Origin of the sequence: Variovorax sp. EBFNA2 (assembly GCF_033802765.1) — a bacterium.
Taxonomy (GTDB): Bacteria; Pseudomonadota; Gammaproteobacteria; order Burkholderiales; family Burkholderiaceae_C; genus Variovorax; species Variovorax paradoxus_H.
Genome location: NZ_CP138496.1, coordinates 1387051 through 1443204, shown reverse-complemented (window position 1 = coordinate 1443204; position 56154 = coordinate 1387051). Strand labels below are relative to the sequence as shown.

At 67.4% G+C, this 56154-nt stretch carries 53 protein-coding genes and 1 tRNA gene (2 of these 54 cut by a window edge); 24 read left to right on the top strand and 30 right to left on the bottom strand.

Features of this window, described 5'->3' with window-relative positions; translation table 11 throughout:
* Nucleotides 1–31, bottom strand: the 5' end (the start) of a protein-coding gene (gene rplU, locus RZE79_RS06495; protein ID WP_042578903.1) for a 50S ribosomal protein L21. 281 nt of this gene lie to the left of the window's left edge; only the first 31 of its 312 coding nucleotides appear in the window; the start codon lies at nucleotides 29–31; its stop codon lies beyond the left edge, outside the window.
* 182 nt (nucleotides 32–213) lie between these two features.
* Here rplU and RZE79_RS06490 point away from each other — a divergent pair, with 182 nt between their 5' ends.
* The 10 genes from RZE79_RS06490 (at nucleotide 214) to RZE79_RS06445 (ending at nucleotide 9621) form a co-directional block, all read left to right on the top strand.
* Nucleotides 214–1206, top strand: coding sequence for a polyprenyl synthetase family protein (locus tag RZE79_RS06490; protein WP_153286198.1), 993 nt, complete (start codon nucleotides 214–216; stop codon nucleotides 1204–1206).
* Between the two features lie 51 nt (nucleotides 1207–1257).
* Nucleotides 1258–1334 (top strand) — tRNA-Pro (locus tag RZE79_RS06485).
* A gap of 114 nt (nucleotides 1335–1448) precedes the next feature.
* A complete protein-coding gene (pilB, locus tag RZE79_RS06480) occupies nucleotides 1449–3182 on the top strand; it encodes a type IV-A pilus assembly ATPase PilB (protein ID WP_319359496.1) in 1734 nt (577 codons plus the stop codon).
* A gap of 24 nt (nucleotides 3183–3206) precedes the next feature.
* The gene (locus RZE79_RS06475; RefSeq protein WP_319359495.1) at nucleotides 3207–4436 is read left to right on the top strand and encodes a type II secretion system F family protein; all 1230 of its coding nucleotides are present in this window, start codon (nucleotides 3207–3209) and stop codon (nucleotides 4434–4436) included.
* Complete coding sequence (locus RZE79_RS06470; RefSeq protein WP_319359494.1) at nucleotides 4436–5401, top strand: A24 family peptidase; 966 nt, start codon at nucleotides 4436–4438, stop codon at nucleotides 5399–5401. Before RZE79_RS06475 ends, RZE79_RS06470 begins: the two co-directional genes overlap by 1 nt.
* A 13-nt stretch (nucleotides 5402–5414) precedes the next feature.
* Complete coding sequence (gene coaE, locus RZE79_RS06465; protein ID WP_319359493.1) at nucleotides 5415–6026, top strand: dephospho-CoA kinase; 612 nt, start codon at nucleotides 5415–5417, stop codon at nucleotides 6024–6026.
* Nucleotides 6027–6102: 76 nt separating this feature from the next.
* Nucleotides 6103–7596, top strand: a complete 1494-nt coding sequence (locus RZE79_RS06460) for an MBOAT family protein (RefSeq protein ID WP_319359492.1) — start codon at nucleotides 6103–6105, stop codon at nucleotides 7594–7596.
* A gap of 1 nt (nucleotide 7597) precedes the next feature.
* On the top strand, nucleotides 7598–8629 hold the full coding sequence (locus RZE79_RS06455) for a hypothetical protein (protein WP_319359491.1): 1032 nt from the start codon (nucleotides 7598–7600) through the stop codon (nucleotides 8627–8629).
* 30 nt (nucleotides 8630–8659) lie between these two features.
* Nucleotides 8660–9415, top strand: a complete 756-nt coding sequence (gene zapD / locus RZE79_RS06450) for a cell division protein ZapD (protein ID WP_153280312.1) — start codon at nucleotides 8660–8662, stop codon at nucleotides 9413–9415.
* A complete protein-coding gene (locus RZE79_RS06445) occupies nucleotides 9412–9621 on the top strand; it encodes a DNA gyrase inhibitor YacG (RefSeq protein ID WP_319359490.1) in 210 nt (69 codons plus the stop codon). Before zapD ends, RZE79_RS06445 begins: the two co-directional genes overlap by 4 nt.
* 20 nt (nucleotides 9622–9641) lie before the next feature.
* Here the strand turns inward: RZE79_RS06445 and RZE79_RS06440 are convergent, their stop codons facing one another.
* Genes RZE79_RS06440 through secA form a run of 6 tightly spaced genes read right to left on the bottom strand, consistent with a single transcriptional unit; the run spans nucleotide 9642 to nucleotide 18987 of the window.
* The gene (locus RZE79_RS06440) at nucleotides 9642–11609 is read right to left on the bottom strand and encodes an acyltransferase family protein (RefSeq protein WP_319359489.1); all 1968 of its coding nucleotides are present in this window, start codon (nucleotides 11607–11609) and stop codon (nucleotides 9642–9644) included.
* 20 nt (nucleotides 11610–11629) lie between these two features.
* Entirely contained in the window at nucleotides 11630–13600 is a 1971-nt protein-coding gene (locus tag RZE79_RS06435; protein ID WP_319361112.1) for an acyltransferase family protein, read from the bottom strand.
* Nucleotides 13601–13607: 7 nt separating this feature from the next.
* Complete coding sequence (locus tag RZE79_RS06430) at nucleotides 13608–14072, bottom strand: NUDIX domain-containing protein (protein WP_319359488.1); 465 nt, start codon at nucleotides 14070–14072, stop codon at nucleotides 13608–13610.
* A complete protein-coding gene (locus tag RZE79_RS06425) occupies nucleotides 14069–14944 on the bottom strand; it encodes an ATP-binding protein (protein ID WP_319359487.1) in 876 nt (291 codons plus the stop codon). The genes RZE79_RS06430 and RZE79_RS06425 overlap by 4 nt, the downstream gene beginning before the upstream one ends.
* A complete protein-coding gene (gene argJ / locus RZE79_RS06420; RefSeq protein WP_319359486.1) occupies nucleotides 14941–16170 on the bottom strand; it encodes a bifunctional glutamate N-acetyltransferase/amino-acid acetyltransferase ArgJ in 1230 nt (409 codons plus the stop codon). The genes RZE79_RS06425 and argJ overlap by 4 nt, the downstream gene beginning before the upstream one ends.
* Before the next feature lie 30 nt (nucleotides 16171–16200).
* Nucleotides 16201–18987 carry a preprotein translocase subunit SecA gene (gene secA / locus RZE79_RS06415; protein ID WP_319359485.1) on the bottom strand — a complete coding sequence of 929 codons (2787 nt, stop codon included), beginning with the start codon at nucleotides 18985–18987 and terminating at the stop codon, nucleotides 16201–16203.
* Between the two features lie 204 nt (nucleotides 18988–19191).
* Between secA and RZE79_RS06410 the strand changes: the two genes are divergently transcribed.
* Nucleotides 19192–19500 carry a DciA family protein gene (locus RZE79_RS06410; RefSeq protein WP_056578205.1) on the top strand — a complete coding sequence of 103 codons (309 nt, stop codon included), beginning with the start codon at nucleotides 19192–19194 and terminating at the stop codon, nucleotides 19498–19500.
* A 21-nt stretch (nucleotides 19501–19521) separates the two neighbouring features.
* Here RZE79_RS06410 and RZE79_RS06405 read toward each other — a convergent pair whose 3' ends face one another.
* The 4 genes from RZE79_RS06405 to RZE79_RS06390 form a co-directional block, all read right to left on the bottom strand.
* Nucleotides 19522–20757, bottom strand: a complete 1236-nt coding sequence (locus RZE79_RS06405; RefSeq protein ID WP_319359484.1) for a pyridoxal-phosphate dependent enzyme — start codon at nucleotides 20755–20757, stop codon at nucleotides 19522–19524.
* A gap of 104 nt (nucleotides 20758–20861) precedes the next feature.
* Complete coding sequence (locus RZE79_RS06400; RefSeq protein ID WP_319359483.1) at nucleotides 20862–21554, bottom strand: hypothetical protein; 693 nt, start codon at nucleotides 21552–21554, stop codon at nucleotides 20862–20864.
* Nucleotides 21555–21636: 82 nt separating this feature from the next.
* On the bottom strand, nucleotides 21637–22644 hold the full coding sequence (locus tag RZE79_RS06395) for a response regulator transcription factor (RefSeq protein ID WP_319361110.1): 1008 nt from the start codon (nucleotides 22642–22644) through the stop codon (nucleotides 21637–21639).
* A gap of 20 nt (nucleotides 22645–22664) precedes the next feature.
* Nucleotides 22665–26294, bottom strand: coding sequence for an ATP-binding protein (locus tag RZE79_RS06390; protein WP_373696564.1), 3630 nt, complete (start codon nucleotides 26292–26294; stop codon nucleotides 22665–22667).
* A gap of 102 nt (nucleotides 26295–26396) precedes the next feature.
* On the opposite strand from RZE79_RS06390, the gene RZE79_RS06385 reads away from it, so the two are divergent.
* The 4 genes from RZE79_RS06385 to ureC are packed head-to-tail and all read left to right on the top strand — an operon-like array spanning nucleotide 26397 to nucleotide 29363.
* Complete coding sequence (locus RZE79_RS06385) at nucleotides 26397–26699, top strand: urease subunit gamma (RefSeq protein ID WP_101488960.1); 303 nt, start codon at nucleotides 26397–26399, stop codon at nucleotides 26697–26699.
* 32 nt (nucleotides 26700–26731) lie between these two features.
* Entirely contained in the window at nucleotides 26732–27328 is a 597-nt protein-coding gene (locus tag RZE79_RS06380; protein ID WP_319359481.1) for a HupE/UreJ family protein, read from the top strand.
* A gap of 7 nt (nucleotides 27329–27335) precedes the next feature.
* Complete coding sequence (locus RZE79_RS06375; RefSeq protein ID WP_101488958.1) at nucleotides 27336–27641, top strand: urease subunit beta; 306 nt, start codon at nucleotides 27336–27338, stop codon at nucleotides 27639–27641.
* Nucleotides 27642–27644: 3 nt separating this feature from the next.
* The gene (ureC, locus tag RZE79_RS06370) at nucleotides 27645–29363 is read left to right on the top strand and encodes an urease subunit alpha (protein WP_319359480.1); all 1719 of its coding nucleotides are present in this window, start codon (nucleotides 27645–27647) and stop codon (nucleotides 29361–29363) included.
* Nucleotides 29364–29367: 4 nt separating this feature from the next.
* Here ureC and RZE79_RS06365 read toward each other — a convergent pair whose 3' ends face one another.
* The 4 genes from RZE79_RS06365 to RZE79_RS06350 form a co-directional block, all read right to left on the bottom strand.
* Nucleotides 29368–30768, bottom strand: coding sequence for an amidase (locus RZE79_RS06365; RefSeq protein WP_319359479.1), 1401 nt, complete (start codon nucleotides 30766–30768; stop codon nucleotides 29368–29370).
* A 163-nt stretch (nucleotides 30769–30931) separates the two neighbouring features.
* Complete coding sequence (locus tag RZE79_RS06360) at nucleotides 30932–31870, bottom strand: helix-turn-helix domain-containing protein (RefSeq protein ID WP_319359478.1); 939 nt, start codon at nucleotides 31868–31870, stop codon at nucleotides 30932–30934.
* 133 nt (nucleotides 31871–32003) lie between these two features.
* Nucleotides 32004–32408 carry a type II toxin-antitoxin system death-on-curing family toxin gene (locus tag RZE79_RS06355; RefSeq protein WP_319359477.1) on the bottom strand — a complete coding sequence of 135 codons (405 nt, stop codon included), beginning with the start codon at nucleotides 32406–32408 and terminating at the stop codon, nucleotides 32004–32006.
* On the bottom strand, nucleotides 32405–32632 hold the full coding sequence (locus RZE79_RS06350; RefSeq protein ID WP_319359476.1) for an AbrB/MazE/SpoVT family DNA-binding domain-containing protein: 228 nt from the start codon (nucleotides 32630–32632) through the stop codon (nucleotides 32405–32407). The genes RZE79_RS06355 and RZE79_RS06350 overlap by 4 nt, the downstream gene beginning before the upstream one ends.
* A 71-nt stretch (nucleotides 32633–32703) precedes the next feature.
* Here RZE79_RS06350 and ureE point away from each other — a divergent pair, with 71 nt between their 5' ends.
* The 3 genes from ureE to ureG all read left to right on the top strand — a co-directional run bounded on the left by ureE (nucleotide 32704) and on the right by ureG (nucleotide 34780).
* Entirely contained in the window at nucleotides 32704–33300 is a 597-nt protein-coding gene (gene ureE, locus RZE79_RS06345) for an urease accessory protein UreE (RefSeq protein WP_319359475.1), read from the top strand.
* 136 nt (nucleotides 33301–33436) lie between these two features.
* The gene (locus RZE79_RS06340) at nucleotides 33437–34108 is read left to right on the top strand and encodes an urease accessory UreF family protein (RefSeq protein WP_319359474.1); all 672 of its coding nucleotides are present in this window, start codon (nucleotides 33437–33439) and stop codon (nucleotides 34106–34108) included.
* 21 nt (nucleotides 34109–34129) lie between these two features.
* Nucleotides 34130–34780, top strand: coding sequence for an urease accessory protein UreG (gene ureG / locus RZE79_RS06335; RefSeq protein WP_319359473.1), 651 nt, complete (start codon nucleotides 34130–34132; stop codon nucleotides 34778–34780).
* Between the two features lie 37 nt (nucleotides 34781–34817).
* Here ureG and RZE79_RS06330 read toward each other — a convergent pair whose 3' ends face one another.
* A complete protein-coding gene (locus RZE79_RS06330; RefSeq protein ID WP_319359472.1) occupies nucleotides 34818–35696 on the bottom strand; it encodes a pirin family protein in 879 nt (292 codons plus the stop codon).
* A 148-nt stretch (nucleotides 35697–35844) separates the two neighbouring features.
* Here RZE79_RS06330 and RZE79_RS06325 point away from each other — a divergent pair, with 148 nt between their 5' ends.
* On the top strand, nucleotides 35845–36810 hold the full coding sequence (locus RZE79_RS06325) for a LysR family transcriptional regulator (RefSeq protein ID WP_319359471.1): 966 nt from the start codon (nucleotides 35845–35847) through the stop codon (nucleotides 36808–36810).
* 30 nt (nucleotides 36811–36840) lie between these two features.
* Here RZE79_RS06325 and RZE79_RS06320 read toward each other — a convergent pair whose 3' ends face one another.
* Nucleotides 36841–37848: a bile acid:sodium symporter family protein gene (locus tag RZE79_RS06320; protein WP_319359470.1), complete on the bottom strand. Its 1008-nt coding sequence runs from the start codon at nucleotides 37846–37848 to the stop codon at nucleotides 36841–36843.
* A 69-nt stretch (nucleotides 37849–37917) separates the two neighbouring features.
* Here RZE79_RS06320 and RZE79_RS06315 point away from each other — a divergent pair, with 69 nt between their 5' ends.
* Entirely contained in the window at nucleotides 37918–38847 is a 930-nt protein-coding gene (locus RZE79_RS06315; protein ID WP_319359469.1) for a LysR family transcriptional regulator, read from the top strand.
* Here RZE79_RS06315 and RZE79_RS06310 read toward each other — a convergent pair.
* Nucleotides 38804–39229 (bottom strand): response regulator transcription factor, encoded by a 426-nt coding sequence (locus RZE79_RS06310; RefSeq protein ID WP_319359468.1) that lies wholly within the window; start codon nucleotides 39227–39229, stop codon nucleotides 38804–38806. The two genes, RZE79_RS06315 and RZE79_RS06310, sit on opposite strands and share 44 nt — an antisense overlap.
* A 111-nt stretch (nucleotides 39230–39340) precedes the next feature.
* Nucleotides 39341–40327 (bottom strand): quinone oxidoreductase, encoded by a 987-nt coding sequence (locus tag RZE79_RS06305; RefSeq protein ID WP_319359467.1) that lies wholly within the window; start codon nucleotides 40325–40327, stop codon nucleotides 39341–39343.
* A 109-nt stretch (nucleotides 40328–40436) separates the two neighbouring features.
* Here RZE79_RS06305 and RZE79_RS06300 point away from each other — a divergent pair, with 109 nt between their 5' ends.
* Nucleotides 40437–41348 (top strand): DMT family transporter, encoded by a 912-nt coding sequence (locus RZE79_RS06300; protein WP_319359466.1) that lies wholly within the window; start codon nucleotides 40437–40439, stop codon nucleotides 41346–41348.
* 116 nt (nucleotides 41349–41464) lie between these two features.
* On the opposite strand, the gene RZE79_RS06295 is transcribed toward RZE79_RS06300, so the two are convergent.
* From RZE79_RS06295 to RZE79_RS06280, 4 genes are read right to left on the bottom strand one after another with little or no spacing between them, the layout of a single operon-like run.
* Complete coding sequence (locus tag RZE79_RS06295) at nucleotides 41465–42256, bottom strand: SDR family oxidoreductase (protein WP_099795418.1); 792 nt, start codon at nucleotides 42254–42256, stop codon at nucleotides 41465–41467.
* A gap of 51 nt (nucleotides 42257–42307) precedes the next feature.
* Nucleotides 42308–43261 (bottom strand): DMT family transporter, encoded by a 954-nt coding sequence (locus RZE79_RS06290; RefSeq protein WP_319359465.1) that lies wholly within the window; start codon nucleotides 43259–43261, stop codon nucleotides 42308–42310.
* Between the two features lie 21 nt (nucleotides 43262–43282).
* Nucleotides 43283–44896, bottom strand: a complete 1614-nt coding sequence (locus RZE79_RS06285; RefSeq protein WP_319359464.1) for a gamma-glutamyltransferase family protein — start codon at nucleotides 44894–44896, stop codon at nucleotides 43283–43285.
* A 16-nt stretch (nucleotides 44897–44912) separates the two neighbouring features.
* Complete coding sequence (locus RZE79_RS06280; RefSeq protein WP_373696543.1) at nucleotides 44913–45896, bottom strand: Bug family tripartite tricarboxylate transporter substrate binding protein; 984 nt, start codon at nucleotides 45894–45896, stop codon at nucleotides 44913–44915.
* A 344-nt stretch (nucleotides 45897–46240) separates the two neighbouring features.
* On the opposite strand from RZE79_RS06280, the gene RZE79_RS06275 reads away from it, so the two are divergent.
* Both RZE79_RS06275 and RZE79_RS06270 read left to right on the top strand, forming a co-directional pair.
* A complete protein-coding gene (locus RZE79_RS06275) occupies nucleotides 46241–47518 on the top strand; it encodes a porin (protein ID WP_319361108.1) in 1278 nt (425 codons plus the stop codon).
* A gap of 30 nt (nucleotides 47519–47548) precedes the next feature.
* Nucleotides 47549–48886, top strand: a complete 1338-nt coding sequence (locus tag RZE79_RS06270) for an amidohydrolase (protein WP_319359462.1) — start codon at nucleotides 47549–47551, stop codon at nucleotides 48884–48886.
* 72 nt (nucleotides 48887–48958) lie between these two features.
* Here the strand turns inward: RZE79_RS06270 and RZE79_RS06265 are convergent, their stop codons facing one another.
* From RZE79_RS06265 to RZE79_RS06235, 7 genes are all read right to left on the bottom strand, one after another.
* A complete protein-coding gene (locus tag RZE79_RS06265) occupies nucleotides 48959–50470 on the bottom strand; it encodes a tripartite tricarboxylate transporter permease (protein ID WP_153280334.1) in 1512 nt (503 codons plus the stop codon).
* A 19-nt stretch (nucleotides 50471–50489) separates the two neighbouring features.
* Nucleotides 50490–50978 carry a tripartite tricarboxylate transporter TctB family protein gene (locus tag RZE79_RS06260; RefSeq protein ID WP_153280335.1) on the bottom strand — a complete coding sequence of 163 codons (489 nt, stop codon included), beginning with the start codon at nucleotides 50976–50978 and terminating at the stop codon, nucleotides 50490–50492.
* A gap of 135 nt (nucleotides 50979–51113) precedes the next feature.
* Nucleotides 51114–52901, bottom strand: coding sequence for a GspE/PulE family protein (locus RZE79_RS06255; RefSeq protein ID WP_153280336.1), 1788 nt, complete (start codon nucleotides 52899–52901; stop codon nucleotides 51114–51116).
* A 17-nt stretch (nucleotides 52902–52918) separates the two neighbouring features.
* Nucleotides 52919–53701, bottom strand: coding sequence for a spermidine synthase (locus RZE79_RS06250; RefSeq protein ID WP_319359461.1), 783 nt, complete (start codon nucleotides 53699–53701; stop codon nucleotides 52919–52921).
* Nucleotides 53701–54243 carry a DNA-deoxyinosine glycosylase gene (locus RZE79_RS06245; RefSeq protein ID WP_319359460.1) on the bottom strand — a complete coding sequence of 181 codons (543 nt, stop codon included), beginning with the start codon at nucleotides 54241–54243 and terminating at the stop codon, nucleotides 53701–53703. The genes RZE79_RS06250 and RZE79_RS06245 overlap by 1 nt, the downstream gene beginning before the upstream one ends.
* Before the next feature lie 105 nt (nucleotides 54244–54348).
* A complete protein-coding gene (locus RZE79_RS06240; protein WP_153280339.1) occupies nucleotides 54349–54834 on the bottom strand; it encodes a hypothetical protein in 486 nt (161 codons plus the stop codon).
* Between the two features lie 131 nt (nucleotides 54835–54965).
* Nucleotides 54966–55826 (bottom strand): TatD family hydrolase, encoded by an 861-nt coding sequence (locus RZE79_RS06235; protein WP_319359459.1) that lies wholly within the window; start codon nucleotides 55824–55826, stop codon nucleotides 54966–54968.
* A gap of 88 nt (nucleotides 55827–55914) precedes the next feature.
* On the opposite strand from RZE79_RS06235, the gene RZE79_RS06230 reads away from it, so the two are divergent.
* Nucleotides 55915–56154, top strand: the beginning of a protein-coding gene (locus RZE79_RS06230) for a trypsin-like peptidase domain-containing protein (protein ID WP_319359458.1). 765 nt of this gene lie beyond the right edge of the window; 240 of the gene's 1005 nt are visible here — the first part of the coding sequence; the start codon lies at nucleotides 55915–55917; the stop codon falls past the right edge of the window.

Sequence of the window (56154 nt, the reverse complement as noted above, 5' to 3'; positions counted from 1 at the left end):
GCTTGCCGCCGGTTTTTATGACCGCGTACATGTAAACCTCTTAGAAATGAGTCCCCGCAGCGAATTCCGCAGAGCCCAAGATTATAGCGCGCTTTGCGACCGCTCACCACCCCGACTCTGAGACACGCCCGGGATTCGTGCACGGCTCCCTATAATTCCGGCGTTCCGGCCCCCAGGGCCGCCCTCATCTTCGCAGCGCCCCGCGCCTTCGCTTTGCCAGTTCCCGCCGCCGACACCTCCCCCACCGCCACCGTGCTGGACCTGATTGCCGGCGACATGGTCGAAGTCGACCGTGTGATCGCCCTGCGACTGAACACCGGCGTTCCGCTGGTCAGCCAGGTTTCGCAATACATCATCTCGGCCGGCGGCAAGCGACTGCGGCCGGCGCTCTTGCTGCTCATGGCGGGCGCACTCGGCTACACCGGCGACCAACGCTTCAATCTGGCGGCCGTGGTGGAGTTCATCCACACCGCCACCCTGCTGCACGACGACGTGGTCGACGAGTCGACTCTGCGACGCGGCCGCGCAACTGCCAACGAATCCTTCGGCAACCCCGCCAGCGTGCTGGTGGGCGACTTCCTGTACTCGCGCGCCTTCCAGATGATGTTGGATGCAAACAACATGCGCATCATGCAGATCCTGGCCGAAGCGACCAACGTGATCGCGGAAGGCGAAGTGCTGCAGCTGATGAACATGCACGACGCCTCGCTGGACGAAGCGGCCTACCTGCGCGTCATTCGCTCCAAGACCGCCAAGCTCTTCGAGGCGAGCACCCGGTTGGCAGCCGTGCTGGCCGGCACCACGCCCGAAGTCGAAGAAGCCTGCGCCACCTATGGACAAGCGCTGGGCACCGCCTTCCAGGTGATCGACGACGTACTCGACTACGCAGGCGACGCCCAGGAAACCGGGAAGAACGTCGGCGACGACTTGCGCGAAGGCAAGACGACCTTGCCGCTGATCTTCGCCATGCAACGCGGCACGCCCGAACAGAGCGCACTTGTGCGCGCTGCCATCGAGGCCGGCGACACCGCCCAGCTAGGGAAAATCGTCGAGATCGTTCGCGAAACCGGCGCGCTGGAAGCCTCGCGCGCAGCCGCAGCCGCAGAGGCCGAACGCGCAATTCATGCATTGCGCAACCTTCCATCGAATTTGCACGCTTCAGGTTTGCTACAATTAGCGGCTCAGTTGCTTGAGCGACGTGCCTGAAACACCTCCACAGAGTTGGCATCTAGGACGAGTTTTTTTCTTGCAACCAATCGGGGTGTAGCTTAGCCTGGTAGAGCGCTACGTTCGGGACGTAGAGGCCGGAGGTTCGAATCCTCTCACCCCGACCAGTTTTTCTCGACTGGTCCAGTTTTGTCAGCGCGTGTTGCTGTGTAACGATTTACAGCACAGGCGTGTTCAGCGATGATCGTGAAGCACTTTTTCACATCTTTTGCATTCGCTGAATGGCCGCTGCCGAAATTCCCGTTAAAGAAACTACGCAGATCGCCCTTCCCGGCTTGGCGCGCGCTTTGGTGTCCGCCGGCAAGCTTGCAGCGAAATCAGCCGAAGAGATCTATCAGAAGTCGCTGAGCGGCCGCACCAGCTTCATCGCCGAACTGACCGGCACCGGCGCCGTCTCTGCTGCAGACCTCGCCCACACCCTGTCGAGCGCCTTCGGCGCGCCACTGCTCGACCTCGATGCCATCGATCACCAGCGCCTGCCCAAGGACCTGCTCGATCCGAAGCTCTGCCACGCCTACCGCATCGTCGTTCTCAGCAAGCGCAACAACCGCCTGATCGTCGCCACGGCCGACCCGTCGGACCAGCAGGCCGCGGAGAAGATCAAGTTCGCCTCGCAGATGGGCGTCGACTGGGTCATCGCGGAGTACGACAAGCTCTCGCGCATGATCGAAGCCGCCGCAGCCAGTGCGGCTGAAACGATCAACAGCATCGTCGGCACCGAGTTCGAGTTCGACGATGTCACGGCCGACACGTCGGGCGACGCCAACGAGCAGGCCATCGCCGAAGTCGAAGACGCCCCCGTGGTGCGCTTCCTGCACAAGATGCTGCTCGACGCAGTGAGCATGCGGGCTTCGGACATTCACTTCGAGCCCTACGAACACCACTATCGGGTGCGCTTCCGGGTCGATGGCGAGTTGCGCGAAATCGCCTCCCCGCCCACGGTCATCAAGGACAAGCTCGCCTCGCGCATCAAGGTCATTTCCCGGCTCGACATCTCGGAAAAACGCGTGCCGCAAGACGGCCGCATGAAGCTCAAGATCGGCCCCGACCGCGTGATCGACTTCCGCGTGAGCACGCTGCCCACGCTGTTCGGCGAGAAGATCGTCGTGCGTATCCTGGACCCGAGCAGCGCGCGCATGGGCATCGACGCCCTGGGCTACGACGCCGACGAGAAAGAACGGCTCCTCCACGCCATCGGCCGCCCGTACGGCATGGTGCTGGTGACCGGCCCCACGGGCTCGGGCAAGACCGTGTCGCTGTACACCTGCCTGAACCTGCTCAACCAGCCGGGCGTCAACATCGCGACGGCGGAAGATCCGTCGGAAATCAACCTGCCCGGCGTCAACCAGGTCAACGTCAACGAGAAGGCCGGCCTCACCTTCGCTGCGGCGCTGCGCGCCTTCCTGCGGCAGGATCCCGACATCATCATGGTCGGCGAAATCCGCGACCTCGAAACCGCCGACATCTCGATCAAGGCCGCGCAAACCGGCCACTTGGTGCTCTCGACGCTGCACACCAACGACGCGCCGACCACGCTGACGCGCATGCGCAACATGGGCATCGCGCCCTTCAACATTGCGTCGAGCGTGATCCTGATCACTGCCCAACGCCTTGCGCGCCGGCTGTGCATGCTGTGTCGCGTGCCGATCGACATCCCGCGCGAAGCCCTGCTTGAAGCCGGCTTCAACGAGGCAGACATCAACGGCACCTGGAAGCCGTACCGCCCGGTCGGCTGCGCCGCCTGCAGCGGCGGCTACAAGGGCCGGGTCGGCATCTACCAGGTGATGCCGATTACGGAAGCCATCCAGGAAATCATCCTGCGCGACGGCAGTGCGCTGGACATCGCGAACCAATCCGAAGCCGAAGGCGTGCGCTCGCTGCGCCAGTCCGGACTTCGCAAAGTCATGCAGGGCCTCACTTCGCTCGAAGAAGTCGTGGCCTGCACCAACCTATAACAAACACACTGAACCGGAGATCGAATGGCAACAGTGGCATCCTCCCGCTCCCAGGTCACGCACAAGGAATTCGTCTTCGAATGGGAAGGCAAGGACCGCAACGGCAAGCTGGTGCGCGGCGAGCTTCGCGCCGCCGGGGAGAACCAGGTCCAGGCGGCGCTGCGCCGTCAGGGCGTGCTGGCGTCCAAGATCAAGAAGCGCCGCATGCGTTCGGGCAAGTCGATCAAGCCCAAGGACATTGCGATCTTCACGCGCCAGCTCGCGACCATGATGAAAGCCGGCGTGCCGCTGCTGCAGTCCTTCGACATCGTCGGCCGCGGCAACGCGAACCCGAGCGTCGCCAAGCTGCTGAACGACATCCGCAGCGATGTCGAGACCGGCACCTCGCTGTCGGCGGCATTCCGCAAGTTTCCGAAGTACTTCGACAACCTGTATTGCAACCTGGTGGAAGCCGGTGAGGCGGCCGGTATTCTGGAAGAACTGCTCGACCGCCTGGCCACCTACATGGAGAAGACCGAGGCGATCAAGTCGAAGATCAAGTCGGCGCTGATGTATCCGACCTCGGTGGTCGTTGTGGCCTTCATCGTGGTGGCGATCATCATGATCTTCGTGATTCCCGCATTCAAGGAAGTGTTCACCTCGTTCGGTGCTGACCTGCCCGCGCCGACGCTGATCGTGATGGCGATCAGCGAGTTCTTCGTTTCCTACTGGTGGTTGATCTTCGGCGTGCTCGGTGGCGGCATCTACTTCTTTTTGCAAGCCTGGAAGCGCAACGAGCGTGTTCAGAAGGTCATGGACCGCCTGCTGCTGCGCCTTCCCATCTTCGGTACGCTGATCGAAAAATCCTGCGTGGCCCGCTGGACCCGCACGCTCGCCACCATGTTCGCAGCCGGCGTTCCGCTGGTCGAGGCGCTCGATTCCGTGGGCGGCGCATCGGGCAACTCGGTGTACGGAGACGCCACCGCCAAGATCCAGCAGGAAGTCTCGACCGGCACCAGCCTGACCACGGCCATGACCAACGTCAACCTGTTCCCCTCGATGGTGATCCAGATGACCGCCATCGGCGAAGAATCAGGCTCGATCGATCACATGCTGGGCAAGGCCGCGGACTTCTACGAGTCCGAAGTCGACGACATGGTCGCCGGCCTTTCCAGCCTGATGGAGCCCATCATCATCGTGTTCCTCGGCGTCATCATCGGTGGCATCGTGGTGTCGATGTACCTGCCCATCTTCAAGCTCGGCCAGGTCGTCTGATGCTGGTGTCGCAGGGGTTCGACACCGCGCTCGCCGGTGTGTTGGGGCTATTGGTCGGCAGCTTCCTGAACGTGGTGATCTACCGCACGCCGGTCATGATGTACCGGGGCTGGCTGAGCGATGCGGTCGCCAATCTCATGTCGTCGAAGGACATGCCTTCGCTGTGGTCGCTGGTCTTCGGCCCGAAGTCGGCGCCGCCTGCGGGCCTCGAAGCGGCGGCCGACAAAGCGGCCGAAGCCCTCGAGAAGCTGCCACCCTTCGACCTTTCGCGCCCTGCTTCGCGCTGCGGTGCCTGCGGCCACCGGATCCGCTGGTACCAGAACATCCCCGTGCTGAGCTACCTTCTGCTGCGCGGTCGATGCGCCAGCTGCAAGACCTCGATCAGCCCGCGCTATCCCCTCGTCGAACTGATCACCGGCGCGCTGTTCGCCCTGTGCGCGCATCGCTTCGGCATCACCCCGGCAGGCGCGCTCTGGGCGGCCTTCGGCGCTGTGCTGATCTGCCAGTTCCTCATCGACTTCGACACGCAGTTCCTGCCCGATTCACTGAACTACCCCCTGCTCTGGCTGGGCCTGATCGGTGCTGCCATGGGCTGGACCGGCATCGCCCTGAACGCCGCAGTCTGGGGCGCCGTGTTCGGCTACCTGAGCCTGTGGCTTGTGTACCATGCCTACCGCCTGGCCACAGGCAAGGAAGGCATGGGACATGGGGACTTCAAACTGCTCGCCGCACTGGGCGCCTGGCTCGGCGCCGACTACCTCATCGCGATCATCCTCGTGTCGTCGGTGGTGGGCGCCGTGATTGGCCTCGCGCTGCGCTTTGCCGGCAAGCTGGCCCACAAGGACATCCCCATCGCCTTCGGACCGTTCCTGGCCGGTGCCGGCCTGATCTGCCTCGTGGCCGGTCCCGCGGTCGTGAAGCAATGGATTCCTTTCGCCTTCCCCTTCGGCGCCCTGGCCCTCTAGGAACAGCAGCGGCATGGCAGTGAAGCGCATCGGCCTGACCGGCGGCATCGGCAGCGGCAAGAGCACGGTCGCATCGCTGCTGGTGGCCGAAGGGGCGGTGCTCGTCGACACCGATGCCATTGCGCGCAGCATCGCGCAGGCCGGCGGTATCGCGATGCCCGCCCTCGAATCTGCGTTCGGCCCTTCAGTCATTGCTCCCGACGGCAGCCTCGATCGGGTGGCCATGCGCCAGCTGGTGTTCACCGATGCGGGCGCCAAGGCCCGCCTCGAAGCCATCCTGCATCCGCTGATCGGCACCGAGACCCAGCGCCAGGCCGCCGCGGCCGGCGACGATGCCGTTGTCGTGTTCGATGTGCCCCTGCTGGTTGAATCGGGCCGCTGGCGCGCCCTCGTGGACCGCGTGCTGGTGGTCGATGCCCGGGAAGAAACGCAGTTGCAGCGCGTCATGACCCGTTCAGGCTGGGCCCCCGAAGCCGTGCGCGCCGTGATCGCCCAACAAGCCCCGCGCAAGGCACGCCGGGCGGCCGCCGACGCCGTGATTTACAACGAGTCGCTGACGCTCGGGGAACTGGGCACCGAGGTGCGGGGTCTCTGGAAGCTGTGGGCCGCGGCCACCACGCGATAATCGACGACCAGCCGCCCCGGCGGCTCTATAACGATTACGACAAAAAGGCGCTCGCCACTGCAGTGCCCTCCCCGAGATGCTTTTCAACTCGTATCCCTTCATTTTTGTCTATTTCCCGCTGGTCCTGATCGGGTTCTTCCTGATCGGCAAACGCAACACCCGCGCTGCCGCCGGCTTCCTCGGACTGGCCTCGCTGTTCTTTTACGGCTGGTGGAGCGTGCAGGCCCTGCCGCTGCTGCTCGGCTCGATCTGCGTCAACTACTGGTTCGGCCTGCAGCTGACACCCGCGCCGGGCCGCAACGACCGCAAGCGCAAGACGCTGCTGATCGCTGCGCTGGTGATCAACCTGGGCGTGCTGGCCGTCTTCAAGTACGCCAACTTCTTCCTGGAAAACGTCGACGCGGGGCTGGTCGCGGCAGGTATGACGCCCATCGATCTGGTGCACATCGTGCTGCCGATCGGCATCTCGTTCTACACCTTCACGCAGATCGCCTTCCTGGTCGACTGCTGGCAGGGCAAGGTGCATGAGCGCAGCTTCATCCACTACATGCTGTTCGTCACCTACTTCCCGCACCTGATCGCGGGTCCGGTGTTGCACCACGCGCAGATGATGCCGCAGTTCAACAGCCCGGCGACCTACAGGTTCAATGCCAGCAACGTGGCGCTCGGGCTGGGCATCTTCGTTTTCGGCCTGGCCAAGAAGATGCTGATCGCCGACCCGCTCGGGCAGTACGCCGACATGATGTTCAAGGGCGTGCACGAGGGCGTGCTGCCCTCCCTGTACACCGCGTGGTTCGGTGTGCTGGCCTACACGCTGCAGATCTATTTCGACTTCTCGGGCTACTCCGACATGGCGGTCGGCCTGTCGCTGTGCCTGGGCGTGCAGCTGCCGCTCAATTTCCGCTCGCCCTACAAGTCGACCAACATGATCGAGTTCTGGCGCCGCTGGCACATCTCGCTGTCGACCTTCCTGCGCGACTACCTCTACGTGCCGCTCGGCGGCAACCGCAAGGGCCCGGCACGCCGCTACCTCAACCTCTTCCTGACGATGCTGCTTGGCGGCCTGTGGCACGGTGCCGCATGGACCTTCGTGATCTGGGGCGCGCTGCATGGCGCCTACCTGATGGTCAATCACTTCTGGAACGCCAAGGTGCGCCGCGGCAACACCAAGACCACCTGGTACGGCCGCGTGATCGGCTGGTTCATCACCTTCCTGTGCGTGATGATCGCCTGGGTCGTGTTCCGCGCCGACAGCATGACGGCCGCCATCGAGATCTACAAGGGCATGCTCGGCCTGCACGGCGCCCCCGTGTCGGCCTTCGGCGAGTTCCGCGTTCCGTTCCGCAAGCCCGAATTCTTCCAGACCATCCTCGTGGGCCTCGTGATCTGCCTGGCGCTGCCGCCGACGATCACCCTCGACCGCTGGATTCCGAACGTCGCCGGCCTGGCCGGACGACCCCGCCTGCAACGCCTGGCCACATGGATCACCGGACTGGGCTGCGTCTATCTTTTCGGTCTGTGCGTGTCGAAGTTCGGCAGCTACAGCCCGTTCCTCTATTTCCAGTTCTGACATGGAAGACACGAAATCGGCCAAGGTCTGGCTCCGCATCTTCGCCGCCGGCTACCTGGTGTGCTGCGCCCTGCTGGTCGTCAGCCTCTTCACGCCCATTCCGTACGGCGACCTGACCCGCATCGGTCGCATCTCGGAGCAAGAGTTCGGCTGGCACGTACCGCCTCCGCCGATCCCCGATGCCAACGTCAAGACCTGGCCAATCCAGGAATCCGACATCCTGGTGATCGGCGACAGCTTCTCGGTGCGCTACGCCTGGCAATCGGTGCTCGTGGGCGCCGGCTACAAGCTCACCACCACGCACTGGGACAACACCGGCCCGCTGTGCGAGGACTTCGCGAGCTGGCTCCAAAAGTCCGGCTTCAAGGGCAAGGTCGTCATCGTCGAAAGCATCGAGCGCCTGCTCGAAGACCGCATCGAGAAGTCCGCGGCCTGCAAGACGATGAAGCACGCCTTCAAGCCGACCCCGCCGCCCGGTGAGAATCCGTCCAAACCGGCCCCCGGCTTCCAGCTCAACTGGGACGCCCAGTTGCTCAGCGGCTGGTTCACTTATCACAACACCCGCGCCATCCTGCGCTCGGACAGCTGGACCAACACCCCCGAGCACTGGGGCCCGCTGATCGACGCGCGCAAGGTGCCCGACGGCTGCAAGCAGTTCAGCCACCGCGCGTGCGACAAGCTGCTGGTGACCGCCGAAGACCGCGTCAACGCCCCGTTGTCGGTCGAGTCGGCACGCTTCATGAAGCGCTTCGAGAACAGCGCCGCGCCCTACAAGGTGGTATGGATGGTCGTGCCCAACAAGAGCACGGTCTATTTGCAACAAAACCATGCCGATGCGTTCAGGGCCGAATTCAACCCGCAAAATATCGGGCCGGACCTGTTCGATCTTGCGGAGAAAAACCGCTTCAAGATGACGGATCTATTTCCCGCGAACGAGACCCACGTCTCGACCCAGGGTTACATTCTTTTCGGCCAGCGTATGCTGGAGGCTGTGCGTGAGGTGCTGCCGGCACCAATTGCAAAATCGCAATGAGCTCGAACCTGATCTGAAAAGCCGATACGCGTGATCCTCTACGAGTACCCCTTCAACGAGCGCACCCGCACCTACCTGCGGCTGGAGCACCTCTTCCGCCGGCTCGGTGAACTGGTGCCCTCCGAATCGCCGCTGTCCCATCACTACGCCCTGGTCACGATCTTCGAGATCATGGACGTGGCCGCGCGGGCCGACCTCAAGGCCGACGTCATGCGCGACCTCGACAAGCACAAGAACGTGTTCAACGGCTACCGGGGCAATCCGGCCATCGCCGAAGCCGTGCTCGACCAGGTGGTCGGCCAGCTCGAGCGCAACTTCACCACACTGAACGGCGTGGCGGGCAAGGCCGGCCAGGCGCTGACGGAAAACGAGTGGCTCATGAGCATCCGCAGCCGCGCCGGCATTCCGGGCGGCACCTGCGAGTTCGACCTGCCCGCCTATTTCGCCTGGCAACACCGTCCGGCCGCCAGCCGCCGCGCCGACCTCGAGCGCTGGTCGAACACCCTGTCTCCGCTGGCGTCGTCGATCTACCTGCTGCTCAAGCTGCTGCGCGACGCCGACGTGCCCTACAAGGTGATCGCGACCAACGGCCAGTTCCAGCAGAACCTGCCGCAAGGCCGCAGCTTCCAGCTGCTGCGCCTGCGCATCGACCCGAAGCTGGGCCTGATTCCTGAAATCAGCGGCAACCGACTCATGGTGTCCGTGCGCCTCATGCGGCACGACAAGGACGATCGCCTCCATCCAAGCTCGGACGACGCGCCTTTCGAGCTGACTCTCTGCGCATGACCGAGGTGAACGACAAGGGCGAGCGGATCGTCCGTTGCCCCACGTGCGGCGGCGACAGCATCTATGCGCCGAGCAACAGCTACCGCCCGTTTTGCAGCGCGCGCTGCAAGGGCATCGACCTGGGAGCCTGGGCCAGCGAAGAGTTCCGGATGCCGACCGAGGCCCCGCCCGACGACGATCCGTTCGGCGACCCGAAGGTCCAGTAACCGCCCCGCCGCGCCGACGGCTACTTGCCGCCTGCGTCCTCGTCCAGCAACGCCGGATCCATGTAGGTCGCAAAGCTGCGCGCATAGCGCGGCCGGAGGTGACCGATGTCCTTGTACGCCGGCGAACCATCGTCCGGCATGCTGCGAAGGCACTGGCCGTCAGCGCACAAGCTGGCGAACGGCGCAATCACCTGCGCGCCATTGGCTTCGGCCACCTGCCTCAGCCGCGCATTGAACTGCGCCTGGTCTTCCGGCAACGGGGCCTTGCCTTGCTCGCTGACGCGCATCCCGCCCAAGCGGCTGCCCTCGATCTGCTTGAGCGGATCGAAATCCATGCCGACCGGGTTGCCGAGCACCAGGTAGACCTTCTTGTGCGCCGCGGACAGGCGCTTCAACACCTCGCCCAGCGACTGGAGCGCCAGGTCAACGCCGTCGCCGTTCTGGAACGGGTGCACGACCTTCTTGTCGTCGACGAAATAGTTCACCGCAGGTCCGACGCCGGTGAAATAGCAGCTCCAGCAGGCCCCGAGCACCACCGAGTCGATTTCCGGTTGGAGCGCCAGATCGAGCACGGCCGCGCGCCGCGCGTCGCAGGCCGTGTCGGCACCGCTGAACAGGCCCGGCACCGGCGGGCACGACCCCTTGGTCGCGAAGTACACCGTGCGGGCCTTGTCGGGCTGCGTGCGCACCAGTTCGAGGGCGCGCGGCGCATATTGCTCGACGTGGCTGTCGCCGATCAGCAGCACGTTGTGTTTGCCGTTGCCGGTGCGGTAAACGAACTGGCCACCGAGTGCAGATTCCTCGAAGCCCCCGTAGTAGTTGTCTTCGCGCGTCGCATCGGCCACGGCTTGCAGTGCCTGGCTGTCGTGGCGCGGCTGCGGCATGCCCAGGAACACCAGCACGCCGACCAGCGCCAGCGCCGCACCGCCGGCGGCCAGCCCGCGCAGCATGCCCTGCGAGAGGTGCAGTTTGACAAAGCGCTCCACGAAACGGTACGTGACCCAGGCCAGGACGACCGAAGCCACCACCATCGCGATGCGCACCTGCAGCGAGGGCTCGCCGCCCGCGACGATGCGCGCATACGAAAGCAGCGGCCAGTGCCACAGGTACAACGGGTAGCTGATGAGGCCGATCCACACCATCACACGGTTCGACAGCAGGTACTTGTTCAGCACGCCGTTCGGCCCTGCGGCGATGCAGCTCACCGCGCCGAGCACCGGCAGCAACGCCCACCAGCCGGGAAACGCCTTGGTGCTGCGCGTCATGAAAAGGCCCAGCACGATCAGTCCCAGGCCGACCACCGACTGCACGTGCTTCAGCATCGGCCGCGCATCCGCCGACGTCGACGTCGGCTGGAGACGCATGACCGCCAGCAGGCCACCGGCCATCAGCTCCCACGCGCGCGACAGCGGCGAATAGAACGCCGCGGCGCGGTACGGCTGTACCGTGAGCACGTTGACCAGGAACGAAATGATGGCCACCGCCAGCGTCACCCGCAGGATCGGCCAGCGCTTGCGCCAGGCCAGCCCCAGCAGCAGCGGCCAGAAAATGTAGAACTGCTCCTCGATGCCGAGCGACCACAGGTGCAGCAGCGGCTTGGTTTCCGCCGTGGCATCGAAGTACCCCGCTTCACCGAGGAACACCAGGTTGGCGAAGAAAGCGGCCCCGCCGGTGGTCTGCTTGCCGAGCTGCGAAAACTCGCCGGGCAGCAGCACGTACCAGCCGAACGCCAGCGTGGCGAGCAGCACCAGCAGCAGCGCGGGAAAGATGCGCCGAATGCGTCGCTCGTAGAAGTCGCGGTAGGTGAAGTCGCCCGCCGCAAGGCTCTGGAGAAGGATGGTCGTGATCAGGAAGCCCGAAATCACGAAGAAGACGTCGACCCCGATGAAGCCGCCGGGCAGCAGGCTCGGAAAGGCGTGGTACGCCAGCACCGAGCCCACCGCGATGGCGCGCAGGCCGTCAATGTCCGGGCGGTACTTGGGATGCATCGTCGGTCCGGCGGGCTCGCTCAGCGCGCCGGCTGTTGCGCGGCGGCCGGTGCGCTGCGCACCGTGCGGTCGAAATAGCTCGCCTCTTCCCGGGTGTAGCGCGGACGCAGGTGGTCAGCGTCCTTGTACGCGGGGGCGCCGTCGGGCAGCGTGCGCAGGCACTGGTCGTTCTTGCACAGCACCGACATGGCGTCGATCGGCTCCGCCCCGCTCGCCTGCGCGATGGCGCGCAGCCGGTCGTTGAGCTGCTTCTGGTCAGCCGGCAGCGGCGCGGTCGGGGTCGAGGACATGGCCTCCATGTGCGTCAGGCGACTGCCTTCGATCAGCCGCTTGGGCGTGAACTCCGGGCCGCCGGGGTTGTCGAGCAGCAGGTAGACCTTCTTGTGCCGCGCGAGTTCGCGCAGCGTGAACTCCATCGAAGCCAGGGAACGCTCGATGCCGTCACCGTTCTGGAACGGATGGCGCTTGTTGTCGGCGTCGCGGAAGTAGTAGTCCAGCGCGCCCTGGCCGATGAAGTAGCAGTTCCAGCAACCGCCGATCACCACCGAATCGACCTCGGGGCCCATGGCATAGGCCAGCATGGCATCGCGCCGTTCGGCACAGCCGATGTTCTTGTCTGCATGCACACCCGGTACGGCCGGGCAGGCGCCCTGGGTCACGAACCAGGCCGACTTGTCTGGCATCGACAGCGTGCGGGCCAGCTCCATCACGCGCGGTGCGTACTGCTGCACATGGCTGTCGCCCAGGAACAGCACGCGCTTCGGGCCACTGCCGACCTTGTAGACCAGCTGCTCGCCGATCTGATCGAGCTTGAAGCCCTCGTAGTAGTCGCCGTCCAGCGTGGCGTTGGCCACGACCTGCAGCCGGGCGCTGTTGTTGCGTGGCTCCGGCACGCCCAGAAAGATCGCGACACCCGCGGCGGCCACCAGCACCATGCCCGCGCCCAGTGCCTTGAGCGTTCCCGCGCCGGGCCGGTTGCGTGCGAAGCGCTCGACGAAACGGTAGGTCGCCCACGCCAGCAGCACGCTCGCCACCATCGCGCCCGCGCGATAGACCGGCGAAGGGTGCAGCGGATCGGCTTCCACGATGCGCACGAAGGCCAGCAGCGGCCAGTGCCACAGGTACAGCGGGTAGCTGATGAGGCCGATCCACACCATCACGCGGTTCGACAGCAGGTACTTGTTCAGCACGCCGTTCGGACCCGCAGCGATGCAGCTCACCGCGCCCAGCGTCGGCAGCAGCGCCCACCAGCCCGGGAACGCCTTGTTGCTGCGGATCATCACCAGCCCGAGCACGATCAGGCCCACGCCCAGCACCGACTGCACGTGGCTGCGCCACGCATTCGGTGCCGGCGGCTTCAGCCGCATGCACGCCAGGATGCCGCCGACCATCAGCTCCCAGAAGCGGGAGGCCGGCGAATAGAACGACGCCGCGGGCAGCGGATGCACCGTCGTCACGTTGATCAGGAACGACACCGCTGCCACCGCGAGCACCACGCGCACCATCGGCCAGCGTTTGCGCCAGGCCAACCCCAGCAGCAGCGGCCAGAAAATGTAGAACTGCTCCTCGATGCCCAGCGACCACAGGTGCAGCAGCGGCTTGGTTTCCGCCGCCGTATCGAAGTAGCCCGACTCGCTCCAGAACACCAGGTTGGCGACAAAGGCCGAGCCCCCCACGGTCTGCTTGCCGAGCTCCGCGAACTCGTCGGACAGCAGCAGGTACCAGCCCGCGCACAGGGTCGCCAGCAGCACCACGATCAGGGCCGGAAAGATCCGGCGGATGCGGCGCGCGTAGAAGTCGCGGTAGGTGAAGTCACCCGCCGCGAGGCTTTGCAGGATGATGGTCGTGATCAGGAAACCCGAGATCACGAAGAAGATGTCGACCCCGATGAAGCCGCCCATCAGCGCGGTCGGGAACGCGTGGTACACCAGCACGGCGCCCACCGCAATGGCACGCAGGCCGTCAATGTCCGGACGGTACTTGGGGTGCATCAATCGGTCAGTGGGCCGGGGCCGGCACAACGACCGGCGGCGGCACGAACGGCAGACCGCGCTCCTCCGACAGCCACTGCAGCACGGGGAACGCCCCCGGCAACACCGGAGCCACCTCGAGCGGCAACTGCTGCCAGGCCATGGCCTGGCTCTCGCGCATTTCGAACTCGCCGCTCCAGTCCGTCACCTTGCACCAGTGCAGGCGCACCAGCGCGTGCGGGTAGTCGTGCTCCGTGACCTTCCAGACCTCGGCGCCGCCGATGGTGATGCCCAGCTCTTCCTGCAGCTCGCGGCGCAGGGCTTCTTCGACCGTTTCACCGGCCTCGATCTTGCCGCCCGGAAACTCCCAGTAGCCCGCGTAGGCCTTGCCTTCGGGCCGCGTGGTGAGCAGCAGCGCATCGTCGGCCAGCCGGATCAGCACGCCGACGGCCACTTCGGTGTGCTTGCGCGCCGATTTCACAGCCTCGCTCACGCGCCAGCCCGCCCTGCGTAGTCGCGCGCGAACTGGTAGGCCACGCGGCCGCTGCGCGAGCCGCGCTCCAGCGCCCACACGAGCGCCTCGGGCCGCGCTGCGGCGATGGCCGCTTCGTCGACGCCGAACGACGAGAGCCACTGGCCCACGATCGTCAGGTATTCGTTCTGGCTGAAGGGGTAGAAGCTCACCCAGAGGCCGAAGCGCTCCGACAGCGAAATCTTTTCTTCGATCACCTCACCCGGATGGACTTCGCCATCTTCGGTGTGGGTGTACGAGAGGTTGTCCTTCATGTACTCGGGCAGCAGGTGGCGCCGGTTGCTGGTCGCGTAGATCAGCACGTTGGGCGTCGAGGCGGCAATCGATCCGTCGAGGATCGACTTGAGCGCCTTGTAGCCCGGCTCGCCTTCGTCGAAGCTCAGGTCGTCGCTGAAGACGATGAACTTCTCGGGACGCTGCGACACCACCTCGACGATGTCGGGCAGGTCGACCAGCTCGGCCTTGTCGACTTCGATCAGGCGCAGGCCCTGCGGCGCATAGGCCTGCAGGCAGGCGCGGATCAGCGACGACTTGCCCGTGCCGCGTGCGCCGGTCAGCAGCACGTTGTTGGCCGGCTTGCCTTCGACGAACTGGCGCGTGTTGCGCTCGATCTTTTCCTTCTGGACGTCGATTTCCTTCAGCGAATCGAGCGCCATCGTGGCCACGTGCTTCACCGGCTCCAGCACGCCGTGGCCGGAGTTGCGACGGCGGTAGCGCCAGGCGATCGACGCGTTCCAGTCGGGAGGTGCCGACAGCGGCTGCGGCAGGATCGATTCGATGCGGCCGATGAGCTGCTCGGCGCGCTCGATCAGCTTCTGGAACTGCTCGTTCATGACCGGTAGTCGGCGTTGATCGTGACGTATTCGTGGCTGAAGTCGCAGGTCCACACGGTTTCGGTGGCGGTGCCGCGGCCCAGGCCGATGCGCACGGTGATTTCGCTCTGCTTCATCACGCGCTGGCCGTCTTCCTCGCGGTACGACGGGTTGCGCCCGCCCTTCACGGCCACGTGCACGTCGTCCAGGAACAGGTCGATGCCGGTCTGGTCGAGGTCGGCAATGCCGGCATAGCCGACGGCTGCCAGGATGCGGCCCAGGTTCGGGTCGCTGGCGAAGAAGGCGGTCTTGACCAGCGGCGAATGCGCCACGGCGTACGCCACCTGGCGGCACTCGGCCGTGTCCTTGCCGCCGTCGACCTGGATGGTGATGAACTTGGTCGCGCCTTCACCGTCGCGCACGATGGCCTGCGCCAGCAGGCGGGCCACGTCGCGCATTGCGGCCACGAGCGCCTGGCCGTCGGCCGAGTCGAGCGAGGTGATGGTGGCGTGCGCGGCCTTCTGCGTGGCGATGACCACGAACGAGTCGTTGGTCGAGGTGTCGCCGTCGATGGTCACGCGGTTGAACGAGGCATCGGCCAGCTGCCTGGCCAGCGGCTGGATCAGCGACGGATCGATCTTCGCGTCGGTCGCCATGAAGCCGAGCATGGTCGCCATGTTCGGGCGGATCATGCCGGCGCCCTTGCTGATGCCGGTGATGGTGACGGTGGCGCCGCCGATCTGCACCTGGCGGCTGAACGCCTTCGGGATCGTGTCGGTGGTCATGATGCCTTCGGCGGCACGGCCCCAGTTGTTCTCCGACGCGTCGGCCAGCGCCGCCGGCAGGCCGGCTTCGATGCGGTCCACGGGCAGCGGCTCCATGATCACGCCGGTCGAGAACGGCAGGATCTGCTCGGGTGCGAGCTCCAGGTGGCGCGCCAGCGCGATGCAGGTCGAGCGCGTGCGCATCAGGCCGTCTTCGCCGGTGCCGGCGTTGGCATTGCCGGTGTTGATCACCATCGCGCGGATGCCGTAGTTGGCCGCCAGGTGGTCGCGGCAGACCTGCACGGGCGCGGCGCAGAAACGGTTCTGCGTGAACACGCCGCCGACCGCCGAGCCTTCGTCGATCAGCACGACGGTCAGGTCCTTGCGGTTGGCCTTGCGCACGCCGGCTTCGGCCACGCCGATGCGGACGCCGGGCACCGCGAACAGGGCGGCAGGATCAGGAGCGGACAGGTTCACGGGCATGGGATTTCTCTCAATGAAAGATGCGAGGCTTCAGTTCAGCTTGCCGTGGCACTGCTTGTACTTCTTGCCGCTGCCGCAGGGGCAGGGGTCGTTGCGGCCGACGCGCGCAAAGGCGGCGGCTTCGGCGCTCAGGGCGCCGGTGCCGACGGCCGCGAGGCGGCGCTGGTTCTCGTCGTCGACGCGCACCTCGACCTCGCCCGTCTCGGTGGGCGCGGTGTAGGTGATGTTCGAGACGTTCTCGCCGCGGCTTTCCATTTCTTCGGCCGCCTGCTCGAGCTGTTCGCCCGACTGCACGCGCACCGTCATGAGCTGGCGGGTGACTTCGTTCTTCACCGAATCGAGCAGCTGGCCGAAGAGCTCGAAGGCCTCGCGCTTGTATTCCTGCTTGGGCTGCTTCTGCGCATAGCCGCGCAGGTGGATGCCCTGGCGCAGGTAGTCGAGCGAAGCCAGGTGTTCGCGCCAGTGGGTGTCGATGCTCTGCAGCAGCACCATGCGTTCGAACTGGGTGAAGTTCTCCTGGCCGATCAGCGTGACCTTGGCGTCGAAGCTCTCGTTGGCGTAGGCCACGATCTTCTCGACCACTTCCTCGTCGGAGATGGCTTCCGACGACTCGACCAGCTGCTTGAGCGGCATGTCGATGCCCCACTCGCTGAACAGGCTCTTCTCGAGGCCGTCGAGGTCCCACTGCTCTTCGACCGATTCGCGCGGCACGTACTGGCGCGCGAGGTCGGTGAAGCAGCCTTCGCGCAGCGCGGCGATCTGCGCCGTGAGGTCGGTCGCGTCGAGGATGTCGTTGCGCTGCTGGTAGATCACCTTGCGCTGGTCGTTCGACACGTCGTCGTACTCGAGCAGCTGCTTGCGGATGTCGAAGTTGCGCGCCTCGACCTTGCGCTGCGCGCTCTCGATGCTGCGCGTGACGATGCCGGCCTCGATGGCTTCGCCGTCGGGCATCTTCAGGCGGTCCATGATCGCCTTCACGCGGTCGCCCGCGAAGATGCGCATCAGCGGATCGTCCAGGCTCAGGTAGAAGCGCGAGGAACCCGGGTCGCCCTGGCGGCCCGAACGGCCGCGCAGCTGGTTGTCGATGCGGCGCGACTCATGGCGTTCGGTGGCAATGATGCGCAGGCCGCCCAGCGACTTCACGAACTCGTGGTCCTTGGTCCACTCGGCGCGCACGTGCGCGATGTCAGCCTGCTTGGTGGCTTCGTCGCGACCTTCGTCGGCCTCGATCGCCTCGATCATCTTCTCGATGTTGCCGCCCAGCACGATGTCGGTGCCGCGGCCGGCCATGTTGGTCGCGATGGTGATCATCTTCGTGCGACCGGCCTGCGCCACGATGTCGGCCTCGCGGGCGTGCTGCTTGGCGTTCAGCACCTGGTGCGGCAGGCCTGCCTTCTCGAGCAGGGCGTCGATGATTTCCGAGTTTTCGATCGACGAGGTGCCCACCAGCACCGGCTGGCCGCGCTCGTAGCACTCGCGGATGTCCTGGATGGCCGCTTCGTACTTCTCGCGCGTCGTCTTGTAGACGCGGTCGAGCTGGTCGTCGCGCTTGCTGATGCGGTTCGGCGGAATGATCGTGGTCTCGAGACCGTAGATTTCCTGGAACTCGTAGGCCTCGGTGTCGGCCGTGCCGGTCATGCCGGCCAGCTTGCCGTACAGGCGGAAGTAGTTCTGGAAGGTGATCGAAGCGAGCGTCTGGTTCTCGGCCTGGATCTCGACGCCTTCCTTGGCTTCCACGGCCTGGTGCAGGCCGTCGCTCCAGCGGCGACCGCTCATGAGGCGGCCGGTGAATTCGTCGACGATGACCACTTCGCCCTGCTGCACCACGTAGTGCTGGTCGCGGTGGTACAGGTGGCGGGCACGCAGCGCGGCATTCAGGTGATGCATCAGCGTGATGTTGGCCGGGTCGTACAGCGACGCGCCCTCGGGAATCAGCTTCAGTTCGCCCAGGATGCGCTCGGCGTTCTCATGGCCGTCTTCGGTCAGGAACACCTGGTGGGTTTTTTCGTCGACCGTGAAATCGCCGGGCACCGTGACGCCCTCGCCCGTGCGCGGATCGGCTTCGCCTTCCTGCTTCTTGAGCAGCGGCACCACCTTGTTGATCGCCAGGTACAGGTCGGTGTGGTCTTCGGCCTGGCCGCTGATGATCAGCGGCGTGCGGGCCTCGTCGATCAGGATGGAGTCGACCTCGTCGACGATCGCGAAATTCAGGCCACGCTGCACCCGGTCGCCCGGCTCGTAGACCATGTTGTCGCGCAGGTAGTCGAAGCCGTACTCGTTGTTGGTGCCGTACGTGATGTCGCTGCCGTAGGCGGCCTGCTTTTCCTCACGCGGCATCTGCGGCAGGTTGATGCCGACCGACAGGCCCAGGAAGTTGTACAGGCGGCCCATCCAGGTCGCGTCGCGGTTGGCCAGGTAGTCGTTCACCGTGACCACGTGCACGCCCTTGCCGGACAGCGCGTTCAGGTACACGGGCAGCGTGGCGGTCAGCGTCTTGCCTTCGCCGGTGCGCATTTCGGAAATCTTGCCGTTGTGCAGCGCCATGCCGCCGAGCAGCTGGACGTCGAAGTGGCGCATCTTCATGACGCGCTTGGAGCCTTCGCGCACGGTGGCGAAGGCTTCGGGCAGCAGGTCGTCGAGGCTTTCGCCCTTGGCGACACGGTCCTTGAATTCCTGCGTCTTGGCGCGCAGCGCGTCGTCGCTGAGCTTTTCGAACTCGGGTTCGAGCGCATTGATGCGCGTCACCGTCTTGCGATACTGCTTGAGGAGCCGGTCGTTGCGACTGCCGAAGATCTGGGTCAGGAAGTTGGTTGCCATGGGCGTGGAGAGGGGCGGGCACCTGACACGACAGGCACTGCGACCGGATTCCCTAAGATATGGTGAAAGCAGTTGGGCGCACCTTCTTCGAATGCAAGCTTGGCAAGTCTCGAAGTCGGATGGCCCCGTTCCGGAACAAACGCCGACGCAAGCGTCGGCAAACCGGGCATTTTAGCTGTCTTGTTTCTAACCCCTGGATTACCCATGTATCGCCGACTTCCCCCCGCCATTTCACTGCACGAAGCTGCGGCAGGCGCCCCCACCCTGGGGAGCCTGATGGCGCGCGCGCGGGACACGGCCGAGCGGCTGAAGGCCATCGAAGGGTTGATTCCGCCGGCCATGCGCGCGGCCATCCAGCCGGGGCCGGCCGAGGGCGATGTGTGGTGCCTGCTGGTCAAGGGCAGCGCTGCGGCCGCCAAGCTGCGCCAGCTGTCGCCGATGCTGGTCACGCGCCTGAAGAACCGGGGCTGGGACGTCGCGACGATCCGCATCAAGGTGTACACGGGGCGCTGAGCCCCGGAACTGCACACCGCTTCAAGCGGTGACGGCGCGATCGGGCCAGCTCGGATCGCTCGATGCGTCCGAGGTCAGCACCAGCACGACGTGCGCATCGGCCGCGATGGTCTCGGCCTCGCGCAGTTGCCGCACCGCCCCCAGGCCTGCCGCCGCCGCCAGTTCGGCGCTCACGCCGGCCGCGGTGAGCAGCCGCCGCGCCGCGCGGGCCTCGTCGTCGCCCACCACCACGGCACCGCCGCCGCTGGCCGTGGCCGCCTGCCATTGCAGATACGTGACGGTCGCGCCTGCGCTCGACAACTGCGCCGTGCGACCGGGGTAGCTGCCGTTGAGCGCCCCGCCCTCGAGCACGCGCGACAGCCTTGGGAAAGGTTCGACCAGCCACATCCGCGGCAGGCGCGCGATGCGCCCCGCCGCCAGCAGCTCGCGAAAGCCGGCGTAGATGCCCCAGGCCATGTCGCCGCGCCCGGTCGGCACCACGACGTGGTCGGGCAGGCCGCCGTCCTGCAGGCACTCTTCGGCAATGGCCTTGTAGCCCTCCACGCCCAGCGGCGCGTTGCCGAGCGCCGGCAGGCGGTAGTTGGTCAGCGCGAAATAGCCCGGGTACTGCGAGCGCTCGCGCACGAAGCCCCAGCGGCCGGTGTTGTCGGCGAACACATAGCGGCGCGCGCCCAGCGCGTCGAGCTGGCGCGCGTAGGTCGCGGGCATCGCCTCGTACGTGGCCACTTCGCAGCCGAGCCCCGCCGCCCACGCGTAGTGCGCCGCCGACACCGCCGTGTTGCCCGACGACGCGAGCACCAGCGTGTGGGCGCCGGCGTCCAGCGCCTGGGCCACGCCCATCGCGGTCAGCCGGTCTTTCGGGGAGCCGGTCGGATTGCGCGATTCGTCCTTGATGCTCAGGCGCGCCACGCCGAACTGCTCCGCCAGCGCGGGCATGTCGTGCTGCGGCGTGTGTCCCTCGCCGAGCGAGAAGCCCTGCACGTACGGCATCGGCACCACGTCCGGGCCGCCGGGCCGGTAGCTCGCGCGCAGCCCGACGTGAAAGCCGGCCTGCCGGCAGGCCGGGCAGCCGTCGTTGGCGAGCGAAACCGGGTACAGCGTGTCGCAGCGCAGGCACTGCAAACCCTGCAGGCGCGGATTGCGCTCGGGCGTGAACGAGCGGCCGAGCACCCCGGCCGGCCGGCCCGGCAGGAAGGTCTGCGCGGGGCTCTCCGGCGGTGCGGTGAACTTGAAGTCCAGAACGGGCGATGGGGTCACGGATCGTTGACTCGTTAATAAATGTGACGGAATCTTATTCAAAATCAACCAATTTCCCGATACGGGAATTCATCCCATTGCAGTGGCTTTCAGTTTCTCTTCACTTATTTCCACGTGAATTCGTGGTTCAGCCCGATCACCACGCCGCGCGTACCCTGCGGCCCGGTGCGCGAGGTGCTGATGTCGAGGCTGATCAGCGGCGTCAGGCTGAAGCGGCCGCCCACGCGCGAGGTCCACACGCCCCCGGCCCGGTGGCGCTCCGCGATCAGCGAGACGGCATCGTTCAGCGCCCACTCCACCGCCAAGCCGCCGCGCGGCGTGCGCGCGCCCGTGCCCAGCGCCCAGTCGGCGCCGAGGTTGGCGTGAAATTGCAGGCTTTCGGTGGGCCGCCAGGTGAGCGGTACGACCAGCTGGCCGCCCATGCGACCGCCGCGCCGCAGATCGGCCACCGCGCCCACCGACACGGCGGCGCTGAAGGGTGCGTCGGCGGCGGTGCCGGCAAAGGTCCATTTGAGTTGCGGGCCACCCGTGACCGAGTGAACGCCCTGTGCCGAGAGCCGGTCGACGTTCAGCCCCAGCTCGACCGGCCCGACCCGGCAGGCCGGCCCGACATGAAAGCCCGTAGTGACCGGCTCGGCGCCGCTGCGGCCCCACCAGGTTTCGTACTGGCACTGGCCCGGATCGAGCGTGCCGGCATCGTCGACATCGAAGTGGCCGGCGGCCTGCGCGCCGAGGCCCGGCAGCGCCGCGCATGCAGCGAGCAGCAGGCGTGCGGTGCGCTTGTTGTTGTTCTTCATCTCGTGCTTCCCTCAGAGAGCCCTGCCTCATTCTAGGAAGCCGGAAAGTCCGCGCCATGACGCGGCGCCGCCTGCAGATCACTCAGAACTCGAACTGCGGCTGCAGCTCGCGGAGGCGCTTGATCGCCACGCCGGCCGCCGCCGTGCGCGTCTCGACGCCCAGCTTCACATACACGCGCTCTAGGTGTTTCTTGGCCGTGGCCGGGCTGCTGCCGAGGATCTCGCCGATGTCTTTGTTGGTCTTGCCCTTGACCACCCAGTACAGCACCTCGGCCTCGCGCGCCGTGAGCTTCAGGCTCAGGCTCATGGCCTCGATGACGGCGGTGTCGGAGACCTCGCGCATGACGATCATCCATTCGTCGCCGGCATCGTCCTCGCCGGTCTGGCGGTGCAGCCGCAGGCTCAGGCTGCGTGCGCCCTGCGCGATGACCAGCGCGGGCGGCTCGATGCCGCGCGCGCGGGCCTCGGGCGCGTGCTGGCGCAGCCAGTCGAGCACGGCCGGCGGCGTCTCGGGCGCCTGCGTCTCGCAGTAGCGCGCCAGCAGGTCGCGCGCCAGCGCCGTCTGCCAGATCAACCGCCCCTCGGGCAGCCGCACCGTGATGCTCGCGTAGCCGAAGGCGTCGAGTGCGTTGCGCGCCTGCCCGGCCTGGTGCGCCTCCTGCCGCGCGCGGCGGGCGCCCTGCAGGTGCACGTTCATGCGCGCCAGCACCTCTTTCGGCTTGATCGGCTTGGTGACGTAGTCGACCCCGCCCGCCTCGAGCGCCGCCACGAGGTGCTCGGTTTCGGTGAGGCCCGTCATGAACACGATGGGGATGTGCGCGGTGGCCGCATCGGCCTTGAGCCGGCGCGCCACCTCGAAGCCGTCGATGCCCGGCATCATGGCGTCGAGCAGCACGATGTCGGGGCGCGCCTGCGCGGCGCGCTGCAGCGCCTGCTCGCCGTTGGTGGCGATGAGCACGGTGTAGCCCGATTCGTCGAGCGCGTCGTGCAGCACGGCGAGGTTGTCGGGCACGTCGTCGACGATCAGCACCAGGTCACCGTGCGCGCCCTGCTGCTCACGCAGCGTGCGGGCGAGCGGCGAAGTGAGCATGGTCGGTGGAGACAAGAGAGTCATGCGGCGCCCTCGGCGGCTTCGGCCAGTGCGCGGCCCATGGCCTCGAACTGGAACTGGCGGGCCAGCGCGCGCTGGACCTCGGTCCACGCGGCGCACTCGGGCTGCGCGGCGTCGATGTCGTCGAGCTGGTTCATGATGCCGCGAAAGTAGCCCAGGCCCACCGCTTCGTCGAGCGCGCGCAGGCGCGCCAGCGACGGCGGCTGCATCGCGCGCGGCGCGGCCACGGCGGGCGCAGGCCGCGCGGCGGTGTCGGTCCATGTCAAGGCGAGCCGACGCTCCAGCCAGTCGAGCAGTTCGCTGTGGCGCACGGGCTTGACGAAGAAGTCTTCGGGCGCAATGCCCACGTCGTTGTCGAGCCCCTTGTCGAAAGCATTGGCCGAGACGATGGCCACCGACGCTTCGGCCAGCCGCAGCTTGCGCGCGCGTCGGATGGTTTCCCAGCCGTCGATGCCAGGCATCGCGAGGTCGACGAACATCGCGTCGGGCCGGTAGCCCGCGGCGATGAGGTCCAGCGCGTCGTGGCCGCTGGCCGCGCTGCGCAGCTCGAAGCCCAGCGGCGCGAGCACATGGCCCAGCAGTTCGCGATCGGCCTCCTCGTTGTCGACCACCAGCAGGCGCCGGCGCACGCCCTCGTAGCCTCGCCGTGCACGCGGTGCCGGTGCGATGCGCGCGGTGCTACCCGCCACCGCCTCGTGCACCCGCGGCAGGAACAGCCGCACGCAGAACAGCGAGCCCTCGCCCGGCGTGCTGCGCACCTTCATCTCACCGCCCATCAGGTCGGTCAGCATCTTCGCGATGGTCAGGCCCAGGCCCGCGCCCGGCGCCGACGACACCGCCGCGTGGCCGCGCGCAAAGGGCTCGAAGATGCGCTCGATGTCGGCCTCCGTCATGCCCGGCCCGGTGTCCTCGATCTCGATGGCGGCGAACTCGCGTGCATAGGAAATGCGCAAGGTCACCTGCCCCGCCGCTGTGAACTTGATCGCGTTGCCCAGCAGGTTGATGAGGATCTGGCTCACGCGCTTCTCGTCGGCGCGCACCACGTCGGGCAATGCGCCGGCCGCCTCGAAGCGAAAGCGCAGGCCCTTCTCGGCCGCCTGCAGCTCGAACATGTCGGCCAGCTCGCGCATGGCGTCGGCAAAGCGCATCGGCCGCGCGTCGAGGGTGAGCTTTCCGGCCTCGATGTGGGCGATGGCCAGCGTGCCCTCGATGAGCGACAGCAGGTGCTCGCCGCCGCGCTTGATGACGGCCACGGCCTGCTGGCGGTGCGGCGGCACCGAGTGGTCTTCGCCCATGAGCTGCGCGTAGCCCAGGATGCTGTTGAGCGGCGTGCGCAGCTCGTGGCTGATGGCGCTGATGTAGCGGCTCTTGGCCTGGTTCGCGAGGTCCGCCGCGCGCCGCGCCTGGTCGGCCGCGAGCTTGGCGTGCTCGGCAATCTCACGGGCTTCTTCGGCGCTTTGCTTGGCGTCCTGCAGCGCGCGGTCGGTCTCGCGGTGCAGAGCGATCTCGCGCACCAGCAGGTGGGTCTGCCGGTTCGACTCCTCTTGCGCCACCTTGCGGCTCTGGTGCGCCAGCACCAGCCACCACGCGACGATGCCCGCGATGACCAGCAGCGCCATGTAGGCCTTCAGGAAGCCCGAACGCAATGAAGCCTGCTGCACGGCGGCCAGCGCCCCGGCCACGTCGACCTGCGTCGCCAGCGCGAGCGCGCCCTCGCTCAAGGCCCGCAGCTCCTGCTGGTAGAGCACGCCGAACACCACGGCCAGCAGCGGCACGATGACCAGCATCAGCAGCAGGAAGTGCCCGAGCCCCGTGTCAAGGTAGCGCCAGCTGCGGCGCGGCAGCAGCCAGCGCAGCACGCCAGACCACTGCGCCGACAGGCTCGCGTGCGGTTTGCACAGATCGCCGCAGCGCGCATCGAGCGTGCAGCACAGCGAGCAGATCGCGCCCTGGTAGGCCGGGCAGTGCGCCATGTCGGGCCCTTCGTACTCGCGCTCGCAGATCACGCAGTGCTGCACCTTCAGGCGCTGGTAACTGCCGCCGTCGTCCGGCGTCGATTCGACCCGCGCCCAGCGCACCTTGCGCCCGCCTGCAGCCGGCGCGAACAGCACCGAGCCGCCCACGTCGGACGTGCGCGCCAGGTAGTACTTGCCGCCCGTAGCCCACGCCAGCAGCGGCGACGCCACCAGCGCCGTGCCGAGCGCAATCAGCGCCGAGAAGGCCTGCGCCAACGGCCCGAACACACCGAGGTGCGCCGTGATCGACAGCACCGACGCCAACGCCATCGCGCCCACGCCCACCGGGTTGATGTCCCACAGGTGCGCACGCTTGAACTCGATGCCCGGCGGCGACAGCCCCAGCGGCTTGTTGATGACCAGGTCGGCCACCACGGCCATCATCCAGGCGATGGCGATGTTGGCGAACAGCCCGAGCACGTCGCCCAGCGCCTCGAACACGTTCATCTCCATCAGCATGAAGGCGATGAGCGCGTTGAACACGACCCACACCACGCGCCCCGGGTGGCTGTGCGCCACGCGCGAGAAGAAATTGCTCCAGGCCAGCGAGCCCGCATAGGCGTTCGTCACGTTGATCTTGAGCTGCGAGATCACCACGAACAGCGCGGTCGCGGCCACTGCCCAGCCGTAGTTCGGAAACACGTACTCGTAGGCCGCCAGGTACATCTGGTTCGGATCGACCGCGCGCTCGACCGGCACCATGTGCGTGATCGCCAGGTAGGCCAGCGCCGCCCCGCCCAGCATCTTGACCACGCCCAGCACCACCCAGCCCGGCCCGCCCGCCAGCACCCCGGCCCACCAGCGGCGCGCCGAACCCGCGGTGCGTGCCGGCATGAAGCGCAGATAGTCGGCCTGCTCGCCCATCTGCGTGATGAGCGCGATGCCGACCGTCAGCGCAGCACCGAACAGGTGCAAGTTGAATCCTTGCGCGCCCGGCTTCGCCCCGCTGTAGTGCGTGATGCCCGCAAACGCACCAGGATCGCGCACGAGCACGAACACAAAGGGCACGACCAGCATCAGCAGCCACAGCGGCTGTGTCCACAGCTGCAGCCGGCTGATCACCGACACCCCGTGCGTGACCAGCGGAATCACCACCAGCGCGCACACCAGGTAGCCCCACACCGGCGGAATGCCCAGCGCCAGCTCGAGCGCGTAGGCCATCACCGCCGCCTCGAGCGCGAAGAAGATGAAGGTGAAGCTCGCGTAGATCAGCGAGGTGAGCGTGGAGCCGATGTAGCCGAAGCCTGCGCCGCGCGTGAGCAGGTCCATGTCCAGGCCGTAGCGCGCCGCGTACACGCTGATCGGCAAGCCCGCCAGGAAGATGATGAGCCCCGTGACGAGGATCGCCCAGAAGGCATTGGCGAAGCCGTACTGCACCAGCAGCGTGGCGCCGACCGCCTCCAGCACGAGGAACGACGCCGCCCCGAAGGCCGTGTTGGCCACCCGCCATTCGGACCATTTGCGAAAGCGCTGCGGCGTGTAGCGCAGCGCGTAGTCCTCGAGCGTTTCGCTCGCGACCCAGCTGTTGTAGTCGCGCCGCACCTTCACGATGCGCTGGGGCGCGTCGTCGGAAAGGAGGGGTGCGTCGGCAGGGTTCACACCGTTTCGGTGCAGCTTCCGTGCCACCGGGTACGTCATTTGGCGAACAGGGCACGACTGTTGCAAAGAGATTGGCTTGCCCATAATCACCGACCGCCACCCGACGAAGCCGCCGCCATGGAACTGACCCCGCGCGAAAAAGACAAGCTGCTGATCTTCACGGCCGCCCTGCTGGCCGAACGCCGCAAGGCGCGCGGGCTCAAGCTCAACTACCCCGAGGCCATCGCGCTGATCACCGCCGCCGTGATGGAAGGCGCCCGCGACGGCAAGAGCGTCGCCGAGCTGATGAGCGAGGGCCGCAGCGTGCTCACCCGCGCCGACGTGATGGACGGCATCGCCGACATGATCCCGGACATCCAGGTCGAAGCCAGCTTTCCCGACGGCACCAAGCTCGTGACCGTCCACCAGCCGATCGTCTGAAGAACCTCCGCCACAAGAAGAAAGATCCCGCCATGCGCTTCGCAAAGACTTCCGCCTTGCTCGTCACCCTCCTGCTGCCGCTGGCCGCCAGCGCCCACACCGGCGTCGACGGCGGCGTGCACCACGGCTTCGTCACCGGCTTCATGCACCCATTGACCGGCGCCGACCACCTCGCGGCGATGGTCGCGGTGGGCCTGTGGAGCGCGCTGGTCGCGCGCCGCGCCTGGCCCGACCTGCTGTGGGCGCCATTGGCCTTCGCGGGCATGCTGCTCGCGGGAGCGCTGGCCGGGCTGGCCGGCGTGCAGCTGCCAGCCGTCGAGCCGATGATTGCGGCCTCGCTGCTGGTGCTGGGCCTGCTGGTCGCCACGCGCGTGCACCTGCCGGCCGGCGCCGCCATGGCCGTCGTGGGCCTGTTCGCCGTCTTCCATGGCGTGGCGCACGGCCACGAGCTGGCGGGCGAGCACGGCGCCGCCCTCACGCTGGCCGGCATGGTCAGCGCCACGCTGCTGCTGCACGCGGCCGGCATCGCGCTGGGCTGGGCGCTGCGCCATGCCAACGCCTGGCTGCCGCGCGTGGCCGGTGCCGCCGTCGTCGCCCTTGGCGCCACGCTGCTGGCCCAGGCGGTCTGAGGCGGCCATGACGCCCGGCGAACTCCTCATCGACGACGGCGAGCACACGCTCAACCCCGGCCGCCGCGCCCTCACGCTGGTCGTGCGCAACACGGCCGACCGGCCGATCCAGGTCGGCTCGCACTATCACTTTGCCGAAACCAACGGCGCACTCGACTTCGACCGCGCCGCCGCGCGCGGCATGCGGCTGAACATCGCCTCGGGCGCCGCAGTGCGCTTCGAGCCGGGCCAGCAGCGCACGGTCGAGCTGGTCGATTTTTCCGGCGATCGCATCGTCTACGGCTTTCGCGGCCTCGTTCAAGGGAAGCTCTGAAACATGGCCACCATCGGGCGACGCGCCTATGCAGAAATCTTCGGCCCCACCGTGGGCGACCGGGTTCGTCTCGCTGACACCGACCTGCTGATCGAAGTGGAAGCCGACTACACGCTGCGCGCCGGCGGCTACGGCGAAGAGGTGAAGTTCGGCGGCGGCAAGACGATCCGCGACGGCATGGCGCAGTCGCAGCGCACGCGCGCGCAAGGCGCCGTCGACACCGTGATGACCAACGCGTTGATCCTCGACCACTGGGGCATCGTGAAAGCCGACATCGGCCTGAAGGACGGCCGCATCGCCGCCATCGGCAAGGCCGGCAACCCCGACGTGCAACCGGGCGTGGACATCGTCATCGGCCCGGGCACCGAGATCATCAGCTGCGAAGGCACCATCGTCACCGCGGGCGGCATCGACAGCCACATCCACTTCATCTGCCCGCAGCAGATCGAGGAGGCGCTGGCCTCGGGCGTGACGACCATGCTCGGCGGCGGCACCGGCCCGGCCACCGGCACCTTCGCGACCACCGCGACGCCCGGCCCGTGGCACATCGAACGCATGCTGCAGGCGGCCGATGCGTTTCCGATGAACCTCGGCTTTCTCGGCAAGGGCAACGCGAGCCTGCCCGATGCGCTGCACGAGCAGATCGAAGCCGGCGTCATGGGCCTGAAGTTGCACGAAGACTGGGGCACCACGCCCGCCGCCATCAGCAACTGCCTGGACGTGGCCGACGCCACCGACACGCAGGTGGCGATCCACAGCGACACGCTGAACGAATCGGGCTTTGTCGAGAACACCATTGCCGCCGTGGGCGGACGCGCCATCTGCGCCTTCCACACCGAGGGCGCGGGCGGCGGCCATGCGCCCGACATCCTGCGCGTGGTCGGCGAGGCGAACTTTCTGCCGTCGTCGACCAACCCGACGATGCCCTACACCGTGAACACGCTCGACGAGCACGTCGACATGCTCATGGTCTGCCACCACCTCGATGCCGGCATCGCCGAAGACCTGGCCTTTGCCGAGTCGCGCATCCGCAAGGAAACCATCGCCGCCGAAGACGTGCTGCACGACCTGGGCGCGATCAGCATGTTCAGCTCCGACAGCCAGGCCATGGGCCGCGTCGGCGAGGTGGTCATCCGCACCTGGCAGACCGCGCACAAGATGAAGCAGCAGCGCGGCGCGCTGCCCGAAGACAGCGAGCGCAACGACAACTTCCGTGCGCGCCGCTACGTGGCCAAGTACACAATCAACCCCGCCCTCGCGCACGGCATCGCGCACGAAGTCGGTTCGATCGAGGTCGGCAAGTGGGCCGACCTCGTAGTGTGGAAGCCGGCCTTCTTCGGCGTGAAGCCCTTCACCATCATCAAGGGCGGCACCATTGCGATGGCCGCGATGGGCGACCCCAGCGCATCGATCCCCACGCCGCAGCCGGTGCACTTCCGGCCGATGTTCGGCGCCTACGGCGGCTCGCTTGCGAAGAGTTCGCTGACCTTCGTCTCGCAGGCCGGGCTGGCGGCGGGCATCAAGGAACGCTACGGCCTGAGCAAGCACCTCTGTGCGGTGAAGAACATCCGCAACGTGCGCAAGCAAGACCTGATCCACAACGGCTACACGCCGAAGATGGAGATCGATGCACAGACGTATGCCGTGCGCGCCGACGGCCACCTGCTGACCTGCGAGCCGGCGAAGGTGCTGCCGATGGCACAGCGGTACTTTCTGTTCTGAAAGCTCAAACCGCCGGATGCCGGCGGTGCCAGTCGGTCGCCCGCTGGAACGCCCAGCCCGCGCGCACCAGCAGGTCTTCGCCGAAGTGCGGCGCCACGAACTGGAAGGCCACCGGCACGCCCGCCTCGGTGGCACCACCCGGCAAGGTGAGCGTGGGGCTGCCCGTGAGGTCGAACGGGCAGGTGTAGCGCAGCATGCCCGCCAGCAGCTCCGGGTCCACGCCGAGCTGGCTCGCGCGCTCGAGCGTCGGCGCTGCAAAAGGAATGGCCGGAATCAGCAGCAGATCGATCGGCTCGAAGAACGTGCGCACACGGCCACTGAAATCAGCGCGGCGCAGCAGCAGCTTCTGGTAGTCGGTGGCGCTTTGCGACAGGCCGAGGTCGATCAGCCCCGACAGCCCCGGGCCGTACTCCGCACGTCGCGCCGGGTACGTCGCCTCGTGCGCCACGGCGGTCTCGACCGCACACAGCGGCGACCAGTCGAGCACTGCCTGCGCCGTGTCGGGAAACACCACCTCGCGCACCGAAGCACCCAGCGACTCGACCGTGCGGATCGCGGCGGCGAGCGTGGCGCGCGTCGGCGCGTCCACGCGGTCCAGCGTCCAAGCGGGGTCGATGCCGACGCGCAGGCCGGCCAAGCCGCGCGTCATCGTCGCCAGATAGTCAGGCACCGGCAGCGTGCTGGCCGTGGGGTCGCGCGAATCGGCGCCGGCAATGGCCGCCAGCATCGCGCCCGCATCGGCGGCACTGCGCGTCATCGGGCCGATGTGGTCGAGCGAAGCGGCGAGTTCAAAGGCACCGTAGCGGCTCACCCGTCCCCACGTCGGCTTGAGGCCCGTGATGCCGTTGGCTGCCGACGGAAAGCGGATCGATCCGCCCGTGTCGGTGCCCAGCGCGCCGAAGCACAGCCCCGCCGCCGTGGCCACGCCCGAGCCGCTGGACGACACGCCGGGCCACAGCGTGGCGTCCCACGGGTTGACCGGCGACGCGATCTGCGGATGGTGGTCGGCAAAGGCGCCTTCGGTCTGCTGCAGCTTGCCGAGGATCACCGCGCCAGCCTCGCGCAGGCGGCGCACCACGGTCGCGTCTTCGGTCGGACGGAAGGACTTGTGGATCGTCATGCCGTGCGCGCTCGGCACGCCCTCGGTCCACAGCAGGTCCTTCACGGCCAGCGGCACGCCGTGCAGCGGCCCGCGCGCGCGGCCGGCGGAGATCTCGGTGTCGGCGCGGCGCGCATCGTCGAGCGCCTGCGCATCCATGCGGGTCGCATAGCTGCGCAGCCGGCCATCGACGGCCTCGATGCGCGCGAGCATGGCGCGCGTGACCTCTTCCGACGAGCGCTCGCGCGACTGGATCTGCCGGCCGACCTCCAGCAGTTCGAGATGATGCAATTCCTTGTCCGCCATGACTGACTCCCGCATGTGTAGGGTTGAGAAAGAGAAGGTCCGAATCCAAATACCAAGTGGCAGAAGCTGCCACCCCGGGCGAACCTTATCGGCGCGGCGCGGCCCGCGCTGGTCTCTTCCGGACATGCACTTGTGCTGAGGCGGACAACCCCACGCGCAACGTTCAGCGCGCCTTCAGCAGCGTGTGCGGCGCGCAGCCATACGCCTTGCGAAAGGCCCGGCTGAAGTGCGACAGGTCGGAGAACCCGTGCTGGAACGCGACGTCCGTCACGCTGTGCGCGCGCCCGCCCATCAGCGCGTCGCGGCTGGCTGCGAGACGCGCCTGCCAGACCGCGCCCATCGCCGTGGCGCCCTGGCGCGCGAACGCCCGCGCCACGGTGCGCGCCGAGACGTGGTGCGCCTGCGCCAGCGTGTCGAGCGAAAGCGCCGGGTCGTCCAGGTGGCGCGCGATGTAGGCCGTCATGCGCGCGTGCAGGCCGTGCTCGGCGCCGGCGTCGCCGGTGGTGTCCTGCTGCAGTTCGAGCGTCACGGCCAGCAGGTCGATGAGCGCGCTGCCGAAGCGTTCGGCGGCAGCGGAATGTGGCTGCGCAAACGCCGGGTTCGCCGTCTCCTGCAGCATCGCGTGCAGCGGCCTCGCGCCGGGGCGGTCCGCGGCGATGGTGCGGGCGGTGAAGTCTTCAGCCTTCGCAAAGCGCCGCAACAGCAGCCGGCGCGGCATGCGCGCCAGGTAGACCGAGCGCGCGTCCATCGTGCATTCGAACGGCCGGCCTGCGTCGTAGAGCAGCATGTCCCCGCTGCGCAGCCGCCCCTGCCGCCCGCCTTGCACGAAGGCGCCCTCGCCCTCCTGCACGAACGCCAGCCACAGGTCGTCCAGCGGGTGCTGACGCAGGTGGTGCGCATCGCGCGCCCAGTAATGCAGTGGCGCCGACATGCGGTTGACGCTGACCGCGCCCACGTCACGCACGTCGAGCCGCCCTTCGAACGACTCCGCCGTCATCGCACGGCTGGCCGCGGGAATGCAGTGGCGGCACACGACGTCGTGCCAGCAGTCGAAACGCAGCGGGGTGGCGACGTCGGTCGTCAGATAGGCCAAGCTGTTCATGACGCGGATGCTGGGGCGGATGGGGCGCAGAGGCAAGCCCTGAGCGGGGCCCGGTACTTGCTATGGAAGGAGGAACCCTTGCTGCACCGTGCCCATGCCTACGTTTTCACTCGCCCTCGCCTCGCGCGCCGCTTCAGCCGCCCCGTGGCGCCAGGTGCTCGCGAATCCACTGGGCGAGCGCGTCTTCGTCCAGTGCGCCTTCGGCGAGCTTCAGCGTGATGAGCACGCAGTCGTGGTCGGACGCAACCAGCTCGAAGCCATTGAGGTCGAGGAACACTTCCATCGCGACAAAAGCCGTTCGCTTGTTGCCGTCCGTGAAGGGGTGGTTGCGCGCAATGCCGAAGGCGTAGGCTGCGGCCAGCGTGGCCGCATCGGGCGATTCGTACAGCGCGCGGTTCTGTGGCCGGCCCATGGCCGAGGCCAGCAAGCCCTCGTCGCGCACGCCGGCCGGCCCGCCATGCTCGGCCAGTTGTTCCTCATGCACGGCATGGATCAGCTGCAGGCTGAGCCAGACCCAGGCCTGGTTGGCCGCGCTCATTTCGCCAACTCGCGCAGCACGTTGCGCCGCTTCTTCATGACGCGCCGCGCCGCCTCCATCTGGCGTTCGAAGTCATCGTCGTACGGCGTCAGCGTGAAGCCGCCACCGGCGGCCTGCGTGAGGTAGACCGTGTCGCCCTTGCCGACATTCATGCTGGCCAGCACCTCCTTGGGCAGGATGACGCCGACCGAGTTGCCGATCTGGGTCAGTTTGAGTGCGGACATGGCGGACTCCTACGAGAAAAAGTTATAACAAGCGTTATATTATTCCGCCTCATCTGGAGTCGCAACCCGCCATGCTCACCGCCAACAAACTCATGTCCCAGGGCCGCGGTCTCGCGCCCGTGCTGCTCAAGCGTGCCGCCACCATCGAACTCGATTGGGACGTGCGCCAGAAAAGCCGTTTCGACGCCACCGACTCGCAGGGTCGGCAGATCGGCATCTTCCTGCCGCGCGGCACTGCCGTGCGCGGCGGCGACGTGCTGGTCGCGGAAGACGGGTCGCTGGTGCGCGTGATCGCGGCGCCGCAGCCGGTGCTGCGCATCACGCACTGCACGGCCCACGGCACGCCCTTCGACCTGACGCGCGCGGCCTACCACCTGGGCAACCGGCATGTTCCGATCGAGCTCAAGCCCGATCACCTGAAGATCGAACCCGACCACGTACTGGCCGACATGCTGCGTTCGATGCACCTGATCGTCGTCGCCGTCGAAGAAGCCTTCGAGCCCGAAGGCGGCGCGTACGGATCGCAAGGACACTCGCACGGCGGCCACAGTCACGACCATGGCCATGACCACGGCAAGAGCGGTCCGAAGCCACTCGTGCTCGCCCCCGAACTGCTCGACGACGATCACGGCCACGCCCACGACCACTCCCACGGCCACTCGCATTGAAATGACCCACCGCCCTTCCCGTGCGCAGGACACTGGGTGCTTCCCGCAGCGAAATCAAGGAGGAGCGAAGCGGGGGACATTCGCGGAGGGAAGTACCCGGTGGCCTGCGCACGCGCCCTGAACAACAGCGCAAAAAATGCCCTCCCCTCACAGCCTCCTTCAGCTCATCTGGCTAGCCTCCCCCGCCCTGCCAGTGGGCGGCTTCTCGTACTCCGAAGGCATCGAGGCCGCCGTCGAATGGGCCGGCATCCAATCAGAAGCCAGTGCCACCGAGTGGCTCTCCGACCAGCTGCACCTGAGCTTCGCGCGCGGCGATCTCGCACTGATGGCCCAGGCGATCACGGCTTGGCACGCGAACGACGCACAACGCATCCGCACCCTCAACGACTGGGTGCTGCACACGCGCGAATCCGCCGAGTTCTTCCTGCAGACCGAGCAGATGGGCCGCTCCTTCGTCGAGTGGCTGAAGCTGCACCATGCCGACACGGCCGAGGTCTTCGCCGGCCTGCCCGCGACCTACCCCGTGGCCTTCGCGTTCGCGGCCAGCCGCACCGAAGCGACCGTGCAAGACGGCTGCCTCGCCTTCGCCTTCGGCTGGGCCGAGAACATGGTCGCCGCCGCCGTCAAGGCCGTGCCGCTGGGCCAGAGCGCGGGCCAGCGCATCCTCGCGCGGCTCGCGAACGAAATTCCTGCGGCCGTCGACCGCGCGATGACCCTGAGCGACGACGAACGCCAGGCCTTCGCGCCCCTGCTGGCCGTGTTGTCGGCCCGCCATGAAACACAATATTCCCGCCTCTTCCGAAGCTGACCGAACCGGACCTTTCCGCCCATGACCTCCGCCCTGCACCACATCCCGAACCGCACCAAAAAGTTCCCGCCGCTGCGCGTGGGCATCGGCGGCCCGGTCGGCTCTGGCAAGACCACCTTGCTCGAAATGCTCTGCAAGGCGATGCGCGACGAGTACGACCTCGTCGCCATCACCAACGACATCTACACCAAGGAAGACCAGCGCCTGCTCACCGTGGCCGGCGCGCTGCCGGCCGAGCGCATCATGGGCGTGGAGACCGGCGGCTGCCCGCACACGGCGATCCGCGAAGACGCGTCGATCAACCTCGAGGCCATCGACCGCATGCTCGAAGACTTTCCCGACGCCGACATCGTGTTCGTCGAATCGGGCGGCGACAACCTCGCGGCCACCTTCAGCCCCGAGCTGTCGGACCTCACCATCTACGTGATCGACGTGGCGGCCGGCGAAAAAATCCCGCGCAAGGGCGGGCCCGGCATCACCAAGAGCGACCTGTTCGTCATCAACAAGACCGACCTCGCGCCCTACGTCGGCGCGAACCTCGACGTGATGGAACAGGACACCCAACGCATGCGCCGCCAGCGCCCCTACGTGATGACCAACCTCAAGACGCACACGGGCGTCGCCGAGGTGGTGGCCTTCATCGAGGCCCGGGGCATGCTCACCGCCGCCTGATCTTTCAATCAAGGCGGCGGCGAACCTGGCGTCGCGCTCAGTGCGCGACCGCCTCCGGCATCTGCCCGAACTTCCCGCTGCCGAAGTCCTTCATCGCCTGCACGATCTCGTCGCGCGTGTTCATCACGAACGGGCCGTGGCCGACGATGGGTTCGTCGATCGGCTCGCCGCTCAGCAGCAGCACCACCGCGTCGTTGTTCGCATCGATCGTCAACGCATCACCCGCGCGGTCGAGCAGCACCATCTGCGCATCGCGCACCACCGTCTCGCCGTTCACCTGCACCGTGCCGCGCAGCACGACGACCGCAGCCGCATGGCCTTCGGGCACCGGCAGCGTCACCTGCGCGCCCTGGTTCAGGCGCAGGTCCCACACGTCGATGGGCGTGAAGGTGTGGGCCGGCCCCTTGTGGCCGAGGTAGTCGCCTGCAATCACGCGCACGCTGCCCGCGCCTTCAGGCAGCGGCACCGACGGAATCTGCGCATCGACGATGGCCTGGTAGCCGGGCGTGGCCATCTTGTCCCTGGCGGGCAGGTTGACCCACAGTTGCACCATCTCGAGCTCGCCGCCGTCGCGCGTGAACGCTTCGGAATGGAACTCTTCATGCAGGATGCCCGCGCCCGCGGTCATCCATTGCACGTCGCCGGGGCCGATGGTGCCGCCCTGCCCGGTCGAGTCGCGGTGCGACACCTCGCCCTTGTAGACGATGGTCACGGTCTCGAAGCCTCGGTGCGGGTGCTGGCCCACGCCGCGCGGCTGCGCGGTCGGCGTGAAGGGGGCCGGACCGGCGTAGTCCAGCAGCAAAAAGGGGCTGGCGTGGCGGCCCAGCGTGTCGTAGCTGAACAGCGAGCGCACAGGAAAGCCGTCGCCGACCCAGTGCGGGCGCGGGGCGCTATAGGTGCCGAGGATCTTCTTCATGGGGTCTTTCCTTTCCATCTGGCGGCTCGCCCGGTGCGGGAAAGCCATGCATCAAGGATGGGGCCGCAACGATGCTTTGAGTAGATGCCAGAATTCGCCCTCATCGTTCCATCTGACGAACGATCAACGGCACGGAGGGCCCCCAGCCATGCGCGACCTGAACGACCTTTACTACTACGCCCAGGTGGTCGACCACGGCGGTTTTGCCCCGGCCGGCCGCGCCTTGAGCGTGCCCAAGTCGAGCCTGAGCCGGCGCATCGCGCTGCTCGAAGAGCGGCTGGGCGTGCGCCTCATCCAGCGTTCCACGCGCCGTTTCAGCGTCACCGACATCGGCCGCCAGTACTACGAGCACTGCGTCGCCATGCTGGTCGAAGCCGACGCCGCACAGGAGGCCATCGACCGCCTGCAGTCCGACCCGCAGGGGCTGGTGCGGCTGTCCTGCCCGTCCGCGCTGGTGTACTACCAGGTGGCCGAGATGGTCGCGAAGTTCATGACCGAGTGCCCGCGCGTGACGGTGCAACTCGAAAGCACCAACCGCCGCGTCGACGTGATCCGGGAAGGCTTCGACCTCGCGCTGCGCGTGCGCTTTCCGCCGCTCGAAGACACCGACCTGGTGATGAAGGTGCTGGGCCACAGCACGCAGCGGCTGGTGGCCCACCCGCGCCTGCTCGAAGGCCTCACGGCCCCCGCCAGCCCCGCCGACATCGGCCTGCTGCCCAGCCTCGACCTCGGTCCGGCCCAGCCGCACCACACCTGGTCGCTCGAAGGCCCCGACGGCGCGAGCGCCGAGGTGCGCCACCAGCCCCGCCTGGTGACCGACGACATGGCCGCATTGCGGCATGCCGCCCTGCAAGGTGTGGGCGTGGCCAAGATGCCGACGATGATGGTTCGCGAGGACCTGCAGGCCGGCCGCCTGGTCGATGCGCTGCCGCAATGGGCGCCGCGCAGCGGCATCGTGCATGCGGTGTTCCCGTCGCGCCGCGGCCTGCTGCCGTCGGTGCGCAAGCTGGTGGACTTTCTGGCGGTGGAGTACGAGGCGCTCGAAGCCCTCGAACTTGCCGGTGTGTCGGCGTCGCCGACCGCGTCGGGGCCGACGCGGACCTCGGTCGACTGAGCCCGGGCCTGCCGGGCTTCGTCGAAAAGACTACTCGGCCGTGCGCAGCGCGGGTGCCGTGGCTGCGGCAGTTCGCCGCGCGTAGCGCTGCGCCAGCACCGCACACACCATGAGTTGCATCTGGTGGAACAGCATCAGCGGCAGCACGATCGCGCCGACGGCGTGCGAGGCAAACAGCACCTTCGCCATCGGAATCCCGCTCGCCAGGCTCTTCTTCGAGCCGCAGAAGACGATGGTGATCTCGTCTTCGATGTTGAAGCCGAAACGCCGCGCCATGAAGGTCGTGAGCCCCAGCGCCAACGCCAGCAACACGCCGCACACCAGCAGCAGGCCGAGCAGCGCGCTCACGGGAATCTGCTTCCAGAGCCCTTCGATCACCGCCGCGCTGAACGCCGTGTAGACCACCAGCAAGATCGAGCCCTGGTCCACGAACTTCAGCACTGCGGCGCGCTTCTGGATCCACTTGCCGATCAGCGGACGCGACAGGTGACCGATGACGAACGGCACCAGCAACTGCAGCAGGATGCGTCCGATCGCATCGAGCGACGAAGGCGACGCCACCGCACCCCCTTCAGGCAAGACCACCAGGCTCACCAGCACCGGCGTGATGAACACGCCCAGCAACGTCGACGCCGACGCACTGCAGATCGCGGCCGGCATGTTGCCGCGCGCCATCGCCGTGAACGCAATCGCCGACTGCACCGTGGCCGGCAGCACGCACAGGAACAGCACGCCCGTGTACAGCTGCGGCGTCACCAGCGGCCCCAGCACGGGCCGCAGCGCGAGCCCCAGCAGCGGGAACAGGATGAAGGTGCAGGCGAACACCAGCAGGTGCAGCCGCCAATGCGTGATGCCCGCAAGGATCGCCTCGCGCGACAGCTTGGCGCCGTGCAAAAAGAACAGCAACCCGATCGCGACCGTGGTCAGGCCTTCGAAGAAATGCGCCACGCGGCCGCTGGCGGGCAGCAGGCTGGCCAGGGTGACGACCGCGACGAGCGTGAGCGTGAAGTTGTCAGGAAGAAAGCGTGAACGTGCCATGGCCTGATTGGACCGCTCGCCCATTCAAAAGAGAAATGGATTTATCGGATGGATATATGATTTGAGCGCATGAACGTCACGCTGCGCCAACTCCGCGTCTTCCGCTCGGTGGCCGAGGGCCGCAACTTCAGCCGCGCAGGCGACCAGGTGGGCCTGAGCCAGCCGGCGGTGAGCCGGTCGATCTCGGAGCTTGAAGCCCAGCTCGGCCTGAAACTGCTCGACCGCACCACGCGCGAGGTGGTGCTGACCGAAGCCGGCCACTCGTTCGCGGCCCGGCTCGACCGGGTGCTCGACGAACTCGACCAGACCTTGCAGGACGTGGCCGGACTGGCCAGCGCGCGCGGCGGCAAGGTGCGCGTGGCGAGCAGCCCCACGCTGTCGGCCAACCTCATGCCCGACTGCATCGCGGCCTGCGCGGTGCAGGCGCCGGGCATCCAGTTCTTGCTGCTCGACCGCATCCAGCAGGACGTACTCGACAGCGTGCGCAGCGGCGAAGTCGATTTCGGCGTGGTGATCGAGCCTTCCGAAGCCGACGACCTGCACTGCGAATCGATCCTCGCCGACCCCTTCATGGTGGTCACGCTGCCCGGCCACCGGCTGACGGAAAAAAAGGCGTCGGTGAACTGGTCGGCACTCGACGGCCAGCCGCTGGTGCTGCTCGATCACGCCTCGGGCAGCCGGCGCCTCATCGACCTGGCACTGGAGCGGCACGGCGCGCGCTGCGACGTGAAGCAGCAGCTGGGCCATGCGACCACCGTGTTCCGCATGGTCGAGGCCGGCATCGGCATCAGCGTGATGCCGGGGCTGTCGCTGCCGCCCGAAGGGCTCGCGCGGCTGGTGGTGCGCCCGCTGGTGCCGAACGTGCAGCGCGCGATCATGCTGATCCGGCGCCGCAACCGCGAGCTGTCGCCGCTCGCGCAGCGGGTCTGGCGCATGGTGCGCGAGACGGCCGCGCTCAGTGAGGCGCCACCGGCTTCACCAACGACGAAGGCGCGCTGAAGAAGCGCTCCTGACGCTGGCGCACGCAATAGTCGATCAGGTCCTCGACCTCGGTGGCCTTGTCGAACACCGCGTCGGCACCGAGCTGCGCGCACTTGCGGCGCGTCTCGGGCGTGGCGTGGTTGCTCAGCACCACGACTTTCTGCTTCGGGTCGCGGTTGCGGCAGGCCTCGAGCACGCTGTAGCCGGTGCCGTCGCCCAGGAACAGGTCGACGATGGCCAGGTCCCACAGCGCCGGGTTGTGCGTGAGCCAGCGCGTGCCCTCGGCCTCCGACTCGGCCTGGCCGACCGGATCGATGCGCGCCATCTCGCGCAGCGTGCCCGCCAGGCTCGCACGGAGCGCGGGGTTGTCTTCGACGATGAAGGCGCGGACGGTGGTCATGGCGGGAGGTGCGAAGGGACAAGTGCAGGCTACAAATTGCGCCCGCCACAAGTCGAAGGTGTGACACCTCACCGCGCGTAGGACATCACCGGTCCGCCGGCCCGCGCTGCCTCAGAGCGTGAGGATGGTGCAGCCCGTGGTCTTGCGCGCCTCGAGGTCGCGGTGCGCCTGCTGCACGTCGGCCAGGGCATAGCGCTGGTCGATGGGGATCTTCACCGCGCCGCTTCGCACCACCGCGAAGAGGTCGTCGGCCATGGCCTGCGTGCTTTCGCGCGTGGCGATGTGCGTGAACAGCGTCGGGCGCGTCACGTAGAGCGAACCCTTCGAGGCCAGCAGGCCGAGGTTGATCGGCGGCACCGGGCCCGAGCCGTTGCCGAAGATCGCCAGCAGGCCGAAGGGGCGCAGGCTGTCGACGGAGCCTTCGAAGGTGTCCTTGCCCACCGAGTCGTACACCACCTTCACGCCCTTGCCGCCGGTGATCTCCTTCACGCGCGCCGCGAAGTTCTCGGTGCTGTAGTTGATGGCGTGCGCCGCGCCGTGCGCCAGCGCGAGCTTGCACTTGACATCGCTGCCGGCCGTGCCGATGAGCTGCAGGCCGAGCGCCTTGGCCCACTGGCACGCGATGAGGCCGACACCGCCGGCCGCCGCATGGAACAGCACGAAGTCGCCGGGCTGCAGGCCTTCGGCCGGCAGCGTCTTCTTCAGCAGGTACTGCGCGGTGAGGCCCTTGAGCATCATGGCCGCGCCGGTCTCGAAGGAGATGTCGTCGGGCAGCTTGCACACGCACTTGGCGGGCATCACGCGCAGCTCGCAATACGCGCCGGGCGGCTGGCTCGCGTAGGCGGCGCGGTCGCCGGCCTTCAGGTGCGTCACGCCCTCGCCCACCGCCTCGACGATGCCCGAGGCTTCCATGCCGAGTTGCAGCGGCATCTGGAACGGGTACAGGCCCGTGCGCTGGTAGGTGTCGATGAAGTTCAGGCCCACGGCCTTGTGGCGGATGCGGATCTCGCCGGGGCCGGGCTCGCCCACCTCGACCTCGACGACCTTCAATTCCTCGGGACCGCCATGGCGGTCGATACGGACGGCTTTGCTCAACATCGTTGCTGTCTCCACGCAGGGGGAAAAAGAATGGGACGGGCATCGTGCCACGTTTGGCCATTTCGCGAGGAGCCACGGGCACTGCGCGGGCCCGGTAGAGTCGGCGGCCATGTCTTTCGCATCGCACCCCCGCCTCACGCCCCTCACCGCCCTTCTACTCACCGTGCCGCCGCTGCTGTGGGCTGGCAATGCGGTGGTCGGCCGTCTGGTGCGCGCGCTGGTGTCGCCGCTGACGCTGAACTTCGTGCGCTGGGTGATCGCGTTCGTGCTGCTGCTGCCGCTGGCGGCCTGGGTGCTGCGGCGAAGCAGCCCGCTGTGGGCGCACTGGAAGCGCTACGCGCTGTTGGGCCTGCTGGGCATCGGCCTTTACAACGCGTTCCAGTACCTGGCGCTGCAGACTTCCACGCCGATCAACGTCACGCTGGTGGGCTCGAGCCTGCCGCTGTGGATGCTGGCCGTGGGCACGCTGTGCTTCGGCGCGCGCGCCAGCCGGCGCACGGTGGGCGGCGCGCTGCTGTCGATGCTCGGCGTGCTGCTGGTCCTGAGCCGCGGCGAGTGGCAGCAGCTGCTGGCGCTGCGGCTGGTGCCGGGCGACCTGTACATGATCGTGGGCACCATCGTCTGGGCCTTCTACAGCTGGCTGCTGGCGCGCACGAACGAGCCTGCCAATGTGCGCGCAGACTGGGCCGCCTTCCTGATGGCGCAGCTGGTGTTCGGCCTCGCATGGTCGGGCGCACTGGCCGCCGGCGAATGGACGCTGACCGACGCCCACATCGACCTGGGCTGGCCGCTCATTGCGGCGATGCTGTTCATCGGCATCGGCCCCGCCGTGCTGGCCTACCGCTGCTGGGGCACCGGCGTGCAACGCGCGGGACCGCAGGCGGCGAGCATCTTCATGAACCTCACGCCGCTGTTCGCGGCCGTGCTGTCGGCGGCCTTCTTGGGCGAGGCACCGCACTGGTACCACGGCGCCGCGTTCGTGCTGATCGTCGGCGGGATCGTGGTGTCCTCGCGGCGCTGAGAACGAGGCGGTTCCTTCAAGCGAACACCGAGGAACCGGCTTTGCCGGGCCTCAGGTGTTGCCCCCGGCAGGGGGTTGGCGAAGCGACACGAAGTGCGCGAAGCCTGGGGGCGAGCTTAGTACGTGCCCGGGTAGGCGCCGCCGTCGGCCAGCACGTTCTGGCCCGTCATGTAGCCGGCTTGCATGCTGCAGAGAAACGCGCAGATCGCGCCGAACTCCGCCGGGTTGCCGAAGCGCTTGGCCGGAATGTTCTTCTTGCGCGCTTCCCACACGGTGTCGAAATCCTGGCCCGACTTCTGTGCCGCGCCGGCCATCGTGCCCTTGAGGCGGTCGGTCTCGAAGGAGCCCGGCAGCAGGTTGTTGATGGTCACGCCCTGCGCCGCCACCGACGTGCGCGCCACGCCCGCCACGAAGCCCGTGAGGCCGCTGCGCGCGCCGTTCGACAAACCCAGGATGTCGATCGGCGACTTCACCGAGCTCGACGTGATGTTGACGATGCGACCAAAGCCGCGCTTGGCCATGCCGTCCACCGTGGCCTTGATGAGCTCGATGGGCGTGAGCATGTTGGCGTCGACCGCCTTGATCCACGCCTCGCGGTCCCAGTTGCGGAAGTCGCCGGGCGGCGGGCCACCGGCGTTGGTGACGACGATGTCGAAGTCGTGGCCCAGCGCGAACACGGCCGCGCGGCCGGCTTCGGTGGTGATGTCGGCCGCCACGTGCTTGACGAACGGACCCGACGGGCCGGCCGCTGCCACCAGCTGCTTGGCTGCTGCGTCGAGCGCCTCGGCACCGCGCGCCACGATCACCACGTTGACGCCCTCGCGCACCAGCGCCTCGGCGCAGCCGTAGCCCAACCCCTTGCTCGCGCCGCACACCAGCGCGGTCTTGCCTGCAATGCCCAGATCCATGTGTTTGCTCCAGTCGATCGATCGATTGATCTCGCAGGGGCGGTGAACGAACTACCGCCCCTTGCGTGTGAAAACGAAGATGCCCGCGATGACGAGCACCGTGCCGGCCGCGATCCACGCGGTGAACGGCTCACCCAATATGACCACCCCCATGAGGATGGTGGACAGGGGCCCGATCATGCCGGTTTGCGCCGCAATGGCGGGGCCGATGCGTTCGATGGCCATCATCACCATGAGGACAGGCACAGCGGTGCACAGCGTGGCGTTGAGCACCGACAGCCAGATCACCTCGGGCGCCACCGCCATCGCCGCACTCATCGGCCGCGTGAGCACGAACTGCAGGATGCACAGCAGGCAGGCCACGGTGGTGGCCAAACCCACGAGCCGCAGCGAGCCCAGGCGTTTGACGAACTCGCCGCTGTACACAAGGTAGCCCGCGTAGCTCACTGCGCTCAGGAACACGAGGAACGCGCCCCATGCAGCCGCGCCGCCGCCCTTGCCGTCGCCACCGGTCCAGAGCTCGTGGCCGAACACCAGCAGCACGCCGCCGTAGCTCACGACCATGCCGAACACCTGCGGCCGCGTCGGGCGGCGCCGGTACAGCAGCCAGCCGAAGAACAGCACCAGCGTGGGGTTGAGGTACAGGATCAGCCGCTCGAAGCTGGCCGAGATGTAGGCCAGCCCGGCAAAGTCGAGAAAGCTCGCGAGGTAGTAGCCCGAGAAGCCGAGCCCCAAAATTCCGAGCCAGTCGCGCGTCGTGAGCGCGGGCTTGCCGCGGCCGGCCCACCACGCCATCAGCGCGAACAGCGGCAGCGCAAAGAGCATGCGCAGCATGATAAGCGTGATGGCGTCGACGCCGTAGCGGTACGCCAGCTTGACGATGATGGCCTTGCCGCTGAACGCGATGGCGCCCAGCGTGGCAAGGACGAGGCCGGTGGCGTAGCCCTTGCGGGCGGCCTCGTGTCCGTGCGGGGGAATGCCGGCCGATGCGGCTGCTTTGTTCATCCCCCGATCATCCCTTGATCCTCAGTAGCCTGCAGCGAGGCCGTCGCGGCGCGGATCGCTCGCGGCCACGTAGCCTTCGACCGACGGCTCGCCCGCGCGCCAGATGAACTGGCCGGCGCCGAAGTCCTGGTAGGAGTCGTTGATCACGTCCAGGTGATGGCCCAGGTCGCGCAGGCCTTGCACGGTGTCGGCCTTCATCGCGGCCTCGACGTTGATCTCGAGCCCCGCGTTGAAGCGCCAGCGCGGTGCGTCGCACGCGGCCTGCGGGTTCTGGCCGTAGTCGAGCATGCGCACCAGCGTCTGCATGTGGCCCTGCGGCTGCATGTTGCCGCCCATCACGCCGAAGCTCATGACCGGCTGGCCGTCCTTCGTGAGGAAGGCCGGGATGATGGTGTGGAACGGGCGCTTGCCCGGCGCCACCACGTTCGGGCTCTCGGCCTTGAGGCTGAAGCCGTGGCCGCGGTTCTGCAGGCTGATGCCGAAGTCGGGTTCGACGCAGCCCGAGCCAAAGCCCATGTAGTTGCTCTGGATGAAGCTCACCATCATGCCGCTCTCGTCCGCCGCGGTGAGGTAGATGGTGCCGCCCTTGACCGGGTTGCCGGCCTTGAAGTCCTGCGCCTTGTTCACGTCGATGAGTCTCGCACGCGAAGCGAGGTACGCGTCATCGAGCATTTGCGCGGGGGTCACCGTCATCGACGATGGCTCCGACACGTAGCGGTACACGTCGGCGAAGGCCAGCTTCATGGCTTCGATCTGCAGGTGCTGCGACTGCACCGAGTCGACCGGCAGCGAGGCGATGTCGAACTTCTCGAGGATGCCCAGCGCGATCAGCGCCGCGATGCCCTGGCCGTTCGGCGGAATCTCGTGCAGCGTGTGGCCGCGGTAGTCGCGCGAGATGGGCTTGACCCACTCGGGCTGGTAGGCCGCCATGTCGGCCACGGTGAGCGCGCCACCTTGCTCTTGCGAGAACTTGGCGATCGCTTCGGCGATCTCGCCGTTGTAGTAGGCCTCGCCCTTGGTGCGGGCAATCGCCTTGAGCGCGCGTGCCGCCGCGGTGAAGCGGAACAGCTCGCCGATCTCGGGCGCGCGGCCCCACGGCAGGAAGGCCTGGGCAAAGCCCGGCTGCGATTTCAAGAGAGGCGTGGCCGCAGCCCACTTGCCCTGCACCACCGGCGGCACGAGGTAGCCGCGCTCGGCGATGTCGATGGCGGGCGCCATCAGGTCGGCGAAAGGCAGCTTGCCGAAACGGTCGCTCATCGCGACCCAGCCGCGCACCGCGCCGGGCACGGTGACCGAGTCGATGCCGCGCATCGGCGGCGTGGCGGCGTCGGCGCCGTACTTGGCCTTGAAGTACGCGGGCGTCCAGGCCTTCGGCGCGGGGCCCGAGGCGTTGAGGCCGTGCAGCTCCTTGCCGTCCCACAGGATGCAGAAGGCGTCGCTGCCCAGGCCGTTGCTCACGGGCTCGACCAGCGTCATCACCGCGGCCGTGGCAATGGCCGCATCGACCGCGTTGCCGCCCTGCTGAAGCATGCGCAGGCCGGCCTGCGCAGCCAGCGGGTGCGACGTGGCGACCACGTTGCGTGCAAACACCGGCAGGCGGGTCGAGAGGTAGGGGTTGTTGAAGTCGAAGTTCATGTCGGCGTGCTCTCGTTTATTCATTCGTGATCTTGCGATCGACGACGATCTTTTTCCATTTGGCGGCGTCAACGGCCACCATCTTTGCGAACTGCTCGGGCGTGCCCGCGTTCGCCGGCTCGATGCCCAGGCGGGCGAGCTTGTCTTTCAGCTCGGGGTCGGCCAGCGCTTCGTTGGCGGCCTTGTTCACGCGCGCCACGATGTCGGCCGGCAGCCCCTTCGGGCCGTAGAAGCCGAACCAGGTGTTCGACTCGAAGCCGGGCAGCGTGTCGGCGATGGGTGGCAGCTCGGGTGCGAGCGGGCTGCGCTTGAGCGATGTGACGCCCAGTGCGCGCAGCCGGCCGTCGCGCACATGCGGCATGCCGGTGGGCAGCGAATCGAACAGCACGTCGACCTTGCCGCTGATGAGGTCGGGCACCGCGAGCGCCGTGCCGCGGTAGGGAATGTGCGTGACGAACACGCCGGCCTGCGCCTTGAAGAGCTCCGCCGTGAGCTGCACGATGGTGCCGTTGCCGCTCGATGCGTAGTTGAGCTTGCCGGGGTTCTTCTTGGCGTGGTCGATCCACTCGCGCACCGTCTTCGCGGGCGTGTTGACCGGCACCAGCATGATGCTCGGCGCATCGCCCACGTGGGCGATGGGCGCGAAGTCGCGCACCGTGTCGTAGGGCAGCCTGGCCGTGATGGCGGGGCCGATGGCGTGCGTGCTCGTGGTCGCGAGCAGCAGCGTGTAGCCGTCGGGCGGCGCCTTGGCCGCGAGGTCGGAGCCGATGGCGCCGCCCGCGCCGGGCTTGTTGTCGATGATCAGCTGGGCGCCGAGCTTCTCGCTCATCTTCTGGCCCAGCGTGCGGGCGAAGAGGTCGGTGGCGCCGGCCGCCGGGAACGGCACGATCAACCGGATCGGACGGTTCGGATAGGTCTGCTGCGCCAGGGCAGGCACCGCGGCCAGCACCAGCGCGGCCGCGGCGAGCGCGATACGGGTGGTTCGTTTCATGGAATTCATTGTGTCCGAGGTGGTGTGTCGAGGGCGCGCCTTGTCCGACGTGGCCGCAGGATTGGACTCGCAGGGCATTGAAAAGGGAAATGGATTTATCGGATAGATATATGAATCGAGTGCATCAATCGTGCCACGGCCATCACGCGGCGTGAGGCATGCCCACCTGACCATCAGAAATAGCGATGGCGCCGCATCAGCAAACGGTATTTCCTCCATCGCGCCCTGCCGCCCGATAGTCGCGCCAGTCCACTCGACACCGAAGTGGCGCACAGGAGAACTCCCCCTTGAACTTCCCTTCCATCGAGGGCGCCGATGCCGGTGCCCTCTGCTTCAGCTCGCGCGTTCTTTTCATGAAGCGGCATCCACTCGGCCTGGCCCTGGTGACCCTGGCAGGCACGGCGTCGGCGCAGTCCTCGGTGACGCTGTTCGGCGTCGTGGACGCGGGTGTCAGCCATTTCGAGGCCGTCAGCGAGTACCGCCCGGCGCTCGATCCGCGGCGCCCTGCCGCCGCGCTGCTTGCGGCGGGCGTGCCGAGGGTGACGCAGAGCCAGGCCACGCTCTCGCGCGGCGGCTACCGCGGCAGCAGCCTGGGCTTTCGCGGCACGGAAGATCTGGGCGGCGGCCTGGCGGCGAGCTTCTGGCTGGAGTCGAACATCAGCAACGACGACGGCAAGACCGGCTTGGCCTCTTTCGCCAAGCGTTCCACCGTGAGCCTGTCGGGCGGCTTCGGCGAGCTGCGGCTGGGCCGCGACTACACGCCGATCTTCCGCAACGACTCGCTGGCCGACCCGTTCGCCGTTCAGGGCGCCGGCCTGTCGGTGATTGCGCGCGTGAACAGCGCCTCGTCCGCATTGCTCGGGGGCGCACCGGCCGGCGTGGCCGCCGGAGACAACTACGCGCGCGCCAGCAACAGCATCGGCTACTTCCTGCCGCCGAACCTCGGCGGCTTCTACGGGCAGGTGCAGTACGCCTTTCCCGAGAACATCCGCTACAGCCCCGAGCTCACGCCGACGAACGCGCGCGGGCGCTACATGGGCGGGCGCTTCGGCTATGCCAAGGGGGCGCTCAACGTGGCGCTGGCGCTCGGTGAAGACAACAAGGATCGCCTGCCCTCGGGTTCCGCGGCCAAGCCGCCCATCGACGCCGGCGGCGAAGACCGGCTGAAGACCGTCAGCCTGAGCGCCACCTACGACCTCGGCCCCGTCAAGCTGCTGGGCGAGCTGTCGCAGTTGCGGCACCGGCGCGCGCAGGCACAGACCTGGGCACCGGAGCGCACCGACCGGTACGACGGCTACCTCGTGGGCGCCACGGTGCCCGTGGGCCCCGGCCTCATTCGCGCCTCCTTCGGCCGCGTGAAGTACCGGGCCGGCGGCACCGGCCTGCCAGGCGACGCGGCACAGGGCGCGAGTGCCAGCCAGTGGGCGCTGGGTTACGTGCACCACCTGTCCCGCCGCACGGCGCTGTACGCCACCTTCGCGCGCGTTCGCATCCGCGACGGCCAGAACGACAAGGCCATCGGCTCCGTGACGAGCGGCAGCGACGCACCCTATCCGGGCTACGTGGCCGCCAGCGGCTGGCGCCCGCGCAGTGCCATGGGCTACGACTTCGGCATCCGGCACATCTTCTGACCCCGTTCTCACTCCTCTACGCATTCACTCATGTTGATCCACTCACCCACCTTCGCCCTTCGCTCACTGGCCGTGGCCGCCCTCCTCGCCTTCGGCGCGGGCGCACACGCGCAGCCCGCTGCATCGTCGCCCGCTTCGGCGATCACGCCGCTCGTCGATGCGATGTACCCGCGGCTCGACGCGATCTACAAGGACCTGCACGCCCACCCCGAGCTTGCCTTCAAGGAAACGCGCACCGCCGCGAAGCTGGCCGCCGAGATGCGCGCGATCGGCTTCGAGGTGACCGAGAAGGTCGGCGGCACGGGCGTCGTCGCGCTCTACCGCAACGGCCCGGGGCCGGTCGTGATGGTGCGCACCGACATGGACGGCCTGCCGATGGAAGAAAAGACCGGTCTGCCCTACGCCAGCCAGGCCCGCACCGACTGGGGCGGGCGCGACAGCTTCGTGGCCCACAGCTGCGGCCACGACATCCACATGGCCAGCTGGCTCGGCGCCGCGCGCGCGCTGGTCGCACTCAAGGGGCAATGGAAAGGCACGCTGATGTTCATCGGCCAGCCCGCCGAAGAAACCGTGTCGGGCGCCAAGGCGATGCTCGCGGACGGCCTGTTCACGCGCTTTCCGAAGCCCGACGCCGCGTTCGCGCTGCACACGGCGCCCACGCCGCACGGCGCCATCGGCTATGGCGTCGGCATCAGCAGTTCCAACTCCGATTCGCTGGAGATCGTCTTCAAGGGAAGCGGCGGCCACGGCTCGCGGCCGCACACCACCCTCGACCCGATCGTGATGGCCGCGCGCTTCGTGACCGACGTGCAGGCCGTGGTGAGCCGCGAGAAAGACCCGGCCGAATTCGGCGTCGTGACCATCGGCGCCATCCAGGGCGGCACCGCCGGCAACATCATTCCCGACACGGTCACGCTGCGCGGCACCATCCGCTCGTACAAGCCGCAGGTGCGCGACAAGCTGCTGGCCGGCGTGCGCCGCATGGCCATGGCCGCTGCCGCCACGAGCGGCGCGCCCGAACCCGTGGTCAAGCTGGTGCAAGGCGGAGAAGCCCTGGTCAACGACGAAGCCGTGGTGACTCGCGCGGCCGCCGCACTCAAGCAGGCGTTGGGCGCGGCCCATGTCGTGCAGTCCACGGTGCCGTCGACGGGCAGCGAAGACTTCTCGGCCTTCGTCAACGCCGGCGTCCCGTCGATGTACTTCACGGTCGGCGTGCTCGATGCGCGCGACATCGCGGCCTCCGCCCAGCCCGGCGGCAAGCCGCTGCCCCGCAACCACTCGCCCTTCTTCGCGCCGGTGCCCGAGCCGTCGATCAAGACCGGTGTGCACGCGATGACCGTGGCGGTGCTCAGCGCGTTGGGCAAGTAGCGCCGCAGGCATTCCCCCAAAGAAAAACGGCGCCCGAAGGCGCCGTTTTTTTCGTTCAGGCAAGGCCGTCGATCAGTCTTCGACGAAGGCCTCTTCGCGCTTGGACTTCACTGCGGGCAGCAGCACGATGACCAGCAGCAACGCTGCGGCGATCAGCAGGCCGGCCGAGATCGGGCGCGTGACGAACACGCTCCAGTCGCCCCGCGACAGCAGCAGCGAACGGCGCAGGTTCTCTTCCATCATCGGCCCCAGGATGAAGCCCAGCAGCAGCGGCGCAGGTTCGCAGCCGAGCTTGAAGAAGGTGTAGCCGACGAAGCCGAACACACCCACCATCCAGATGTCCCAGGTGTTGTTGTTGGTCGAGTACACGCCGATCGCGCAGAACAGCACGATCGCCGGGAACAGGAACTTGTAGGGCACGGACAGCAGCTTGATCCACAGGCCGATCAGCGGCAGGTTCAGGATCACCAGCATCGCGTTGCCGATCCACATCGAGGCGATCAGGCCCCAGAACAGCTCGGGGTTGCTGGTCATGACCTGCGGACCCGGCTGGATGTTGTGGATCGTCATGGCACCGACCATCAGCGCCATCACGGCGTTGGGCGGAATGCCCAGCGTCAGCAGCGGAATGAAGGAGGTCTGCGCGCCGGCGTTGTTGGCGGCTTCAGGCGCGGCCACGCCGCGGATGTTGCCCTTGCCGAAGGGCACTTCGCCCGGATGCAGCTTGGTCTTCTTCTCGATGGTGTAGGCCGCAAAGGCCGACAGCAGCGCACCGCCACCGGGCAGGATGCCCAGCGACGAACCCAGCGCGGTACCACGCAGCACGGCGGGCAGCATGCGCTTGAAGTCTTCCTTGGTCGGGAACAGGCCCGAGACCTTGGCGGTGAAGACTTCGCGCTCTTCGTCCGGACGCGACAGGTTGGCAATGATTTCGCCGTAGCCGAACACGCCCATGGCGATGGCCACGAAGCCGATGCCGTCGGTGAGTTCAGGCACGTCGAAGCTGAAGCGCGCGACACCCGAGTTCACGTCGGTGCCCACCAGGCCCAGCAGCAGGCCCAGCACGATCATCGCGATCGCCTTGAGCAGCGAACCCGATGCCAGCACCACGGCGCCGATCAGGCCCAGGATCATCAGCGAGAAGTATTCGGCCGGGCCGAACTTGAAGGCCAGTTCGGTCAGCGGCGGTGCGAAGGCGGCCAAGATCAGCGTGCCGACGCAACCTGCGAAAAACGAGCCCAGGCCCGCAGCGGCGAGCGCCGGACCTGCACGGCCCTTGCGCGCCATCTGGTAGCCGTCGATCACGGTCACCACCGACGACGATTCGCCCGGCAGGTTCACCAGAATCGCGGTGGTCGAGCCACCGTATTGCGCGCCGTAATAAATGCCGGCCAGCATGATCAGCGCCGACACGGGCGGCAGCGCGTACGTGGCGGGCAGCAGCATCGCGATGGTCGCGACCGGGCCGATGCCCGGCAGCACGCCGATCAGCGTGCCCAGAATGCAACCGGCCAGGCAGTACAGCAGGTTGGTGAAGGTGAAGGCAACGCCAAAACCCAGCGAGAGGTGTTCAAACAGTTCCATGGTGTGAGCAGCTTTCTTCTCAACCGGTGATGAAGGTCGGCCAGACCTGGATCTGGAGCTTCAACGCCCAGATGAACGCGACGTAGCTGCCGACGGCCAGCACGGTGGCCAGGATCAGCACGGTGGGCAGCTTGAACTCATGGCCCGCCAGGCTCGAGATGATCACGAGCGCGTAGATGGCGATGATCATGCCCATGGCCGGCACGCCGAGGCTCGGCAGGCCGCCGAGCAGCACGCCGAAGGCGAGGTTGGCGCCCAGGATGAACACCACTTGCTTCCAGGCCCACTTGCCGATCTTTTCGCCGTCGGTCGTTTCAACGGTGAGCCCGCTGAACATGATGCCCAGGCCGATGAAGGACATCAGGATGCCGAGCATCAGCGGGAAGTAACCCGGACCCATGCGGGCGCCGCTGCCCACGCTGTAGGTGGTGGCGCCCCATGCGAACGCCACGCCCACGACGGTGAACATCAGTCCCGAGAAAAAGTCTTTCTGACTTTTGATTTTCACGAACAGTCTCCTCGAACAATTTCGATGCGGAATTGTCGAGTCAGCCTCCGGTCAGGCTGATGTGGATTCCACTAACCGGAGGACTAGGGATAACCCGAAATGACTCATGCCCCGTCGCGCGGGGGGCACGTGTTTCTACTCGAGCGGCGGCGTGGCGCTGAGCACTTCCTCGATGGTCGTCACGCCCTCGGCCACGCGCAACGCGCCGGCCAGCCGCAAGGGGCGCATGCCGTCGATCACGGCCTGGCGCCGCAGGCCCGTGAGGTTGGGCTCCTTGGTGACCTTGTCCTTGAAGGGCTCGGTCACGCTCAGCAGTTCGTACAGGCCCATGCGTCCCATGTAGCCGGTCATGCGGCAATCGACGCAGCCCACGGGTTTGTAGGCGCGCACGGGGCCGGTGATCTGCCACGGCTTGACGATGGCTTCGAGGCTCTCGCGCGTAACTGCGTCGTCGGGCTGCTTGCAATGCGGGCACAGCGTGCGCACCAGGCGCTGCGCGAGCACGCCCAGCATCACGGCGGTGATGAGGTACGAGGGCACGCCCAGTTCCATCATCCGCGTGATGGCGCTCGGCGCGTCGTTGGTGTGCAGCGTGCTGAACACGAGGTGGCCCGTGAGCGCGGCCTGCACCGCCATCTCGGCGGTGGCGAGGTCGCGGATTTCGCCGACCATGATGATGTCCGGGTCCTGCCGCATCAGCGCGCGCAGGCCTTCGGTGAAGCCGAAGTCGAGCTGCGGCTGCACCTGCGTCTGGTTGAACGAGGGCTCGATCATTTCGATCGGGTCTTCGACCGTGCTCACGTTGACCTCTTCGGTCGCCACGCGCTTGAGCGTGGAGTACAGCGTGGTGGTCTTGCCCGAACCCGTGGGCCCGGTCACCAGGATGATGCCGTTGGGCCGCGTGACGAGCTGTTCCCAGCGCTGCGCGTCGTGCTGCGCAAAGCCGAGTGCGTCGAGGTCTTTCACCGCGGTGTCGGGGTCGAAGATCCGCATCACCATCTTCTCGCCGAAGGCGGTCGGCAAGGTCGACAGGCGCATTTCGACTTCGTCGCCGCGCATGTTGCGCGTCTTGATGCGGCCGTCGAGCGGGCGGCGCTTTTCGACCACGTCCATGCGGCCCAAGAGCTTGATGCGCGCGACCATCGCGTTCATCACACCCATCGGCATCTGGTAGGCGGGGTGCAGGATGCCGTCGATGCGAAAACGGATCACGCCCTGCTCGCGGCGCGGCTCTAGGTGGATGTCGCTGGCGCGCTGGTCGAAGGCGTACTGCCACAGCCAGTCGACCACCTGCACCACGCTCTGGTCATTGGCGTCGAGCTGCTTGGTGCTCTTGCCGAGTTCGACCAGCTGCTCGAAGCTCGCACCGCCGGTGTTGCCGCCGGCCTTCTGCGCGGCGCGCACCGACTTGGCAAGCGCAAAGAACTCGGCCGTGTAGCGCTGGATGTCCGACGGGTTGGCCACCACGCGGCGCACGGTGCGCTTCGACTGGCGCTCGACCTCGGCGATCCAGTCGGTGAGAAACGGTTCGGCCGTGGCCACCACCACCTCGTTCGGCAGCACCTGCACGGGCAGCACCTTGTGGCGCTCGGCGTATCCGGCGCTCATGGTGTCGGCCACCTTGCCCACGTCGACCTTGAGCGGATCGATGCGCAGATAAGCCAGGCCGGCGCGGCCTGCGAGCCACTGCGTGAGCGCTTCGAGGTCGAGCGGCTTGCCGTCGGCCTCGCGCGTCATGGCGACATTGGCCAGGCGCACCAGCGGCGCCTGCCGGCTCTCGGCCTGGGCGCAGCGCGCGATGGTGCGCTTGGCTTCCATCGGCGAGATCACGCCGTCGGTGGCGAGCCATTCGATCAGGCGACGCAGGTCGAGCGGACCTTCGTGGCGGGCAGCAGCGGAGGCGGCGGCGGGTACAGCGCTCATGAACCGGGGTCAGGTGATCAGGTGGAAAGGGAAAGCGTCATCGGCTTGAACACCCGCAGCCACTTGGGCGCGGGCAGGCCCCAGCGAGTCTGGATGGTTTGGGCGCGCTCGGCAAGCACCTCGCGCTTGGGGCGCGACGGCGTGCGCTGGGCCAGCACCACCGTGTTGCCTTCGCGCGTCGGCTTGAAGGCCCACACCGCATCGGCGCCGAACGCGGCGGCGATTTTCTCGAGGCTGCGCTCGTAGCTCGACGAGCGGCCGAACAGGTTGACCGTCATGCAGCCGTCTTCGGTGAGCAGCGCGCGGCAGTCGGCATAGAAGTCTTCGCTGTCGAGCACCGGCGCAGCAGCCTCGTGGTCGTACAGGTCGACCTGCAGCGCGTCGACCGTGCCCTGCCATTCGGGCTTGCGGATTTCCTCGGCCGCATCGGCGATCACGACGCGCAGCTTCAGGTCGTCGGCCGGCAGCTTGAACCAGCCACGGCAGGCCGACACCACCTGCGGGTTCAACTCGACGGCCGTGGTGCGCATGCGCAGCGTCTTGCGGCTGAACTTGGTGAGCGTGGCCGCGCCCAGGCCGAGCTGCATCGCGTGGCGGTTGCCCACGCCCTTGCTGTCGACGAACAGCAGCCAGGCCATCATGCGCTGCACGTACTCGAGTTCGATCTCGAAGGGCGCGTCGAGCTTCATCGAGCCCTGGACCCATTCGGTGCCCAGGTGCAGGTAGCGGATGTCGCCCCAGTCGGAAAAATTGACTTCGGGGAGGACGAGGTTTTTCTTGGAAGCAGCGGAGGAAGCCATCAGAGAAGGTGGTGAGCAACGAAGACCTCGCGCCAGGCCGCGAGCTTGCGCTCGAACGACCATGACGCGTTGGCGGGGCTGGTGGATGGCAGCGAATAGACCGGCACCCCGAGGGTGCGCGTGTGGCGTGCGTGCTTGAAGCTCTCGCCGCCGTTGTGGGCGATGGCCGCGAGCTTCGGCAGCCGCAGGCCGGCGATGTCGTTCACGACGGGCGAGCGGATCGCCGTGTCGAGGCTGCCTTCGCGCTCGCAGGCGCCGTACACGTCCCACACGCCGAGGCCGCGATCGAGCAGCCATGCGCAGCGCGCGCGGTAGCTGTCGGCGCCTGGAAGCGCAGGGTCGGGCCAGAGGGCTTGCAAGATCTTCCAGAACTGATTTTGGGGATGCGCATAGTACTGCTGCTGCGTGAGCGACTTCACGCCCGGGAAGCTGCCGAGGATGAGCACACGTGTGTTCGGCGAGACCAGGGGCGCAAGGCCGGTCAGCACCGTGCCGGCAGCGGGGCCGGCGACGGTCGGGGACGGGGCGGCGGTCGGTTTCATGGGCGGTATCTTGGCATTGCCACACGGTGTGCAGGAACGCCCATGAAAAAACCCGCCGAAGCGGGTTCTTTCTTCAAACACGGGCCGAAGCCCGGTGCGTGAAATTTACGGCTTCTTGGCCGCGTCGTGCTCGGCCGTACCCGGCACCTTCTCGCCGATCGCCTTGCCGGTGCTGCGCATGCCGTCGGCCGTCTTGTGGCCGGCGTTTTCAACCGCGTCGCCGGTCTTCGCAGCCACGTTCTTGGTGGCGGTGGTCGCCTTCTTCGTGGTGTTCTTCGTTGCGTTCCAGGCCTTCTTGGTGCCCCGCTCGGTGGCGTTGGCTGCCTTCTTGGTGCCGCTCTTGGTGGCATCCCAGGCCTTCTCAGCGCCGTTTTCGGTGGCGTTCACGGCCTTCTTGGTCGTGCTCTTGGTGGCGTCCCAGGCCTTCTCGGTACCGCGTGCGGTCGCGTCGACGGCGTCCTTGCCGGCTTCCTTCACCTTCTCGGTGGTCGTGGGCTCGGCCGCGGTGGTCTGCGCAACGGCCGACACACCGATGGAGGCCAGCGCCAGGGCCAGCGCGACGGGCAGGGTGCGAACAAAAGATGTGGTCATGAAAGACTCCTTTTTTGAGTGAACTAGCGGAGTGACGACAGTGCCACTGAGCAACCAACGCCACTTCGAACTTCAAGGATGACATCAAAACCAGCCCCGCAGCCTGCGCTGGCGCAACTCGGGAACTTGACCTACGCGGCGGACGGACGCCCCTCCGACACGCTCAGCAGACTTTGGAGCTTCGGCAGGGCTGCCACCGCATTGCGCGTGGTGTTTTCGGCCAGCGAGTCGATGTCGATGCCGCGCAATTGCGCGACCACTTCGGCGATGCGCGGCAGCTCGCCGGGCTCGTTGCGGCCCTGCGCTTCGCCTGCATCGCGCTGCGCCTGCGTGCGGTAGAGCCAGTGCGGCTGGATGTCGGGCGCATCGGTTTCCATGACCAATGCGTCCATCGGCAGCGTGGTCGCGAGACGGCGCAGTTGCAGCGCGCGCTCGAAGGTCACGGCGCCGCCGAAGCCGAGCTTGAGCCCGATCTCGATGCAGGCCTGCGCTTGCTGCTCGCTGCCGTTGAACGCGTGGGCGATGCCATGCCACGGCCGCCCGCCCGCGGTCTGGCGCAAATGCTTGAGGACCTTGTCGACCGAGCGCCGCACATGGATGAGCACGGGCAGTCCATGCTTGCGTGCCAGTTGCAACTGAGTGTGAAAGAAGCGTTCCTGTTTGTCCGCATCCAGGCCTTCGACGAAGTAGTCGAGCCCGATCTCGCCGACGGCCACCAGACGCGGGTCGTCGCGCCGCGCGTGCAGTTCGGCGTCGAGCGTCTGCAGGTCGGCATCGCTCGCCTCGCCCGTGCACAGCGGGTGGATGCCCAGTGCGTAGGCGTCGCCCTGCCTGTGCGCCAGCTCGCGCACGGTGGCGAAGTTGAAGGCGGCCACGGCCGGAATGACGCACAGCACCACGCCCCGCTCGGCGGCGCGGGCGCGGATCGTGGGCATCTCCGCACCGAATTCGGGCGCATCGAGGTGACAGTGGGTATCGACAAACGCAGCCATCGCGCGATGATGCCCGAAGGGATGCACAGGCGCGGAAAGCGTGCTACTGTGAACTCCTTCACGCGTCTTTTTTGCCGGAGGTGCTCCGATGCGCAGGCCCGCTTTCTACAGCCGCTCGCCCCGCACGCTGCCACCGGCCGCAGAACCGGCGGCCGGGTCGCCGGCGGATGCCGCAGCTGTGGCCGGGGCCGATGCCGTGCAAGCCACACCACTGCCGCCACGCGCACGCTGGCAGCCCGGGCGCCGCGCCTTCGCGCTGCTCACCGTCAGCTGCATCGCCATCGCCGCCGGCGGCGCCTACTGGGCACCGCGCCAAGGCGGCAAGGCG

Coding starts and splice junctions, on each gene's coding strand:
- RZE79_RS06305 (WP_319359467.1), bottom strand. CDS start 40,327: ATGTTGAGCAAAGCCGTCCGTATCGACCGCCATGGCGGTCCCGAGGAA.
- RZE79_RS06425 (WP_319359487.1), bottom strand. CDS start 14,944: ATGAACGAGCAGTTCCAGAAGCTGATCGAGCGCGCCGAGCAGCTCATC.
- RZE79_RS06280 (WP_373696543.1), bottom strand. CDS start 45,896: ATGAATTCCATGAAACGAACCACCCGTATCGCGCTCGCCGCGGCCGCG.
- RZE79_RS06330 (WP_319359472.1), bottom strand. CDS start 35,696: ATGAAGAAGATCCTCGGCACCTATAGCGCCCCGCGCCCGCACTGGGTC.
- RZE79_RS06355 (WP_319359477.1), bottom strand. CDS start 32,408: ATGAGCGCGGCCAACCAGGCCTGGGTCTGGCTCAGCCTGCAGCTGATC.
- RZE79_RS06295 (WP_099795418.1), bottom strand. CDS start 42,256: ATGGATCTGGGCATTGCAGGCAAGACCGCGCTGGTGTGCGGCGCGAGC.
- RZE79_RS06275 (WP_319361108.1), top strand. CDS start 46,241: ATGAAGCGGCATCCACTCGGCCTGGCCCTGGTGACCCTGGCAGGCACG.
- RZE79_RS06445 (WP_319359490.1), top strand. CDS start 9,412: ATGACCGAGGTGAACGACAAGGGCGAGCGGATCGTCCGTTGCCCCACG.
- RZE79_RS06350 (WP_319359476.1), bottom strand. CDS start 32,632: ATGTCCGCACTCAAACTGACCCAGATCGGCAACTCGGTCGGCGTCATC.
- RZE79_RS06250 (WP_319359461.1), bottom strand. CDS start 53,701: ATGGCTTCCTCCGCTGCTTCCAAGAAAAACCTCGTCCTCCCCGAAGTC.
- pilB (WP_319359496.1), top strand. CDS start 1,449: ATGGCCGCTGCCGAAATTCCCGTTAAAGAAACTACGCAGATCGCCCTT.
- RZE79_RS06460 (WP_319359492.1), top strand. CDS start 6,103: ATGCTTTTCAACTCGTATCCCTTCATTTTTGTCTATTTCCCGCTGGTC.
- ureE (WP_319359475.1), top strand. CDS start 32,704: ATGCTCACCGCCAACAAACTCATGTCCCAGGGCCGCGGTCTCGCGCCC.
- RZE79_RS06300 (WP_319359466.1), top strand. CDS start 40,437: ATGTCTTTCGCATCGCACCCCCGCCTCACGCCCCTCACCGCCCTTCTA.
- RZE79_RS06360 (WP_319359478.1), bottom strand. CDS start 31,870: ATGAACAGCTTGGCCTATCTGACGACCGACGTCGCCACCCCGCTGCGT.
- RZE79_RS06440 (WP_319359489.1), bottom strand. CDS start 11,609: ATGCATCCCAAGTACCGCCCGGACATTGACGGCCTGCGCGCCATCGCG.
- RZE79_RS06385 (WP_101488960.1), top strand. CDS start 26,397: ATGGAACTGACCCCGCGCGAAAAAGACAAGCTGCTGATCTTCACGGCC.
- RZE79_RS06245 (WP_319359460.1), bottom strand. CDS start 54,243: ATGAAACCGACCGCCGCCCCGTCCCCGACCGTCGCCGGCCCCGCTGCC.
- ureC (WP_319359480.1), top strand. CDS start 27,645: ATGGCCACCATCGGGCGACGCGCCTATGCAGAAATCTTCGGCCCCACC.
- RZE79_RS06435 (WP_319361112.1), bottom strand. CDS start 13,600: ATGCACCCCAAGTACCGTCCGGACATTGACGGCCTGCGTGCCATTGCG.
- RZE79_RS06240 (WP_153280339.1), bottom strand. CDS start 54,834: ATGACCACATCTTTTGTTCGCACCCTGCCCGTCGCGCTGGCCCTGGCG.
- RZE79_RS06455 (WP_319359491.1), top strand. CDS start 7,598: ATGGAAGACACGAAATCGGCCAAGGTCTGGCTCCGCATCTTCGCCGCC.
- RZE79_RS06255 (WP_153280336.1), bottom strand. CDS start 52,901: ATGAGCGCTGTACCCGCCGCCGCCTCCGCTGCTGCCCGCCACGAAGGT.
- RZE79_RS06380 (WP_319359481.1), top strand. CDS start 26,732: ATGCGCTTCGCAAAGACTTCCGCCTTGCTCGTCACCCTCCTGCTGCCG.
- RZE79_RS06315 (WP_319359469.1), top strand. CDS start 37,918: ATGAACGTCACGCTGCGCCAACTCCGCGTCTTCCGCTCGGTGGCCGAG.
- RZE79_RS06285 (WP_319359464.1), bottom strand. CDS start 44,896: ATGAACTTCGACTTCAACAACCCCTACCTCTCGACCCGCCTGCCGGTG.
- RZE79_RS06270 (WP_319359462.1), top strand. CDS start 47,549: ATGTTGATCCACTCACCCACCTTCGCCCTTCGCTCACTGGCCGTGGCC.
- RZE79_RS06375 (WP_101488958.1), top strand. CDS start 27,336: ATGACGCCCGGCGAACTCCTCATCGACGACGGCGAGCACACGCTCAAC.
- RZE79_RS06470 (WP_319359494.1), top strand. CDS start 4,436: ATGCTGGTGTCGCAGGGGTTCGACACCGCGCTCGCCGGTGTGTTGGGG.
- RZE79_RS06290 (WP_319359465.1), bottom strand. CDS start 43,261: ATGAACAAAGCAGCCGCATCGGCCGGCATTCCCCCGCACGGACACGAG.
- RZE79_RS06400 (WP_319359483.1), bottom strand. CDS start 21,554: ATGAAGAACAACAACAAGCGCACCGCACGCCTGCTGCTCGCTGCATGC.
- RZE79_RS06475 (WP_319359495.1), top strand. CDS start 3,207: ATGGCAACAGTGGCATCCTCCCGCTCCCAGGTCACGCACAAGGAATTC.
- RZE79_RS06310 (WP_319359468.1), bottom strand. CDS start 39,229: ATGACCACCGTCCGCGCCTTCATCGTCGAAGACAACCCCGCGCTCCGT.
- ureG (WP_319359473.1), top strand. CDS start 34,130: ATGACCTCCGCCCTGCACCACATCCCGAACCGCACCAAAAAGTTCCCG.
- RZE79_RS06395 (WP_319361110.1), bottom strand. CDS start 22,644: ATGCTCACTTCGCCGCTCGCCCGCACGCTGCGTGAGCAGCAGGGCGCG.
- argJ (WP_319359486.1), bottom strand. CDS start 16,170: ATGCCCGTGAACCTGTCCGCTCCTGATCCTGCCGCCCTGTTCGCGGTG.
- RZE79_RS06320 (WP_319359470.1), bottom strand. CDS start 37,848: ATGGCACGTTCACGCTTTCTTCCTGACAACTTCACGCTCACGCTCGTC.
- secA (WP_319359485.1), bottom strand. CDS start 18,987: ATGGCAACCAACTTCCTGACCCAGATCTTCGGCAGTCGCAACGACCGG.
- RZE79_RS06365 (WP_319359479.1), bottom strand. CDS start 30,768: ATGGCGGACAAGGAATTGCATCATCTCGAACTGCTGGAGGTCGGCCGG.
- RZE79_RS06265 (WP_153280334.1), bottom strand. CDS start 50,470: ATGGAACTGTTTGAACACCTCTCGCTGGGTTTTGGCGTTGCCTTCACC.
- RZE79_RS06410 (WP_056578205.1), top strand. CDS start 19,192: ATGTATCGCCGACTTCCCCCCGCCATTTCACTGCACGAAGCTGCGGCA.
- RZE79_RS06235 (WP_319359459.1), bottom strand. CDS start 55,826: ATGGCTGCGTTTGTCGATACCCACTGTCACCTCGATGCGCCCGAATTC.
- RZE79_RS06325 (WP_319359471.1), top strand. CDS start 35,845: ATGCGCGACCTGAACGACCTTTACTACTACGCCCAGGTGGTCGACCAC.
- RZE79_RS06340 (WP_319359474.1), top strand. CDS start 33,437: ATGCCCTCCCCTCACAGCCTCCTTCAGCTCATCTGGCTAGCCTCCCCC.
- coaE (WP_319359493.1), top strand. CDS start 5,415: ATGGCAGTGAAGCGCATCGGCCTGACCGGCGGCATCGGCAGCGGCAAG.